The sequence below is a fragment of the Streptomyces sp. NPDC002054 genome, from assembly GCF_040296685.1.
In the GTDB taxonomy this organism is placed as follows: domain Bacteria; phylum Actinomycetota; class Actinomycetes; order Streptomycetales; family Streptomycetaceae; genus Streptomyces.
Window position 1 is genome coordinate 1 of record NZ_JBEOXT010000010.1, and the last position, 57,671, is coordinate 57,671.

The 57,671-nt window shown below is 73.9% G+C and carries 47 protein-coding genes and 1 pseudogene (1 of these 48 running past the window's edge); 39 read left to right on the forward strand and 9 right to left on the reverse strand.

From position 1 onward, the window contains the following. Positions 1-100: 100 nt before the first annotated feature. From ABT123_RS11390 to ABT123_RS11420, 7 genes and pseudogenes are all read left to right on the forward strand, one after another. A pseudogene (locus ABT123_RS11390) lies at positions 101-568 on the forward strand (nitroreductase family protein); the annotation flags it as partial. Positions 569-591: 23 nt separating this feature from the next. Continuing rightward, positions 592-3,369, forward strand: coding sequence for a lantibiotic dehydratase (locus ABT123_RS11395; RefSeq protein WP_351312133.1), 2,778 nt, complete (start codon positions 592-594; stop codon positions 3,367-3,369). Beyond that, the gene (locus tag ABT123_RS11400; protein ID WP_351312135.1) at positions 3,366-4,421 is read left to right on the forward strand and encodes a lantibiotic dehydratase C-terminal domain-containing protein; all 1,056 of its coding nucleotides are present in this window, start codon (positions 3,366-3,368) and stop codon (positions 4,419-4,421) included. Before ABT123_RS11395 ends, ABT123_RS11400 begins: the two co-directional genes overlap by 4 nt. Beyond that, positions 4,418-5,533: a peptidase M50 gene (locus tag ABT123_RS11405; protein WP_351312137.1), complete on the forward strand. Its 1,116-nt coding sequence runs from the start codon at positions 4,418-4,420 to the stop codon at positions 5,531-5,533. The genes ABT123_RS11400 and ABT123_RS11405 overlap by 4 nt, the downstream gene beginning before the upstream one ends. A 35-nt stretch (positions 5,534-5,568) precedes the next feature. Continuing rightward, complete coding sequence (locus tag ABT123_RS11410; RefSeq protein ID WP_351312138.1) at positions 5,569-6,543, forward strand: ABC transporter ATP-binding protein; 975 nt, start codon at positions 5,569-5,571, stop codon at positions 6,541-6,543. Further along, complete coding sequence (locus tag ABT123_RS11415) at positions 6,540-7,295, forward strand: ABC transporter permease (protein WP_351312140.1); 756 nt, start codon at positions 6,540-6,542, stop codon at positions 7,293-7,295. The genes ABT123_RS11410 and ABT123_RS11415 overlap by 4 nt, the downstream gene beginning before the upstream one ends. Next, positions 7,292-9,208: a TOMM precursor leader peptide-binding protein gene (locus tag ABT123_RS11420; protein WP_351312142.1), complete on the forward strand. Its 1,917-nt coding sequence runs from the start codon at positions 7,292-7,294 to the stop codon at positions 9,206-9,208. Before ABT123_RS11415 ends, ABT123_RS11420 begins: the two co-directional genes overlap by 4 nt. 70 nt (positions 9,209-9,278) lie before the next feature. Here the strand turns inward: ABT123_RS11420 and ABT123_RS11425 are convergent, their stop codons facing one another. Then, a complete protein-coding gene (locus ABT123_RS11425) occupies positions 9,279-9,452 on the reverse strand; it encodes a thiazolylpeptide-type bacteriocin (RefSeq protein ID WP_007268044.1) in 174 nt (57 codons plus the stop codon). A 153-nt stretch (positions 9,453-9,605) separates the two neighbouring features. On the opposite strand from ABT123_RS11425, the gene ABT123_RS11430 reads away from it, so the two are divergent. Both ABT123_RS11430 and ABT123_RS11435 read left to right on the forward strand, forming a co-directional pair. Then, complete coding sequence (locus ABT123_RS11430; RefSeq protein WP_502970936.1) at positions 9,606-10,847, forward strand: amidohydrolase; 1,242 nt, start codon at positions 9,606-9,608, stop codon at positions 10,845-10,847. An 80-nt stretch (positions 10,848-10,927) separates the two neighbouring features. Then, positions 10,928-11,764: a class II glutamine amidotransferase gene (locus tag ABT123_RS11435; protein ID WP_351312146.1), complete on the forward strand. Its 837-nt coding sequence runs from the start codon at positions 10,928-10,930 to the stop codon at positions 11,762-11,764. Positions 11,765-11,785: 21 nt separating this feature from the next. Here ABT123_RS11435 and ABT123_RS11440 read toward each other — a convergent pair whose 3' ends face one another. Further along, entirely contained in the window at positions 11,786-12,403 is a 618-nt protein-coding gene (locus ABT123_RS11440) for a hypothetical protein (protein ID WP_351312147.1), read from the reverse strand. A gap of 77 nt (positions 12,404-12,480) precedes the next feature. After that, on the reverse strand, positions 12,481-14,574 hold the full coding sequence (locus ABT123_RS11445) for an RICIN domain-containing protein (protein WP_351312149.1): 2,094 nt from the start codon (positions 14,572-14,574) through the stop codon (positions 12,481-12,483). Between the two features lie 801 nt (positions 14,575-15,375). On the opposite strand from ABT123_RS11445, the gene ABT123_RS11450 reads away from it, so the two are divergent. From ABT123_RS11450 to ABT123_RS11465, 4 genes are all read left to right on the forward strand, one after another. Further along, positions 15,376-15,588: a M15 family metallopeptidase gene (locus ABT123_RS11450; protein WP_351312151.1), complete on the forward strand. Its 213-nt coding sequence runs from the start codon at positions 15,376-15,378 to the stop codon at positions 15,586-15,588. Between the two features lie 110 nt (positions 15,589-15,698). Continuing rightward, positions 15,699-16,130: a hypothetical protein gene (locus ABT123_RS11455; protein ID WP_351312153.1), complete on the forward strand. Its 432-nt coding sequence runs from the start codon at positions 15,699-15,701 to the stop codon at positions 16,128-16,130. Positions 16,131-16,222: 92 nt separating this feature from the next. Beyond that, entirely contained in the window at positions 16,223-16,513 is a 291-nt protein-coding gene (locus ABT123_RS11460; RefSeq protein WP_351312155.1) for a hypothetical protein, read from the forward strand. A gap of 161 nt (positions 16,514-16,674) precedes the next feature. After that, positions 16,675-18,216: an aldehyde dehydrogenase family protein gene (locus tag ABT123_RS11465; RefSeq protein ID WP_351312157.1), complete on the forward strand. Its 1,542-nt coding sequence runs from the start codon at positions 16,675-16,677 to the stop codon at positions 18,214-18,216. Between the two features lie 38 nt (positions 18,217-18,254). Here the strand turns inward: ABT123_RS11465 and ABT123_RS11470 are convergent, their stop codons facing one another. Continuing rightward, positions 18,255-18,875: an L-threonylcarbamoyladenylate synthase gene (locus ABT123_RS11470; protein WP_351312159.1), complete on the reverse strand. Its 621-nt coding sequence runs from the start codon at positions 18,873-18,875 to the stop codon at positions 18,255-18,257. Positions 18,876-18,968: 93 nt separating this feature from the next. Between ABT123_RS11470 and ABT123_RS11475 the strand changes: the two genes are divergently transcribed. From ABT123_RS11475 to ABT123_RS11565, 19 genes are all read left to right on the forward strand, one after another. Further along, complete coding sequence (locus ABT123_RS11475) at positions 18,969-19,463, forward strand: hypothetical protein (RefSeq protein WP_351312161.1); 495 nt, start codon at positions 18,969-18,971, stop codon at positions 19,461-19,463. Between the two features lie 748 nt (positions 19,464-20,211). Continuing rightward, positions 20,212-22,371, forward strand: a complete 2,160-nt coding sequence (locus ABT123_RS11480; RefSeq protein ID WP_351312162.1) for an FUSC family protein — start codon at positions 20,212-20,214, stop codon at positions 22,369-22,371. Between the two features lie 26 nt (positions 22,372-22,397). Beyond that, positions 22,398-23,054: a GNAT family N-acetyltransferase gene (locus tag ABT123_RS11485; protein ID WP_351312164.1), complete on the forward strand. Its 657-nt coding sequence runs from the start codon at positions 22,398-22,400 to the stop codon at positions 23,052-23,054. Between the two features lie 83 nt (positions 23,055-23,137). After that, positions 23,138-23,767: a hypothetical protein gene (locus tag ABT123_RS11490; protein WP_351312166.1), complete on the forward strand. Its 630-nt coding sequence runs from the start codon at positions 23,138-23,140 to the stop codon at positions 23,765-23,767. Between the two features lie 131 nt (positions 23,768-23,898). Then, positions 23,899-24,150: a ferredoxin gene (locus tag ABT123_RS11495; protein ID WP_351312489.1), complete on the forward strand. Its 252-nt coding sequence runs from the start codon at positions 23,899-23,901 to the stop codon at positions 24,148-24,150. Continuing rightward, positions 24,143-25,534: an NAD(P)/FAD-dependent oxidoreductase gene (locus tag ABT123_RS11500; RefSeq protein ID WP_351312168.1), complete on the forward strand. Its 1,392-nt coding sequence runs from the start codon at positions 24,143-24,145 to the stop codon at positions 25,532-25,534. Before ABT123_RS11495 ends, ABT123_RS11500 begins: the two co-directional genes overlap by 8 nt. Positions 25,535-25,578: 44 nt before the next feature. Beyond that, a complete protein-coding gene (locus ABT123_RS11505; RefSeq protein WP_351312170.1) occupies positions 25,579-26,817 on the forward strand; it encodes a cytochrome P450 in 1,239 nt (412 codons plus the stop codon). Between the two features lie 112 nt (positions 26,818-26,929). Further along, positions 26,930-27,988, forward strand: coding sequence for a LacI family DNA-binding transcriptional regulator (locus ABT123_RS11510; protein WP_351312172.1), 1,059 nt, complete (start codon positions 26,930-26,932; stop codon positions 27,986-27,988). Between the two features lie 127 nt (positions 27,989-28,115). After that, the gene (locus ABT123_RS11515) at positions 28,116-29,438 is read left to right on the forward strand and encodes an ABC transporter substrate-binding protein (protein ID WP_351312174.1); all 1,323 of its coding nucleotides are present in this window, start codon (positions 28,116-28,118) and stop codon (positions 29,436-29,438) included. Between the two features lie 417 nt (positions 29,439-29,855). Continuing rightward, positions 29,856-30,824 (forward strand): carbohydrate ABC transporter permease, encoded by a 969-nt coding sequence (locus ABT123_RS11520; protein ID WP_351312176.1) that lies wholly within the window; start codon positions 29,856-29,858, stop codon positions 30,822-30,824. Continuing rightward, on the forward strand, positions 30,821-31,648 hold the full coding sequence (locus ABT123_RS11525) for a carbohydrate ABC transporter permease (protein ID WP_351312178.1): 828 nt from the start codon (positions 30,821-30,823) through the stop codon (positions 31,646-31,648). Before ABT123_RS11520 ends, ABT123_RS11525 begins: the two co-directional genes overlap by 4 nt. Before the next feature lie 62 nt (positions 31,649-31,710). Further along, entirely contained in the window at positions 31,711-33,084 is a 1,374-nt protein-coding gene (locus ABT123_RS11530; protein ID WP_351312180.1) for a GH1 family beta-glucosidase, read from the forward strand. Between the two features lie 168 nt (positions 33,085-33,252). Continuing rightward, entirely contained in the window at positions 33,253-34,659 is a 1,407-nt protein-coding gene (locus tag ABT123_RS11535) for a glycoside hydrolase family 16 protein (protein WP_351312181.1), read from the forward strand. 63 nt (positions 34,660-34,722) lie between these two features. After that, entirely contained in the window at positions 34,723-35,961 is a 1,239-nt protein-coding gene (locus ABT123_RS11540; protein WP_351312183.1) for a glycoside hydrolase family 64 protein, read from the forward strand. 107 nt (positions 35,962-36,068) lie between these two features. After that, positions 36,069-39,446, forward strand: coding sequence for a DUF4132 domain-containing protein (locus tag ABT123_RS11545; RefSeq protein WP_351312185.1), 3,378 nt, complete (start codon positions 36,069-36,071; stop codon positions 39,444-39,446). Further along, a complete protein-coding gene (locus ABT123_RS11550; RefSeq protein WP_351312187.1) occupies positions 39,443-40,558 on the forward strand; it encodes an ATP-binding protein in 1,116 nt (371 codons plus the stop codon). The genes ABT123_RS11545 and ABT123_RS11550 overlap by 4 nt, the downstream gene beginning before the upstream one ends. Then, positions 40,558-43,155 carry a DUF5682 family protein gene (locus tag ABT123_RS11555; protein ID WP_351312189.1) on the forward strand — a complete coding sequence of 866 codons (2,598 nt, stop codon included), beginning with the start codon at positions 40,558-40,560 and terminating at the stop codon, positions 43,153-43,155. Before ABT123_RS11550 ends, ABT123_RS11555 begins: the two co-directional genes overlap by 1 nt. Beyond that, complete coding sequence (locus tag ABT123_RS11560; RefSeq protein ID WP_351312190.1) at positions 43,152-44,300, forward strand: VWA domain-containing protein; 1,149 nt, start codon at positions 43,152-43,154, stop codon at positions 44,298-44,300. Before ABT123_RS11555 ends, ABT123_RS11560 begins: the two co-directional genes overlap by 4 nt. Further along, positions 44,297-46,543 carry a YehQ family protein gene (locus tag ABT123_RS11565; protein ID WP_351312192.1) on the forward strand — a complete coding sequence of 749 codons (2,247 nt, stop codon included), beginning with the start codon at positions 44,297-44,299 and terminating at the stop codon, positions 46,541-46,543. Before ABT123_RS11560 ends, ABT123_RS11565 begins: the two co-directional genes overlap by 4 nt. Here ABT123_RS11565 and ABT123_RS11570 read toward each other — a convergent pair. Next, on the reverse strand, positions 46,510-46,839 hold the full coding sequence (locus ABT123_RS11570; RefSeq protein ID WP_351312194.1) for a putative quinol monooxygenase: 330 nt from the start codon (positions 46,837-46,839) through the stop codon (positions 46,510-46,512). The two genes, ABT123_RS11565 and ABT123_RS11570, sit on opposite strands and share 34 nt — an antisense overlap. 109 nt (positions 46,840-46,948) lie before the next feature. On the opposite strand from ABT123_RS11570, the gene ABT123_RS11575 reads away from it, so the two are divergent. The 6 genes from ABT123_RS11575 (at position 46,949) to ABT123_RS11600 (ending at position 50,818) form a co-directional block, all read left to right on the forward strand. Next, entirely contained in the window at positions 46,949-47,266 is a 318-nt protein-coding gene (locus tag ABT123_RS11575) for an ArsR/SmtB family transcription factor (protein ID WP_351312196.1), read from the forward strand. Positions 47,267-47,294: 28 nt separating this feature from the next. Further along, a complete protein-coding gene (locus ABT123_RS11580; protein WP_351312198.1) occupies positions 47,295-48,845 on the forward strand; it encodes a serine/threonine-protein kinase in 1,551 nt (516 codons plus the stop codon). A gap of 61 nt (positions 48,846-48,906) precedes the next feature. After that, positions 48,907-49,440 carry a GNAT family N-acetyltransferase gene (locus ABT123_RS11585; RefSeq protein WP_351312200.1) on the forward strand — a complete coding sequence of 178 codons (534 nt, stop codon included), beginning with the start codon at positions 48,907-48,909 and terminating at the stop codon, positions 49,438-49,440. 149 nt (positions 49,441-49,589) lie between these two features. After that, the gene (locus ABT123_RS11590; protein WP_351312202.1) at positions 49,590-49,967 is read left to right on the forward strand and encodes an SH3 domain-containing protein; all 378 of its coding nucleotides are present in this window, start codon (positions 49,590-49,592) and stop codon (positions 49,965-49,967) included. Positions 49,968-49,980: 13 nt separating this feature from the next. Further along, complete coding sequence (locus ABT123_RS11595; RefSeq protein ID WP_351312204.1) at positions 49,981-50,214, forward strand: DUF6296 family protein; 234 nt, start codon at positions 49,981-49,983, stop codon at positions 50,212-50,214. Between the two features lie 217 nt (positions 50,215-50,431). Beyond that, a complete protein-coding gene (locus ABT123_RS11600; protein ID WP_351312206.1) occupies positions 50,432-50,818 on the forward strand; it encodes a hypothetical protein in 387 nt (128 codons plus the stop codon). 10 nt (positions 50,819-50,828) lie between these two features. On the opposite strand, the gene ABT123_RS11605 is transcribed toward ABT123_RS11600, so the two are convergent. The 4 genes from ABT123_RS11605 to ABT123_RS11620 all read right to left on the reverse strand — a co-directional run bounded on the left by ABT123_RS11605 (position 50,829) and on the right by ABT123_RS11620 (position 57,259). Further along, positions 50,829-51,815, reverse strand: coding sequence for an NAD-dependent epimerase/dehydratase family protein (locus ABT123_RS11605; RefSeq protein WP_351312208.1), 987 nt, complete (start codon positions 51,813-51,815; stop codon positions 50,829-50,831). A gap of 95 nt (positions 51,816-51,910) precedes the next feature. After that, complete coding sequence (locus ABT123_RS11610; protein ID WP_351312210.1) at positions 51,911-53,527, reverse strand: class I adenylate-forming enzyme family protein; 1,617 nt, start codon at positions 53,525-53,527, stop codon at positions 51,911-51,913. Beyond that, entirely contained in the window at positions 53,511-55,436 is a 1,926-nt protein-coding gene (locus tag ABT123_RS11615) for an ABC transporter ATP-binding protein (RefSeq protein ID WP_351312212.1), read from the reverse strand. Before ABT123_RS11615 ends, ABT123_RS11610 begins: the two co-directional genes overlap by 17 nt. After that, the gene (locus ABT123_RS11620) at positions 55,436-57,259 is read right to left on the reverse strand and encodes an ABC transporter ATP-binding protein (protein ID WP_351312214.1); all 1,824 of its coding nucleotides are present in this window, start codon (positions 57,257-57,259) and stop codon (positions 55,436-55,438) included. The genes ABT123_RS11615 and ABT123_RS11620 overlap by 1 nt, the downstream gene beginning before the upstream one ends. A gap of 231 nt (positions 57,260-57,490) precedes the next feature. On the opposite strand from ABT123_RS11620, the gene ABT123_RS11625 reads away from it, so the two are divergent. Continuing rightward, positions 57,491-57,671, forward strand: partial view of a helix-turn-helix transcriptional regulator gene (locus ABT123_RS11625; protein ID WP_351312216.1) — the 5' end (the start) only. The gene runs 494 nt beyond the window's last position; the window shows 181 of its 675 coding nt (coding positions 1-181); it begins with the start codon at positions 57,491-57,493; its stop codon lies off the right edge, out of view.

The following is a 57,671-nucleotide window of genomic DNA, read 5'->3' on the forward strand; positions in this document are numbered from 1 at the left end:
CGTCTTCGGTGCGCGCGAGCAGTGCGGCGAAGTACACCGTGACTCTCCCACTGGTCATAGGCGTGATGCCGGTTGGAGGTCCCCCCGGCCGGAGGCCGAGGGCCCGGACGGGCCGCGCCTGACCAGCCTGTACGTCTTCGTCAACCACGTCGACGGCGTGGCACCCGGTACCTACGCCTACGATCCCGACGACCCGGCCGGGCCCACCCTGCGGCTGCTGGTGCCGGGCCCGCCCGGACCGTTCCTCCAGCGCAACTACTTCCTCTCCAACTACAACCTGGAGCAGGCCGCCGCCGTCCTCGTCCCGACCGTCCGCACCACCGCCGTGCTCGACGCCGTCGGCGACCGCGGCTACCGGCTGGTCAACGGCACCGTCGGCGCGGTCGCCCAGACCTTCTACACCACGGCCGCCGCACTCGGCCTCGGCGCGGGCGTGGCCCTCGGCTTCGACAACATCTCCCACATCGAGCAGCTCGGGCTCACCGGCACCGACGAGGCACCGCTGCTGATCATGCTGCTCGGCCACGAGCGACCGCGGCCCGCCGACTTCCGGCACGAGATCGCCTGAACCGCCCGAGGAGAGCCGACACCATGAGCACGAGCACCACGGACACCACAGAGACCGCACCGACCCCGCGTACGACCCGATGGCAGGCCGGCGAGCGCTTCATGCTGCGCGTGGCCGGACTTCCGGCCGACTCGGTCGAGGCGCTGCGCTGCCCCGACACCGGCCGGTGGGCCGAGGAGGTCCTCGCCGCCGAGGAGACCGTGCGCGCCGGGGCCGAAGCCATCGGCGACCTGCTGCACCGCGCGGTCGGCGCCACCGACCCGGCGCCCGACGGGCCGGGCGCCGCCCAGCGCCGCGCCCTGCTGCGGCTGCGCCGGCAGATCCACAACGACCGGCTGCCGGACCGGACCGAGGAGGCCGTCACCGCGCTCAACGCCTTCGACGCGGCGGCCGGCGAGGACCTCACGGCCTGGCTGCACCGGCGCCGCCGGCTGGCGGAGCTGCGCGCCGACGGACCGCCCCTGCTCGCCGCCGACCTCGCCCGCGGCCGGGCGGCGCTGCGCGGCCTGCTCGCCGACGACCGGCTGCGGCTCGGCCTGCTGCTGGCCTCCCCGGTCCTGGAGAGCCAGCTCGACGCCTACACCGCAGTGGCCGGCGTACCGAACGGCCGGGCCCGCAAGGCGGAGCGCTCGGTGCTCTCGTACGTCTACCGCACGGCCTGCAAGACGAGCCCGTTCAGCACCCTCACCGGCATCGCCACCGGCACCTTCACCGACCGGACCGCCACCGCCACCGGCGCAGACGCCGACGCCCCCGCCATCCGGGTCGACGACACCTGGACCAGCCACGTCCGGCTCAACGTGGTCGTCCTGGCCCGGCTGGCCGAGCTGATCCTCGCCGACCCGGTCCGCCGCCGCGACCTGCCGCTGCGCGCCGCCTCCGGCTGGGGCCGCGACGGCGACCGGATCCGGTACGTACGCCGCTCCGTCACCGCCGGCGACGACTTGGCCGCCGTCACCTTCGACGCCGCCTCCGACCGGCTGTTCTTCCTCCGCCGCAGCGGCACCCTGGAGCGGCTGCTGGACCGGTTCGCCGAACACACCGAGCTGCGCCACCAGGAGCTGGCCGACTGGCTGGCCGCCGAGCACGGGGCCGGCCCCGAGGACGGCGAGGCGTACCTGACGGCCCTGCGCCGGCTCGGCATCGTCCGCGTGCCCCTCCTCGACACCGAAGTCCACAGCACCGACCCGCTGCGCTCCTTCCGGCAGGCACTCACCGACCTGGGCACCGTCTGGGCCGACCGGCTGGCGGCCCTCCTGGAGGCGCCCGCCGAAGCGCTGGACCGCTATCCCGCCGCCGGCCACACCGAACGCCTGGACCTGCTGCGGGTCCTGCGCTCCGGCCTGCGCCGCGCCCAGGAGGAACTCGGGGCACCGGCCGACGCCCCGCTGCCGCAGACCCTGCTGTACGAGGACGTCAGCGCCGGCCGCGCCCTGCCCTGCCCGGCACCCGACTGGTCCGGGCTGCGCTCCGTCGAACGGATCCTGCCGGCCTTCGACCTGACCCTGGCCCAGCGGATCACCTTCGAGGGCTTCTTCACCGCCCGCTACGGCGCCGGCGGGCGCTGCGAAGACCTCCTCGGCCTGGTGCACGACTTCCACGAGGACTTCTTCGACCAGTACCTGTCCTTCACCGCACGGCGCCGGCCCTTCGACGAACACGGCACCTACGTGCCCGAGGAGAACTGGCTGGGCCTGCCCGGCATCCGCGCCCTGGACGACTCCCGGCGCACCTTCACCGACCGGATGCGGCAGGCCTGGGACGGCTATGCCGACCCCTCCTGCGCCACCGAACTCCAGCTCGGCGAGGCCGACATCGAGGCGGTGGCCGAGCCGCTGGCCCCGCTCGCCCCCTCCTACGCGCCGCGCTGCCACCACATCCAGCTCACCCACGACCCCGCAACCGGCGCGCCGCGCACGGTACTCAACCGGTCCTACGGCGGACTCTCCTTCCCCTTCAGCCGGTTCACCCACGTCTACGACGCCCCCGGCGCCGGGGGCGCGCTGTCCGGGGAACTGCGCGCCACCGGCGCCCGGACCGTCCCCGAGGGCGCCGTGCTCGCCGAGGTCACCGGCGGCCCGGTCACCACCAACCTGAACCTGCACGGACAGCTCACCGACTACGAGATCGTCTGCCCCGGCGAGAGCGGCACCCTGCCCGAGGACCGGCAACTGCACCTGGACGACCTCTACGCCGAACACGACCCGGCGACCGCCCGGGTCACCCTGCGCTCGCACCGGCTGGGCCGCGAGGTGATCCCCGTCTACCTCGGCTATCTGGTGCCGCTGGCGCTGCCCGCGATCCCGCGCACCCTGCTGCTGCTCTCCCCGTCCTCGATGTCCCCCCTCGACGTGTGGGCGGGCGTTCCGGAGGGCCCGGCCCGCGGAGCGGTGACCGTACGCCCCCGGGTCGTCCACCGGGACGTGGTCCTCAGCCGCCGCAGCTGGACCACCACCGCCGGCGCCCTGCCCGTCCACGGCGCCCAGGAGGCCGGCCACTTCCTGGACTGGCAGCGCTGGCGCCGCACCCACGGCCTGCCCGAGCAGGTGTTCGCCACCGTCTCCGCGACCCCCGGGGCTCCCGGAGCCAAGCCCGTGTACGTCGACTTCGCGAGCCTGCTCTCGCTCGCCGCCTTCGAGACGCTGCTCCAGGACCCCGCCCACCGCGTGGTCTTCCGCGAGCCGCTCCCCGAGCCGGACAGCCTGCACACCCGCTCCGCCCGCGGCGCCCATGTCGCCGAACTGGCAGTGGAAACCTTCACCACCACCTCCCACCGAGACCAGAAGGGCGACGCCGGATGACCCAGCCGATGGAGGCTACCCGGACCCGCGGAGCCTGGCAGGCCCTGCACATCTTCTACGCCGCCAACCCCCAGCCCCTGCTGGTGAAATGCGTGCGCCCGCTGATCGACGGCCTCACCGCCGACGGCTTGATCGAGGGGCACTTCTTCATCAACTACTGGCTGGAGGGCCCGCATGTGCGGCTGCGCCTGCGGCCGGTCACCCCGGAGGCCGAGGAGGAGGTGCGGCGCCGCGCCGAGGAGGCCGTGGCCGCCTTCCTCACCGCCCGCCCCGCCCTCTACGAGGTCGATTCGGGATTCCTCAACGAGTTCTACAACACCCTGTTCGACATAGAATTCCCCGACGGAGACCGGTCCGCATTCTCCGGCCCCGACGGCCGTATGAACCTGCGCCCCAACAATTCGTACTCCCGTGAGCCCTACGAGCCCGAATACGGGAAATATGGCGGCCCGCTCGGAATCGAGCTCGCCGAATGGCATTTCGCGCATTCCAGCGATCTGGTGATGGACGCCCTGGGCCGGATGAACCTGCACCTGCGCACCGTCCTCCTCGGCACCTCCGCCCAGCTGATGATGGTGATGGCGGCCACCTTCCTGCCCGACCGGGAGGAACTCGCCGACTACCTCGACTCGTACTACGAGTTCTGGCACAAGGCGTTCCCCGGCACCGGCTTCATCGGCTCCACCGAGTACGACCGCACGTACGCCGACACCGCACCCGGCCTGGCCCGCCGCTTCGCCGCCGTCCGCGCGGCCCTGGCCTCCGGCGAAACCGGCCGGCTCCCCGAGTTCCTCGCCGGCTGGGCCGGGCACTGCCGCGAACTGCGCGACCGCGCCCAGGCGCTGGCCCGCTCCGGAAACCTGGTCTTCCGGTCCTGGGACGGCACCCGCGACGAGCCGGTCACCGACCCCGTCGAAGCCCTGCCGCGGCTCCTCTCCCCGTACCTGCACATGACCAACAACCGGCTCCACGTCACCATCCGCGACGAGGCCTACCTCGCCCACCTGCTGGGCCGGGTGCTGCGCGAGGAGCCGGCGGAGGTCGCGCCGTGACCGGCGGCGGCCCGGCCTCCTCGCTGCTGGACCACCGGCCCGCCCTGCGCCCGGACATCCTGCTGTCGCCGCCCCTGCTCAACGGGTCCGCCACCGTCCACCTGGTCAAGGACCCGGTCACCGGGGCGGCCTTCGAGATCGGCACGAAGGAACACTTCCTGGTCTCCCGGCTCGACGGCACCCGCAGCCTCGCGGAGATCGGCGGCCAGTACGGGCAGGCCTTCGGCCGGCGGCTGGACGAGCGGAACTGGCAGCAGCTGCTGGCCCTCCTCGGCACCCGCCGGCTGCTGGCCGGCGGCCCGCCGCCGGTCGCCCCCGAGCCGAACCGGTCACCGCTCCGGGGCGGCCTGCTCCGCGGCAGCCTCCGTCTGGTCGCGGACGCCGACGCGGCCACCGCCCGGCTCCACCGGGTGCTGCGCCCACTGCTGCACCCGGCCGTCCTCGGCCTCCTGCTGGTGGTCTGCCTGGCCATGCTGGCGGTGCTCGCCGCGGAGCTGCCCCGGCTGGCCGACGGATTCGGCTGGACCGTACGCCGGCCGGTGCCGCTGCTCGCCGTCGCCACCCTGCTGTGGCTGAGCACCGCACTGCACGAGTTCGCGCACGGAGTCGCCGCCCGCCACGTCGGCGGCACCGTCGGCGAGATCGGACTGCGCTGGCGGCTGCCCGTGGCCATCATGTACTGCCGGGTCGACAACTACCGCTACCTGCCCCGCCGCCGGGACCAGCTGGCCGTCGCCGCCGCGGGCGCCTTCGCCAACCTGCTGTTCCTGCTGCCCTTCCTCGGCTGGTGGGCCGCCCTGCCCGCCGGCGACCCCACCGGCCGGGTGCTGTCCGCGCTGCTGCTGCTCGGCAGCGCGCAGGCCCTGGTCAACCTCCTCCCGCTGCCGCCGCTGGACGGGTACACCCTGCTCGGCCACGCCCTGCGGGTGACCCGGCTCGCCCCGGCCGGCTCCGTGTACCTGCGGCTGCGGATGCAGGACCGGGCCACCGCGGCGGCCTACCCGGCCCGGGCCCGCCGCATCTACCTCGCCTACGGCATCGGCTCCGCGCTGCTCGTGCTGCTGCTCGCGGCCGGACTCGTCGCCGTGCTCTGGTACGCCGCCACCCGCTGACCCCACCCGTCACCACACCGAGGGACGCACCACCCATGACCACTGACAGCACCCCGCCCGAGCACTCCGCGGCCATCGCCGTCACCGACGTACGCAAACGCTACGGCGACCGCCAGGCCGTGGACGGCATCTCCCTCGACGTCCGGCACGGGGAGTTCCTCGGCCTGCTCGGCCCGAACGGAGCCGGCAAGACCACCCTCATCGAGATCATGGAGGGGCTGCGCCAGGCCGACTCCGGCACCGTCCGGGTGCTCGGCCAGAGCCCCTGGCCGCGCAACACCACCCTGCTGCCGCGGATCGGCGTACAGACCCAGGCCTCGGCCTTCTTCGTCCGGCAGACCGCACGCGAGCACCTGGTCACCGTCGCCGGCCTGTACCGGGCCGACCGCGCCGCCGCCGACCGGACCCTGGCGGCGGTCGGACTCACCGAACAGCAGGACGTGCTGGTCGAGAACCTGTCCGGCGGCCAGCGCCAGCGCCTGGCCATCGCCTCCGCCCTGGTCCACGGCCCCGAACTGATCTTCCTGGACGAGCCGACCGCCGCCCTGGACCCGCAGGCCCGCCGGGACCTGTGGGAGGTGCTGCGCGGGCTGAAGAGCCAGGGCCGCACCATCGTGTACACCACCCACCACCTCGACGAGGCCGAGGCGCTGTGCGACCGCGTCGCCATCCTCGTCGGCGGCCGGATCGCCGCCCTGGACACCCCGCACCGGCTGGTCACCGCGGCCGGAGCACCGTCCCGGCTGCTGCTGCCCGCCGGCCGGATCGACATCGAGCGAGCCGCCGCCCTGCCCGGTGTGGACCGGGCGAGCGTCCAGGGCGGCTCGCTGGTCCTGGAGACCGCCGTCCCCGGCCGGGTCCTCCAGGCCGTCGACACCCTCACCGGGCTCGACGGCGTCCTGACCCGTACCGCCACCCTCGAAGACGTCTACCTCGAACTCACCGGCGCGGCCACCTCGCCCGCCGGCACACCGGAAACCCCCACCACCGCCACGGAGTACCAGGCATGAGCGCGTACACGGCCCTCACGGCCGCCGGCTACCGGGCACAGGTCCGGGACAAGGCCACCCTGTTCTTCACCTTCGCCTTCCCCCTCCTCTTCCTCGTCGTCTTCGGCCTGATCTTCAGCGGCCAGGACGTGGAGGAGTCCGGCCGCCCCTACATCTCGTACATCGCCCCCGGCGTGATGTCCTGGGGCGTCGCCAACGCGGCCGTCTTCGGCATCGCGTTCACCCTGATGCAGTGGCGGCGCGACGACCTGCTCCGGCTCATCCGGCTCACCCCGACCCCCCTCACCACCGTGCTGTCCTCCCGGTACGTCCTGGCCCTCGCCGTCGGCGTGGTGCAGGCGGCCGTGTTCGTCGCGGTGGCCATGCTCCCCGGCTTCGGACTCCGGCTGGACGGGCGCTGGCCGCTGGTGCTGCCCGTCCTGATCCTCGGCATCACCGCGTTCATGGCCATCGGCGTGATCGTCGGCACCTACGCCAACACCCCGGAGGCGGTCGCCGCGATCGCCAACTGCCTGATGGTGCCGATGGCGTTCCTGTCCGGATCGTTCCTTCCGCTCGACATGATGCCCGACTGGCTGCAGCAGGTCTCCCGGGTCCTGCCGCTGCGCTACCTCAACGACGCCGCGACCGGCGCGCTCACCGGCAGCGGCTCGCTGGGGACCATCGGGATCGGCTGCGCCGCCCTGCTCGGCTTCGCGCTGCTCTTCGGCGCCATCGGGCTGAAGACCTTCCGCTGGAGCAACCGGCCGTGACGACCACCCCGTTGGAGACGGCGCGGGCCCGGCTCGAGCAGGTCCTGGCGGACCGCGGCGCCGGCGTGGTCACGGTGGGCGTGCACGACGCCCTCGGGCCGCGCGCCGCCGACCCGTACGCCGCCACCCGGGCGGCGGCCACCGTCCATCTCACCGCGCAGGCCGTCCTCGTCGGCCCCTGGGGCGGCGACGGCACCGCGCCCGCCTGTGGCCGCTGCCTGGCCATGCGCTGGCAGCGGCTGCGCAGCCGCAGCGAGCGCGACGCCCTGGAGACCGGGACCGGCGCCGTGACCGCGGTGGCCGGAGACTGGCCGCGGCTGTCGCCCTACGCGCTGGACGCGACGTACGCACTGCACGCGGCGGTCTACGGCGACGGTAACGGCGACGGCGGCTCCGGCCGGGTCACCGCACCCGGCCCGGAGGCCGCCGACCGGGCCCTGCCCCAGGTGACCCGCCTGGATCTGAAGACCTTCCAGGTGCGGACCTACCCGCTGCTCGCCGACCCGCTCTGCCCGGACTGCGGGCCGCGCGGCACCGACGCCCCCGCCCCCTTCACCCCGCAGTCCCGGCCCAAACCCGCCCCCGGCGCCGCCCGGCTGCGCCCCGCCTCCTCCTACCCGATGCCGTACACGGCACTCGCCAACCCGGTCACCGGGGTCCTGGGCGGCGGCACCTGGATCAACGTCACCTCGCCGACCACCGCCCCCGTCGCGGGCAGCGTCTTCATGCGCGGCTACGCCGGCCTGACCGACGTCACCTGGAGCGGCCAGGCCAACAGCTTCACGGCCAGCCGCGACCTCGCCCACCTGGAAGGCCTGGAACGGTACGCGGGCACCCACCGCCGCACCGGCAGCACCCTTCTCACCGCCTCCTACACGGAACTCGGCGACCGCGCCCTGCACCCGGCCGCCTGCGGCCTCTACCCCCCGCAGACCTACCGGGACGACCCGCTGCTCTCCCCCTTCGACCCCGACCGCCCCATACCCTGGGTGTACGGGCACTCCCTCCGGGACGACCGGCCGGTGCTGGTGCCGGCCCGGCTGGTCCACTACAGCGCGGGACTGGCCGCCGACAACTTCGTCTTCGAATGCTCCAACGGCTGCGCCATCGGCAGCTGCACCGAGGAGGCCCTGCTCGGCGCCCTCCTCGAGCTCGTCGAACGCGACGCCTTCCTCCTCGCCTGGTACGGCGGACAGCGGCTGACCGCCATCGACCTGTCCTCCGTCCCCGGACCGGCCGTCCGCACCATGGCGGACCGGGCCGCCCTCCAGGGCTACGAGGTGCACGCCTTCGACAACCGCATCGACCTCGGCATCCCGGTGGTGACGGCCCTCGCGGTACGCCGCGACGGCGGCCCGGGACTGTACTCCTTCGGGGCGGGCGCGGCGCTCGACCCCGCGGCTGCCGTCGAGGCCGCCCTCTCGGAGGTCCTCACCTACATCCCGCACCTGCCCGGCCAGGTCGCCGAACGCCGCGGTGAACTGGAGGAGATGGCAGCCGACTTCGGCAAGGTCCGCCACCTGAAGGACCACGCGCAGCTCTACGGGCTGCCCGCGATGGCCGAGCACGCCCGCAGCTACCTGGAGCCCACCGGGGTGCGCCCGCTCGACGAGCTGTACGGCGACCGGCCGGCCACCACCGACCTCCGCGAGGACCTGCTGTACGTGGTGGGGGAGCTGACCGGAGCCGGCCACGATGTGATCGTCGTGGACCAGACCACCCCGGAACAGCGCAGGATCGGACTGCGCACCGTGTGTGCACTGGTCCCGGGGCTGCTGCCCATCGACTTCGGCTGGTCCCGGCAGCGGGCCCCCTTCATGCCGAGACTGCGGACGGCCGCCCGGCGCGGCGGGCTGCGCACCCACGACCTCACGGACGACGAGATCCGGATGGTGCCGCACCCGTTCCCGTAAAACGTCCCGTAACGGCAGCTGCCCCCGGCCCCTGTGACAGGGACCGGGGGCAGCCGCGTACCTGAGGCCGTCAGGCCGAGCAGGAGGTGGTGCTGGTGGTGGAGGAACAGGTCGAGGTCGAGCTGCAGCTGGTGGAACCGGCCAGCACGACCTCGCTGGCGTCCGAGTAGTCGGAGATCTCGAAGGTCTCGGACTCCAGCTCGAGGATCTCGTCGGCGAGCGAGGCCAGCGGGGACTTCTCCATGATGACTCCCTGTGCAGAGGCGGAAGCGGCGTGCGGGCACCGGCCGGTGCCCTGCTCCCCATCAGATCCCGGGCCGCCGTCACCTCCCCCCGCGAGTCGCTGACAGTAAGTGTCAGTGACCTGTCAGGGCCGCCGCGGCGGGCCGCCCCGATCATGGAGCGCATGACCTCCGCCGCCTCCGCCCCCCTCAAAGCGCTGCTGCGGCCCCTGACCACGCTCTACCTGGACCTGCACCGGCACCCCGAGCTGTCCGGCGCCGAGGAACGGACCGCGGGGCGCTTCGCCGGCTGGCTGTCCGAGGCCGGGTACGAGGTCACCCGCGGGATCGGCGGACACGGCGTGGCCGGAGCCCTGCGCAACGGGGCGGGCCCCACCGTCCTGCTGCGGGCCGAACTCGACGCGCTGCCGCTGCGCGAAACCACCGGCCTGCCGTACGCGAGCGAGGGCGAGGCCGCCCACGCCTGCGGCCACGACCTGCACTTGGCCGCCGCGGCCGGCGCCGCCTCGCTGCTCGCCGGAGACCGTACGGCCTGGCAGGGCACCCTGCTGGTGGTCGGCCAGCCGGCCGAGGAGACCCTCACCGGAGCCCGTGCCCTGCTCGCCGACGGACTCTACGAGCGGTTCGGCCGCCCGGACACCGCCCTGGCCCAGCACGCGGCACCGCTCCCGGCCGGGATGGTGGCACACGGCTACGGGCCGATGACCGCGGGCAGCGTCACCTTCCGGGTGGTCGTCCACGGCCGCGGCGGCCACGCGGGCGCCCCGCACCTGGCCGTGGACCCCGTGGTGACGGCCGCCCATGTGGTCACCCGGCTCCAGACGGTGGTGGCCCGGGAGGCGGCGCCCACCGAACCCGTCGCGGTCACCGTCGGCTCCTTCCGGGCCGGCGACCGGGCGAATGTGATCCCCGGCCGGGCGGAACTCGACATCACCGTCCGCGCGGTGGGCGAGCGCGCGCTGGCCGCCGCCGCGGCTGCGGTGGAACGCATCATCCGCGCCGAATGCGCAGCTGCGGCCTGCCCCCGCGACCCGGAGATCGACCGGGTCTCCGACTCCCCGGTCACCCACCCGGACCCGGCGGCCACGGCCGAGGTGCGGGCCGCCCATGTGGCCGAGTTCGGCGCCGAACGGGTGGCGATGTGGCCGCCCACCCTGGCCGCCGAGGACTTCGCCCACTTCGGCGGCGACGGCATCCGGCTGGCCTACTGGATGCTGGGCACCATCGGCCCCGCGGCCTGGGCCGCCGCCCCGGGCGCCACGGCCGCCGAGAAGCTCGCCGCCCTGCCCGCGAACCACGCCCCCGACTTCGCCCCGGACCCCAGGACCGCCCTCCCGGCAGGGGTGCGCGCCCTGGTCTCGGCCGCCCGGAGCGCCCTGGCCGGCTCCCCGGCGTAGCCCGCCCGGGGTGCGCCACCCGGCAGTCCGACCTGCCCGGCGCTACTCTCGAACAGGGGCGGGGAAAGGGATGGCCGGTCATGTGCCGTTGGCTCGCCTACTCGGGATCGCCGATCCTGCTCGACACGGTCCTGTACCGCCCGGAACACTCCCTGATCAACCAGAGTCTCCATGCCAGGCTGGGTGTCGAGACCACCAACGGGGACGGTTTCGGCCTCGGCTGGTACAGCGCCGACGGGGACGGCACCCCGGCGGTCTTCCGGGACATCGGCCCCGCGTGGAACAACCGGAACCTGCTGGAGCTCTCCGCCCACGTCCGGTCCCGCCTGTTCTTCGCCCACGTCCGGGCCTCGACCGGTACCGCCATCCAGCAGACCAACTGCCATCCCTTCCGGCACGGACGCTGGATGTGGATGCACAACGGCTCCATCACCGACTTCCACCGGCTCCGCCGGGACCTGTGCATGGCGGTCGACCCCGCCCTCTTTCCCGCGATCGAGGGGTCCACGGACTCCGAGGTGATGTTCTACCTGGCCGTCACCTATGGACTGGACCAGGACGTGCCCGGCTCGGTGGCCCGGATGGCCGGCCTGGTGGAGCGGCTGGGCAAGGAGCACGGCGTGCCGAACCCGCTCCAGATGACGGTGGCGGTGGCCGACGGCGAGCGGGTCTGGGCCTTCCGCTACTCCAGCGAACGCAAGTCCCGGTCGCTGTTCTACAGCAGCCGGGCCGAAACGGTCCGGCAGCTGCATCCGGAGGTGGACTTCCTGCGCGGGGTCTCGGAGGCCACCCGGCTGATCGTCTCCGAGCCCCTGGGCTACCTGCCCGGCGTGTGGAACGAGCTTCCCGAGGGCAGCTACGCCGCCATCCCCTCCGGGGCCGAGGACTTCCTGCCGTTCGTCCCGGAGTACGTGTAGCCGGCCCGCCCCCCCGGCCCGTCAGCCCAGCCGCCGGCGCCGCTCCCGGGAACGGCGTACCCACAGCCCGATGCCGGCCCCGCCGAGGGCTGCCGCACCGACCCCGGCCACCGCGATCCACCGCGAGCCGCCGCCGTCCGACTCCGGATTCCGTGCCGCTTCCTGTTTCGGTTCCTGTTTCGGTTCCGAAGGCGGGGGAGCGGCGGGCGGGGTGGCGGCAGCGGGGGACGCGGGCGCGGCGGCCGGGGCCGGTGGCGGGCTCGGCGCCGTGACCGTGAGCTCGCGCTCGGCCCGCCCCAGCCCGGGGAATCCCGCCTCGACGGTGACCTTCCACTGCCCGGCCGGCAGTACCTCGGCCGTGGACCAGGCGGTGCCGTCGGCCCCTCCCGTACCGCCGTCGCGGACGAGCTTCCACGGGCCCGCCGTGCGGGTGCCGTCGCCACTCACCGCGTTGACCGTGGCCGCGACCGGTCCCTCCACCGCGTCCCCGTCGTTCTCCCAGGTCACCTGGGTGGTGACATGCCCCTCCCGGTGCCCGGTGACAACCACCTTCAGGGTGTCGCCGTGGGCGGCGGCGGGGGCGGGAACGCCGAGGACCAGGGCGCCGGCCAGGACCGGCAGCAGGATTGTTCTGCGCATGCACATCCTCCGATGTGACGGTCGGGCCGGGCGGGCCGCCCCGTGACGACCCGCCCGACCCGCGTGTGGATGCCGGATCAGCCGGCCTTGCGGACCGTCCAGACCTGGGACGGACGGCCGTCCACCCGCTGGAGGTCCAGCAGCTTGGCGCCGTAGTACGGACGCCCGCTGACGGTCAGCGCGTACGCTCCGCTGCGGTCGGTGACCGTGACCGAGGCACCCTTCACGGCCAGCTTCCACAGCTGGGCGCCGGAACCGGCCGCACAGGGCTGCTGGGCCACCCACATGCCGGCGGCAGGGGCGCCGCCGGGCTGCAGGCACTTGCCGGAGGCGGCGGACCGGATGCGGACCAGCCCGTTGCCGGCGTCGTCGAAGTACCACTGCTGCTGTGCGTAGCCGTTGCCCTGCGAGCCGACCAGTACCGTGCCGTCGGCCGAACGGCCGCCCCACAGCTCGGCGTTCATCCCGGTGCTGCCGTTGGCCAGCAGGTAGCGGGTGTTCGGTGCGGTGGTGCTGCCGCCCTGGCCGGAGGTACGGAAGGAGGCGGTCTTGCCGGGCCCGCTGTCCTTGCCCTGGGCGTCACGTACCGAGACCGCGACGGTGTACGAGGTGTCGGGCCGCAGGTTGTAGATCCGCAGCGCGTTGCCCTGTACCCAGGTGAGGTGCTTCCCGTTGAACATCACCTGGTACCAGGCGGCACCCGTGACCTTGGGCCAGCTCACCACGGCCGAGTCCGGCTGGATCTGTCCCACGGTCACGTTCGGGCCGCTGCCGGGCCGGGGCGCGGTGGGCGAGGGCGTGGGCGTGGGCTTCGCCGTCGGCTTGGGGTTCGGGCCCGGTCCCGGGTCCGTACCGCCGCCGCCCTTGTTCCGCATCAGGAACTGGTTGTCGGCGATGTTCCAGTGGGTGGCCAGGTAGCTGCCCGGTTTTGGACTGGTGTGGAAGTAGTCGTCGTGATTGCAGTCGAGGATGTTCTCGGCCGCACGGTTGGTGCAGACGTTGCGCATCTTCGGGTAGTGCGGGGAGTCCGAGTAGCACATGACGTCCCACTCGTCCGTGCAGTGCGCGCCCCGGCTGGTGTTGGGCGCGCTGTTGTTGACCGCGCCCAGGTTGTGGCCCAGTTCGTGCGCGGCGGTGTGGCCGCCCCAGCAGCCGGTGTCGGTGCGCCCGTAGGAGGGGCCGAAGTTGCTGAGGTTCGACTGGCCGGGCCGCTCGTCCCCGTTGAAGGTGCCGATACCGCAGTAGACCTGGGTGTCGGCGAAGATCATGTACTTGCGGTCGCGCCGGTCGAGGCCCTTGCCGGCCAGCGCCCGGTTGGTGGCGCTGAACTCGGACAGCGCCGAGTCCGGGAGCTCGATGTTGAGCACGGTGGGCGTGCAATCCGCCGCCGTCACGTACCGGATGTGGCGGGTGCCGCCGGTTTCCTGGGCGCTCGCCGAGTAGATGAGGTCCGCGTCGGCGGCCCACTTCCGGAAGGAGGCGACGTACTGGGAGAACCGGTCGCGGCCGGGCCCGTGGACGTACACCACCTGGACGCGGTTGCCGGTGCTGCCGTCGCCTTCGCACTGGACGGCCTGGCCGGCCGGGGCGGCCTGCGGGGCGGCCGGTGCGGTGCCGGAGGCGCCGGCGGCGGGCCGGGGCGGGGCGGCGGGGCTCGCGGCGGCGGCCTGGGCGTCGACGGCGGGCGTGTCCTGAGAACGCTCGCCGTCCTGCCCGGGGGCCGGGTCCTGGGCCGCGGGCTTGGCCGGGTCGGCCGCCGCTGCCGTGGACTTGACCGCGGGCGGGGTGTCCTTCTTGATGTCGACGCCCTTGGGCGGCGCGTCGGGGCCGTGGGTGCAAAGGCCGGTGTCGGTGCTGTAGACGCCGACGCAGCGGTCTCCCTTGGGCGCGACCTTGAGCCCGTCGTAGACCATGCCCTTGGCCGGCTCGTTGGCCGGCTTCTTCTCGATCGGCTTCGGCTCTTCGTCCCGGGCCGGTGCGGCGGCCGGTACGGCTATCTCGGCCGAGTGGGCTCCCAGCTGTGCGAGTGACGCCTCGTCGGAGTCCGACCGGCCGGCCTCGTAGGCGAAGCCTCCGGCGACCACCGCCGCCACGGCCATGGCGGCGGTGATGCCTATGAACCGGCCGCGCGGGCGTCGTTGACGCTCATTCAGTCTTCGATGTTTGGACATGCGCACCTCAATTCCTTGGTCGGGAGAGTGGGTGCGCGGAAGCCTGCCAGACCAGCCCGCCGGAGAATTCGGACAAAGCGGAGCCCGCCCCGAGAATCCTTTCCGTTACCTGACGGCCTGATCTGATGACATCTCAACTTGCTTGAAAACTAGGGGAGTTACGCGCGTTGCGCGTCTTGGTCCAGGCCTTCTCGGAAGATGTCGTTATGCAATCGAAATAATCGGGTGGGGGTTATTGACGGGAATTCAGTAGAAGATTCACCCTTTGATTACCTCGTGAATTCCCCCCGTCACCAGTGGTGAGCGCAACGAGGCGGTCGTACCGTGATCCGGTGCGCACCTCTTCCGCCGCCCCGTCCGTGACCCTCTCCCTCCTCCTGTGCGCGACCGCGACCCTGTCCTGTACCGCACAGCCCCCGAAGGCCCGGTTCCAGGCCCCGGCCCTGCCGGCCCTGTCCGCACACGTCACCGCCGTACCGCAGGACAAGCTGGGCGACAGCCACCGCCGGGGCTGCCCGGTGCCGCCCGACCGGCTGCGGCTCGTCCGGATGAACCACTGGGGTTTCGACGGCCGGGTTCACCGCGGCGAGCTGATCGTCCACCGGAATGCCGTCCGGCCCCTGATCCACGCCTTCGGCACGATCTTCGAGGCGAGGTTCCCGATCCGCCGGATGCGGGTGATGGCGGAGTACGGCGGCGACGACGGGAGGGCGATGGCCGAGGACAACACCTCGGGCTTCAACTGCCGCCCGGTCACCGGGGACCCGCGGCAGCTCTCCCAGCACGCCCTGGGGCGACGCGGTGGACATCAACCCCGTCGAGAACCCCTATGTGGACCGCCAGGGGGTGGTCCATCCCGCCGCGGGCCGCCCGTACCTCCGCCGCACCCCCGCCGGCCCCGGCACCATCGTCGCGGGAGACGCCGTCACCCTGGCCTTCCGCGAGATCGGCTGGCACTGGGGCGGACGCTGGCCCAACCCCGATTACCAGCATTTCTCCGCCAACGGCGACTAGGCGTACGGGGGCGTGCAGGGGCGGGTCCGTTCGGGTGGTACGCGGATGCGGAGCCCCGGACCCCGTGCCAGGTTGAACGGGACACACCCCCTCACCAGAAGGTGGAATCCGTGAAGCGCTTCCCGGCCACCGCCGCTGCAATCGCGGCCGCCGCTCTCTCCCTGTCCGCCTGTTCCTCCGACGACTCCAGCCCCCAGGAGGAGGCCACCCAGGCGGCGCAGCAGCTGTGCACCGATCTGAACACGCTCAAGGCGGACAACGCCAAGCTCGCCGCCCTCAACCCGGCGTCCGCGACCAAGGACCAGCTGAAGGACGCCTTCGACGCGGTTCAGACGGACTGGGAGAACGTCAAGAAGTCCGCCTCCTCGCTCCGGCAGGCGGAGCGGGAGGCGCTGGAGGACGCGGCCGGTGATCTGAAGTCCAGCTACCAGGACCTGCCCGGCGACACCACCGGCCAGCAGGCCCTCACCCAGCTCCAGCCGCAGATCCAGAAGCTGGACCAGAGCGCGACGGCGGCCTCCACCCAGCTCAAGTGCCCCTGATCCGAGGCCCCGCACGCGGTGACCCGTGCCGGTCGGGTGGTGGGGCGCCACGCCCGACCGGCGGTGTCGTTGAGATCTTTATGACTGATCTGATGGTGAAGATTCCGGCCGACTGGCTCGCCCGACTCTTCCTCTCCCTGCGCCGCGCCAGGTCGGCGGACGCCCATGCCCTGGCGGCCGAACTCCGGCCGTTCACCGAGCGGCCGGGCCAGCGCGTGCCCGTCCCGAGAGCGACCGTCCTGCGGACGGAGCGGGCGCTGCGCGGCGAGATGGAGATCACCGCGGAACAGGCCCGCCACGACGAACTCGCCGAAGCCGCCGAATACCTCGTCAGAACCGTCACCGCCGCACCGCGTCCGCGAGCCGCCGAGCCCCGCGGGTAGCGGATGGCGCGCGCCGCCCGGGCGGCGCAGCGCCGCACCTCCATGGCACCAGCAAGGCTGTACGGAGGGCCCGTACGGTCGCAGCACTCGCCGACGGACCTCCGTACTCCGTACCCGAGCCACCTCCCTGCCCCGCCCACCCCCTGAGCGGAGAACCACAGATGGCACCCACCCTCGCCCTCAAGCCCGGCACCGCCTGGACCGACGCCTGGCAGCGGGCCCTGGCCGCCGCCCCCGAGGCCTTCCGCGACGACCGCGTGCTGAACCTCTGGGCCGGCACCTGGCAGCCCGACGGCCTCAGCCTGCCCGCGACCAGCCCGGTCGACGGCAGCTCCATCGCCGGCCCGCCGCGCCTGGATTCCGCCGCCGCCGAACAGGCCGTACGGGCGAGCCTCGACCAGCACCGGGCCTGGCGGCACATCCCGCTGCCCGAACGCCGGGCCCGGGTCGGTGCCGCCCTCGACGCCCTCACCGAGCACCGCGAGCTCCTCTCCCTGCTGCTCGTCTGGGAGATCGGCAAGCCCTGGCGGCTCGCCCAGGCCGACGTCGACCGGGCCGTGGACGGAGTCCGCTGGTACTTGGACCACATCGACGCCATGACCGAGGGCCGCAGCCCGCTCGACGGCCCGGTCTCCAACATCGCCAGCTGGAACTACCCCATGTCCGTGCTGGTCCACGCGATGCTCGTGCAGGCCCTCGCCGGCAACGCGGTCATCGCCAAGACCCCCACCGACGGCGGGCTCGCCTGTCTGACGCTCGCCTGCGCGCTGATCCGGCGCGAGGGCATCCCGGTCACTCTGGTCAGCGGCAGCGGCTCCGAACTGTCCGCGGCACTCGTGCGGTCGCCCGAGATCGGCTGCGTCTCCTTCGTCGGGGGCCGCGACACCGGGGCCCGGATCGCCACCGCCGTCACCGACCTCGGCAAGCGCCACATCCTGGAGCAGGAGGGCCTCAACACCTGGGGCGTGTGGAACCACACCGACTGGTCCGCCCTGGCCGCGGCCATCCCCAAGCTGTTCGACTACGGCAAGCAGCGCTGCACGGCCTACCCCCGCTTCGTCGTCCAGCGCAGCGCCTTCGACGCCTTCCTCGCCGCGTACCTGCCCGCCGTCGCCGGGATCCGCACCGGGCACCCGCTTGCCGTGGCCGACCCGGCCGACCCGCTTCCCGAGCTGGACTTCGGCCCGCTCATCAACGCCGCCAAGGCCAAGGAACTCACCGAGCACGCCGCCGAGGCGGTCGAACGGGGCGCCGTACCGCTCTTCCGCGGCGCCCTCGATCCGGACCGCTTCCTGCCCGGCCAGGACACCTCCGCCTACCTGGCCCCGCTCACCCTCCTCAACCCGCCGACCTCCTCGCCGCTCTACCACGCGGAGCCCTTCGGCCCGGTCGACACGGTGGTCCTGGTCGACACCGAAGCGGAGCTGCTGGCGGCGATGAACGCCTCGGGCGGCGCGCTGGTCGCGACGCTGTCCACCGACACCCCGGAGACCTTCACCCGCCTCGCCCCGCAGATCCGGGCCTTCAAGATCGGCCATGGCGCGCCTCGCTCGCGCGGGGACCGGGAGGAGCTCTTCGGCGGCTTCGGAGCCTCCTGGCGGGGCGCCTTTGTTGGCGGCGAACTCCTCGTCCACGCCGTCACCGAAGGGCCGGCGGGCGAACGGCTGCCGGGCAATTTCCCGGAGTACCAGCTGATGCCGTGAGGAGGCTGGGGGCGGGCGGGGCGGTCAGGGCGGGCGGCTCACTCGAAGCGGGCCGTGTCCCCCGCCCCGCGCCGGACGATCACGGCCTCGCCCTCGGAGAAGTCGATGACGGTGGTCGGCCGGGTGCCGCAGTCACCCGAGTCGACCACCGCGTCCACCACGTGGTCGAGCCGCTCCTTGATCTCCCAGCCCTGGGTCAGCGGCTCGTCCTCGTCGGGCAGCAGCAGGGTGCTGGAGAGCAGCGGCTCGCCGAGCTCGGCGAGCAGGGTCTGGGTGACCACGTGGTCGGGAATCCGGACCCCGACCGTCTTCTTCTTCGGGTGCAGCAGCTGGCGGGGCACCTCGCCGGTCGCCCGGAGGATGAAGGTGTAAGGGCCCGGGGTCGCGGCCTTGATGGCGCGGAACACGTCGTTGTCGACGTGCACGAACCGGCCCAGCTGCGCGAAGTTCTCGCAGACCAGGGTGAAGTGGTGCCGGTCGTCGAGGTTCCGGATCGCCCGGATCCGGTTGATCCCGTCGCGGTTGCCCAGCTGGCAGCCGAGCGCGAAACAGGAATCCGTCGGATACGCGATGAGCGCGCCGGATCGGATGCTGTCCGCCACATTGCCGATGGTGCGCCGCTGGGGGTTCTCGGGGTGCACGTCAAAGTACTTCGCCATTCGGCCGAGGGTACGCCTGCCGGGCGCCGTCCGGCGCTTCGGGACGATTGGGGTCCGCTGGGGTCCGGCGGGGTGATCGGAGATGATCAGCGGGTGACATTTCTTGACGACCGGCTGATCGGCAGGTGGGATAGCGCGCCCTTCGATGTGGGCGCGATGGAGACGAGCGAACTCGTCTTCCTGGCCGACGGGCGGGGCTGGAGCCGGTTCGAGAGCATCAGCACGGAGCTGGCCGTCGACCGGTTCCGCTGGCACTGCCCCGGCCCCGGCCGCCTTGCCCTGCGCCATACCTGGCAGGTGGCGGGGCAATGGGGTCCGGGCGACGCGGGCTTCGCGGTGGTCGACCACAACGCCCCTTACGCGGAGCCGACCGTCACGCACGCCGCCTACCGCATCGGCGCGGAGCGCCTGCCGTACTCCGAGACGGAGGCCACCGCGCTGCACCTGGACGAGCCGATCGCCTTCGCCTCGTGCTTCGCCCGGGGCCGCCGCTCGGTCACCCCGTCGGACGACCCCTCCGCCCCGCTGGCCCCGTACCTCCCGACCCCCCGCCCGGGCCCGCCGCGCCGGACCGCGCCCGGGGCGTGATCCTGGAGGCATGGGCGCTGACCGCGACACCGGCGACCGGCCCACCGACCCGGCAAAGGACGCGACCCCCGGCCCGGCCACCGACGCGAACACCGACCACCGGCAGGCCCCGGCCCCGGACACGGCCAAAGGCACTGGCCCCGGCCCGACCGGGCGCCCGGCGATCCGGGCGGGCGATGGCCCGGGCAGGGGCCGACCCACGGGCGCGGGCCAGGTCGCGGGACCCGGCGCGGTCGGCGGGCCGAGCGGGGGTCCGGCCGCGGGCGGGGGCGGAAGCACGGGCGCCGGTCAGGACGAGGGCGCGGCTGTAGCTGCCGGCCCCGGCGCAGCCGGCGGCCTGACCAGGGGCGCGGCCTGCGGCACGGGCGAAGGCCCGGCCATCGGCTCTGCCGGAGCCGGCCCCGGCCCCGGCCCCGGTCCGGCCTCGGGCCCGGCCACCGGTCCAGGCACCGGCGCAGCCGGAGGACGCACGGTCAGCGGCTCGGCCGCCGATGCGGCCAGCGGTCCGGACACCGGCGCGGGCACCGAGCAGGGGCAGGGCCCGGCCGCGGGCGGGACCGGGGCCGGAGGGGGTTCCGGCGCCGGTCCGGCTTTGGGCCCGGCCACCGGTCCAGGCGCCGGCGCAGCCGGAGGGAGCTTGGCCGACGGCGTGGGCGGGCGGCGGTGGTGGGGGATGGGGGAGGCGTATGTCGCTGCGGCGCGGCGGTCTGCTCGGGTTACGGTTGCCGCCTGTGCCGGGTTCTTCCTCATGCTCTATGGGTTCGGGCAGACGGTCGCCGCCACCTACGCCCTGTTCGCCGCCGTCTCCCTGGCCGGACTCTCCCGGATCCCCGGCACCGGCCGCCAGCGGGCCGCCGCCATCCTGCGCCTGGTGCCCGTCTGCTGGCTGCTCATAGCCGTCGGAACCTTCCTCGCCGTGAACACCTGGACCGCGGTGGCCGGGATGCTGCTCATCGGGTTCGGGCTGGCCTTCATCGCCGTGGGCGGGCCCCGGCCCGCCGGGGCCGCGCCGGGCCTCCAGCTGCTCTACATCCTGCCCTGCTTCCCCCCGTACGCCCCGGACACCCTCGGCGAGCGCCTCATCGGCGCCACCCTCGGCATCGGGCTGCTGATCCTCGCCGAGGCGTACCTCTTCCCCGATCCGCCCGGCACCTCCTACCGGGAGCTCGCCGCCCGCGCCGCCGACACGGCGGCCCGCTGCGCGGACGAGCTGAGCCGGCCGCCGTACGCACTGACCGCCGCCTCCCGGCAGGCCGCCCGGGACGCGGGGCAGGCCCTGCGCCCCTCCCGGGTGCCGGACGCGGAGCGTCCCGCCGGTCCCTCCGTACGGGAGCGCGCCCTGGCCCACACCGGGCTGGCCATCCGCACCCTGCTGAACCGGCTGACCCGGCTGCCCGCCGCGCCCCCCGGGCAGTCCCCGGCCGGGTCCGGGACCGGCCTGCTGCACGACGTCCGCCAGGTGGCCGCCGAGAGCGCCGTCACCCTGCGCGGCGAGGCCCGCACCGCCGCCCCCGGCGAGGCCCAAACGGCCCTGCTCCGGAGCCGCGCCGCCGCCGCGGCACCGGCCCCCGCCCCGGCCTCGGGCCCGGCCCCGACCCCGGCCGAGCTGCGCCGCCAGGCCGCGCTCATCGAGCTCGCGGACGGCGCGCTCGCCCTGTCCGCCGGAGCCGGCATCGCCGTGCGCGGGCGGGCCGCAGCGGCCGGCACGGACCCCGGGCGCTTCTGGTACGCGCACCTGCGGGCCCCCCAGCTCTGGTGGCGCCGCCTGATCGGCCATGCCGGCCGCCGGTCGGTGTTCTTCCAGAACGCCGTACGGATCAGCCTGGCGCTCGCCGCCGCCCGGGCCATCGCCGGTCTCGACACCCTGCCGCACGGATTCTGGGCCATGCTGGCCACCCTCACCCTGACCCGCACCACGGTCACCGAGACCCGCACGACCATCCGCAACGCGCTGATCGGCACCCTGCTCGGCGCCCTGGTCGCCGCCGCGGTGCTCACCCTGGTCGGCACCCACACCACGGTCTACGCCGTCGCCCTGCCGCTGCTGATGCTCAGTGCCTTCACGCTCGGCCCGGTCAAGGGCGTGGGCTGGGCCCAGGGCCTGTTCACCCTGGTCGTCGCCCTGGCCTTCGCCCAGCTGGCGCCCGCCACCTGGCAGCTCGCCGAGCTGAGGGTCGTCGACGTGTTCATCGGCAGCGCCATCGGGGCCGTCTTCGGCCTGCTCGCCTGGCCCCGCGGGGCCCACGAGGAACTCCGCCGCTCGGTGGCCGTGCTGCTGCGCAGTACCGCCGAGGTGGCGGTGGCCACCACGGCCGCCGTCGTGGCGGGCGGCCCCCGGCAGACCATGCCGCCGCCCGCCCACCGCTCGGTACAGCACGACCTGATCCTCGCGGAGTCGGCGTTCGCCCAGTACCAGATCGAGCCGGCCGGCCACCGGACCGGCCTCGGCGGACCGGGCGGCCCGGTGGCCACCGACTGGCAGGCGGCGCTGATGGCCGGCCACCACACCCTGTGGGGCGCCCGGCGCCTGCTGACCCCACCCGCCCCGCCCCTCCCACCCGCTCCGAAGGAGACCCCGCCGCCCCCGGCTCCGCCGCCCCCGGCCCCGCCGCTGGACACCGAGGCCGCCGTCACCCTGATGCGCCTCGGCGAGCGGGTCGCGACCGGCATGCTGCTGACCGCCGTCGCCCTCGACCCCGGGGCTGACACCCCGGCCGCCCCGGACCCGGCGACCGCCGCCACCGGTCCGCCGGGAGCCGGGTTCGACGCGGAGCCCCCCGGCGCCCCGCGGGAGTTCTACGCCACCGTCTCCTGGCTGAGCGCCCTCGCGGCCGACCTCGACGGCATCACCGCCAGCCTGGGCAGCGCATCCGGCCGGGACGCCGGCCAGCCCCGCGCGCACAGTTGATCAGTGTCCCGGATACCGTTCCCCGCATGACCAACAGCGATTCGCACCCCCTGCTCGCCCACCTCCTCGAGGCCGCGGACGGGCGGTTTCCCGACATAGACGGCGGCGTGACCGTGCTGCCGCCCTTCGAGGGCGGGCTGGAGTGCTCCTTCGCCTTCACCGGTCACGCCTTCGTTGTCACCCGGCTGCCGGCCGAGGAGGTCCTCGCCCAGGGCCCGGACGGCTTCGGCCTCTCCCTGGCCCCGGACTTCCTGCGCCACCTCGCGGGCCCCGGCGGCTGGATCGGCGTCACCGACGCCAGCCTCGTCGCCCGCGGATCCGGCACCCCCGACACCGCCGGCCGGCTCGCCGAGCGCCACGACGTCGACGACCACCCCCGGGTCCGGCACGCCCGCTCCGTACGGAACGACGTCCGCGTCTACGGGGACGAGCGCGGGTTCGTCACGGTCGGGCGAGGCCTCGCCGGACGACGTGAGGTCGGCATCGCCCTCGACGAAGAGGCGGGCCAGAAGGCCGGCCGCGGTATCGGCCGCTCCCTCCTCCTCGACGCCCTCACCCTCGTCCCCGAGGGCGAGCCCGTCTTCGCCGCCGTCTCCCCGGGCAACGCCCGCTCGCTGCGCGCCTTCCTCGCCGTCGGCTTCACCCCGATCGGCAGCGAGGTCCTGCTCCGCCCCCTCCCGTAGCCTCCCGCCCCGCCCGTGACCGGCCGTCACCCGGGCGGGTGCCCCGGCTGGCGCTGCGGCGCCGGGCCCGGCTTGCTGGACGGGTGAGACAGCACGCATCGGGACCGGCCGGCGGGCAGCGGCTGCGGACGCCACGGGCCGCCGCCGTGGCCGGGATCGTCTTCGCCGTCCTGCTGGGCACGGCCATCGTGCTCGTCCGGATGGCCCTGCCGGGCGGTGACTTCGGCGATGCCCAGCTGGACTCCGGCCAGCGGGCTCAGGTGACCACCGCCCTCACCCTCGTACCCTTCGCCGGCATCGCCTTCCTGTGGTTCATGGGCGCCCTGCGCGAGCACACGGGAGAGGCCGAGGACCGGTTCCTCGCCACCGTCTTCCTCGGCAGCGGGCTGATCTTCGTTGCCACCCTCTTCGGCTCGGCAGCCGCCGCTGGCACCGTGCTGGGCGAGGATACGAGCTCGGAATTCGGCCGCCACTACGCCTACACGCTGCTGATGACCTACGCGATGCGGATGGCCGCCGTCTTCGTCTTCGCGACCTCCGCCATCGGGCACCGGCTCGGGGTCCTGCCCCGCCCGCTCGCCCTTCTCGGCTATCTGGTGGGCCTGGTCCTGCTGCTGGTGGGCACCGCGGCCCCCTGGTCCGAGCTGGTCTTCCCGGCCTGGGCCCTGGTCCTCGGCATCTACATCCTCCGAGCCGCCCGTCGCGCCGCCTGAGCCGGACCGCCTGAGCCGGACCGGGCCCGGGCGGGCGTCACCCCAACGGCCCGCCCGGGCGGGCCGGGCCCGGCTCCCCGGCGCAGGCTGGACCCGTGGGAACCCCGGGGCCACGAAAGGACCGAACCTTGCTGAGGCTTGTCGTCGACCTCAACCGCTGCCAGGGATACGCGCAATGCGCCTTCCTGGCGCCCGACGTCTTCGCGATGCACGGGGACGAGGGACTGCTCTACGACCCGCGGGCCGAGGAGGCCCATCGGGCCCGGGTCGCGCAGGCCGCCGCCGCCTGCCCCGTCCAGGCGATCCTCGTGGACGAGCTGGACCTGGAGTCCGGCGCCCCGTCGCCGTCCGCTGCTGCCGCCGGGGAGACCGCCGATGCCTGACACCGCCCTGGAGCAGCTCAAGCGCGAGGGCCGGATCGTCGTCGTCGGCGCCTCGCTCGCCGGTCTGCGGGCCGCCGAGACCCTGCGCGAGAAGGGCTTCGCCGGATCCCTCACGATGATCGGCGACGAGCCGTACGAGCCGTACGACCGGCCGCCGCTCTCCAAGCAGGTCCTGCTGGGCCGGGCCGCCGCCGAGCACACCGCACTGCCCCGCCGCCGCGCGATCGACGCCGACTGGCGGCTCGGCGTACGGGCCACCGGCCTGGACATGGCGGCCCGGCGGGTCCGCCTGGCCGACGGCGGGGAGGTGCCCTACGACCGGCTGCTGATCGCCACCGGCGTCCGCGCCCGGCCCTGGCCCAACCCGGCCGAGGCCGAACTCGACGGCGTCCTCACCCTCCGGTCCCGCAACGACGGCGCCGCACTGGCCCGCCGACTCGCCGACGGACCCCGCCGGGTCCTGGTCATCGGTGCCGGCTTCACCGGCTCCGAGATCGCCTCCGCCTGCCGCGAGCGCGGCCTCGACGTCACCGTCGCCGAACGCGGCGACGCCCCCCTCGTCGGAGCACTGGGCGGGGTGATCGGCGCGGTCGCCGCCGAACTCCAGCGCGAGCACGGGGTCGACCTGCGCACCGGGGTGATGGTGACCGGCCTGGAGGGCGACTCCACCGGGCGGGTCCGGGCCGCGCACCTCTCCGACGGCAGCACGGTGGAGGCCGAGGTGGTGGTGGTCTCGCTCGGTGCCCAGCGCAACACCGAATGGCTCACCGGCTCCGGACTCGGCGCGGGCCCCCGCGGCATCGCCTGCGACGCCGGCTGCCGCGCCTTCGACATCCGCGGCATCGTCACCGACGACATCTATGTGGCCGGAGACGTGGCCCGCTCCCCGCACCCGCTGTTCGGCTACCAGTTCCTGTCCCTGGAACACTGGGGCAATGCCGTCTCCCAGGCGGAGACCGCGGCCCACAACATGCTCAGCGAGAGCACCGACCGCCGCCCCCACATCTGGGTTCCGGCCTTCTGGTCCTCGCAGTTCGGCGTGAACATCAAATCGGTCGGAGTCCCCTCCATGGGCACCGAGATCCTCATCTCGCAGGGCTCGCGCGCCGAACGCCGCTTCACCGGCGTGTACGGCTACCAGGGCCGCGTCATCGGGGCGGTCACCTTCGACAACGCCCGCTGGCTGCAGTTCTACCAGCGGCTGATCGAGACGACCGCGCCCTTCCCGCCGGAGTTCCCGACGGTCGACCGGCGCCCGGACGGGCTGAAGCCGCTGCCCGCCGACTTCCCCGACCCGTCCGTGCCCACGCACGGCCCGACCATCACCCTCAGCGGGTATTCGCCGGCCGACCGGCGGATGACCTTCACCCCCGCCGGGCACTGACCCGCACGCGCCGACCCGCCGCGCCCCCGGAGGACCGATCCGCCATGACCCACGGCATCCTGAGCCAGATCCTGGACCCCGCCAACCGCGCCAACCCGTACCCGCTGTACGAGGAACTCCGCAAGACCCCGGTCTTCCACGACGGCGACGGGCCGTACGTCATCAGCACCTACTACGAGATCCAGAGCCTGCTGCACGACCCGCGGCTCAGCTCCGACGCCCGCAACCTCGCCGCCACGGCCCACGACCCGCTCGCGGAGGGCGGCGGGGAAGAGCAGCAGGCGCTGCCGCCCAGCTTCCTGAAACTGGACCCGCCGGAACACGACCGGCTGCGCCGGATGACCAACCGGCCCTTCGGACCGCCGCACTCCCCGCACCGCGTCGACGGCATGCGCGGCGAACTCGGCGACATCGTCACCGGCCTGATCGACGGCATCGGCGACACCGAACGCATCGACCTGGTCGACCAGGTCTCGTACCCCTTCCCCGTCACCGTGATCTGCCGGCTGCTCGGGGTGCCGCGCGAGGACGAGTCCCGGTTCCACGTCTGGGCCGACACCCTCGCCGCCAGCCTGGACCCCGACCCCGGCGCCGACCCCTCGGAACGCCTCAGGGTCACCCACGACGCCCGGATGGAACTGGGCATGTACCTGGCCGGGCTGATCGAGGAGCGGCGCAAGAACCCCGGCGAGGACATGCTCTCCCAACTCGCCGCCGGGCACGGCCAGGACGAGGCGATGAGCACGATGGAACTGCTCAGCACCGCCGCCCTGCTGCTGATCGCCGGCCACGAGACCACCGTCAACCTGATCACCAACGGGATGCTGACGCTGCTCCGCAACCCCGACGTCCTCCGGCACCTCCGGGAGGACGCGAGCCTCGCGGTCCCGCTGGTGGAGGAACTGCTCAGGTTCGAACCCCCGGTGCAACTGCTGCCGCAGCGCACCCCGCTGGCCGACATCGAGGTCGGCGGGATCACCATCCCCAAGGGCTCCTCGATGTGGCTGATCATCGCCTCCGGCAACCGGGACCCGCAGCGCTTCGAGAACCCCGACCGCTTCGACCCGTACCGCAAGGACATCCAGCACCTGGGCCTCGGCAGCGGTATCCACAGCTGCTTCGGCGCCCCGTTGGCCCGCCTGGAGGCCCAGCTCGCGCTCTCCGAACTGGCCCGCCGGCTGGAGAACCCGCGCCTGCTGGAGGACCCGCCTCCGTACCGGCAGAACGCGGTCCTGCGCGGCCCGCGCCATCTGCCCATCGCCTGCGACGGGATCCGACCGTAGGGGCTGTACCGGATCCTCGGCTGGAGCGCTCTCAGGCGGACACCGAGCGGATATCCTGGCGGGCGGCGCAGCAGCGTTTCCCACCGTCCGGCTGCGCTCCGAGGAGTGAGCCGTGCCCGAGCAGCCGTCCGGCCGCCGTCCGACGCTGGAAGCCGTGGCGGCGCGGGCCGGGGTCTCCCGGGCCACGGCCTCGCGGGTGGTCAACGGCGGTGCCGGGGTCCGACAGCCGGTGGTGGAGAAGGTGCGCCGGGCCGTCGACGAGCTGGGCTACCTGCCCAATCCCGCCGCCCGTACGCTCGTCACCCGGCGCACCGGGGCCGTAGCGGTGATCATTCCCGAGCCGGAGATCCGGATCTTCTCCGATCCCTTCTTCTCCCAGCAGCTCCGCGGCATCAGCAAGGAACTAACCGCCCACGACACCCAGTTGGTGCTCCTGCTGGTGGAGGGCCCCGGGGACTACGACCGGATCGGCCGCTACCTGGCCGGCGGACACGTCGACGGGGCACTCGCCTTCTCCCTGCACACCGCCGACCCGCTGCCCGGGATCGTCCAGCGCATCGGCTTGCCCACGGTCTACGGCGGCCGGCCGGAGGGGCCGGGCGCCGTGGCGTACGTGGACGCCGACAACCGCGGCGGCGCCCGGGCCGCCGTCCAGTTCCTCACCGAACAAGGGCGGCTGGCCATCGCGCACATCACCGGTCCTGCCGACCAGACCTCGGCGGCCGACCGGCTGGCCGGCTACCGGGACGTGCTGATCGACGGGGACCCGTCCCTGGTCGCCGAGGGCGACTTCACCGTGGAGGGCGGGGCCCGCGCGATGACCGCCCTGCTGGAGCGCCGGCCCGACCTCGACGCGGTGTTCGCCGCCAACGACCTGGCGGCGGTCGGTGCGCTCCGGGTGCTGCGCGAGCACGGCCGGAACGTCCCGGACCAGGTCGCGGTGATCGGCTTCGACGACCTGCGGTCGGTCGCGGAGTGCTCCGAACCGCCGCTGACCACCGTTCACCAGGACATCGAGGGCATGGGCCGGCTGATGGCCCGGCTGCTGCTGCGCCGCCTCGACAAGGACCGCGACGCTGCTGTCGGCACCGGCGTCGGCACCGGCGCCGGCGCCGTCCTGCCGTCCTCGGTCGTCACGCCGACCCGGCTGGTCCGGCGCGCCTCCGCCTGAGCCACCACAACAGCCCGTCGATGACGGGGTATTGACGGGGGGTCGCCGTGCCGGGCACGCTCCAGTCGCGCGCTTGAGAGCGCTCTCAATCCCGATCCGGGTTCGACCAGCGACCAGGGAGACTGCCATGCCGATCGTCCGAGCCGTCCGGAGAACTGCCGTCCGGAGTGCCGCCGTCCGCCTGGGCGCGGTCGCGCTCGCCGGGACCCTGCTGGCCGCCTGTGACTCCGGTGCACCGGCGGGTTCCTCCGGCGCCGGGGCGGGCGGCAAGGTCACGCTGACCGTCGACCTGTTCGGCTCGTTCGGTTACCAGGAGGCCGGGCTCTACGCCGAGTACGAGAAGCTCCACCCGAACATCAAGGTCAAGCAGACCGACACCGAGGACGAGCAGGACTACTGGAAGTCGCTCCAGACCAGACTCGCGGGCGGCGGGGGACTGGCCGACGTACAGGGCATCGAGGTGGGCCGGATCGCCTCCGTCACCCAGCAGCAGGCCGACCGGTTCGAAGACTTGAACACGTACGGCGCCGCCGGACTGAAGAGCGCCTTCTCCGAGTCCAAGTGGTCGGCCGCCACCACCAAGGACGGCAAGGTGCTGGGCCTGGGGACGGACGTCGGCCCCGAGGCCATGTGCTATCGCACGGACCTGCTCCGGGCGGCCGGCCTCCCCACGGACCGCGAGGCCCTCGCCCAGAAGTGGTCCACCTGGCAGGGCTACCTCGACCTGGGGCGCCAGTACAAGCAGAACGCCCCCGCCAAGACCGCCTGGCTGGACAGCGTCGGGAGTCTGTACGCCGTGATGACCGGCCAGGCCGCGGAGCGGTACTACGACACCTCCGGAAAGCTGGTCTACGAGACCAACCCCGCCGTCCGGACCGCCTGGGACACCTCGGTCACGGCAGCCGCGGACGGCCTCAGCGCCGAACTCGACCAGTGGTCGGCGCCATGGAACCAGGCCTTCGCTGCCGGCTCCTTCGCCACCATTCCGTGCCCCGCTTGGATGCTGGGCTACATCAAGGGCCAGGCCGGCGACGCCGGCCGGGGCAAGTGGGACGTGGCCCGGCTGCCCGGCGGCGCCGGCAACTGGGGCGGCTCGTATCTCGCCGTGCCGCGCGCCGCCCGCCACAAGCAGGAGGCGTACGAGCTCCTCCGCTGGCTGACCGCCCCCGAGCAGCAGGCCAAACTGTTCCGCACGCAGGGCCAGTTCCCGTCGGCGGTCGCGGCCATCGCCCAGGTGGCGGACGCCAAGGACCCCTACTTCTCGGACGCGCCCATCGGCCGGATCTTCGGCGACGCCGCCAAGGCCGCGCCGGTTCAGGTGCTCGGCGTCGACGACAAGACGATCGCCGACCAGATCACCAACGCGCTGAGCGAGGTCGAACGCAAGGGCACGTCCCCGAAGGCCGCCTGGGACAACGCCCGCCGGGGGGTGAAGAACGCCACCGGCTGAGCCATGGGCCCTCGGGGGCCCGGGTTGTCTGGTGCCAAGCCGCGGCACCAGGCGGCCCGGCCCTGACCTGCCGGCCCCCCAGCCGGGGAGCGGCGTGGGACCGGCCTCCTCCCACCGGGTGCCCGGGGCCCTCCCCACCGGGCACCCGGGCCGGCTCCCGAGACGCTGCCCAGCCCAGCCCAGCCCAGCCCAGCCCAGCCCAGCCCAGCCCAGCCCCGCCCAGCCCGCCCGGCCGCGCGCGCCCAGCCCGCCCGGCCCTCGCTCCGCCCAGCCCAGCCCGCCCGGCCGCGCCCGCCCAGCCCGGCCCTCGCCCAGCCCAGCCCGCCCAGCCGCGCCCAGCCCCGCCCAACCCAGCCCCGCGCCGCCGAGCCTGCCCCGCCTCCCGCCCCGCCGTTACGTCCCGAAGGGCGCCGCGCCATGACCCGTACCGACACCGACGCACCACCCCGGGCCCGCCCGGGCAAGGCCCGCCCGGGCAAGGTGCCGCGCCGCCGGCCGGGCCGGCAGGCCATCTCCCCGTATACCTACCTCGCCCCCTTCTTCACCCTCTTCGCCGCCTTCGGGATCTTCCCGCTCCTCTACACGGCCTTCGTCTCACTCCATCGCGTCGAGCTCCAGACCCCCGGAACCATGGAATGGCGCGGGTTCGGCAACTACACCGCCGTCTTCACCGACCCGTTCTTCTGGACCGCGCTGCGCAATACCTTCACCATCGGGGTCCTCTCCACCGTCCCCCAGCTCGCGATGGCCCTGGCCCTGGCGCACCTCCTCAACCACCGGCTGCGCGGCCGGACCTTCTTCCGGACCGCCATGCTGCTCCCGTACGCCACCTCCGTCGCCGCGGCCACCCTGGTCTTCGCCCAGCTCTTCGGCCGCGACTTCGGCCTCGTCAACCAGTTCCTGGGACTGATCGGCATCGGGCTGGTGGACTGGCAGACCGGCACCACCGCCTCACAGATCGCCGTGTCCTCGATCGTGATCTGGCGCTGGACCGGCTACAACGCCCTGATCTACCTGGCCGGCATGCAGACCATCCCGGCCGAGCTGTACGAGGCCGCCGAGGTGGACGGGGCCTCCCAGTGGCGGCAGTTCTGCCACGTCACGCTCCCCGGCCTGCGGCCCACGATCGTCTTCACCACCGTGGTGTCCACCATCGGCGCCACCCAGCTCTTCGGCGAGCCCCTGCTCTTCGAGGGCTCCGTCTCGGGAGGCATCTCGCACCAGTACCAGACCCTCGGCCTCTACCTCTACGAGCAGGGCTGGGGCTTCTTCCACCTGGGCCGGGCCGCCGCCATCGCCTGGGTGATGTTCCTGCTGATCCTGCTGCTGGTCGGCTCCAACGCCCTGCTGGCAGCCCGACGTTCCCGCAAGGAGGCCGCGCGATGACCGCTCGCGCCCGGCGGCCGGGCCGGCTCGTGTACGGCGTCCTGATCCTCGCCGTGCTGGTCTCGGCCTTCCCGCTCTACTGGACGGTCGTCGCCGCCAGCCGCTCCAACGCCGACCTCGCCCGGGTACCGCCCTCGCTGCTGCCCGGACCCCATCTGATGCACAACGTCCGGCAGGTGCTGGCGGAGGCCGACATCGGCAAGGCGCTGCTGAACTCCCTGATCGTGTCCGGCTCCATCACCGTCGGCACCGTGCTCTGCTCCACCCTCGCCGGCTTCGCCTTCGCCAAACTCCGGTTCCGCGGACGCGGACTGCTGCTGTCCCTCACGGTCGCCACCATGATGATCCCCCCGCAGCTCGGGGTGATCCCGCTCTTCATGCTGATCGCCCGGCTCCAGTGGGTGAACCAGCTGCAGGCCGTGATCCTGCCCGGACTGGTCTCCGCCTTCGGGGTGTTCTTCATGCGGCAGTTCCTCGCCCAGTCCCTGCCCGACGAGCTGATCGAGGCCGCCCGCATCGACGGCGCCTCCACCCGGCGGATCTTCTGGTCGATCGTCGTGCCCGTCGCCCGGCCCGCGATGGCCGTCCTCGGCCTGCTCACCTTCATGACCGCATGGAACGACTTCTTCTGGCCGGTGGTCGCCCTCTCCTCGCAGGAACCGACCGTCCAGGTCGCGCTGCGGCAGCTCGGCGGGGGCTATGTCCACGACCAGTCCGTGATCATGGCCGGCACCCTGCTCGGCACCCTGCCGGTGCTGCTCGTCTTCGGACTGCTGGGCCGTCAGATCGTCGGCGGCATCATGCAGGGCGCCGTCAAGGGCTGAACGCGCCCCTGCTGCCCTCCCCGCTGCCCTACCCTCCCTCCCGAGCCCTGGAGCCGATCCCGATGACCACCCACCTGACCTTCCCCGCGGGATTCCGCTGGGGCACCGCCACCGCCGCCTACCAGATCGAAGGCGCCGCCGAGGAGGACGGACGCACCCCCTCCATCTGGGACACCTTCAGCAGGATCCCGGGCAAGGTCCGCAACGGAGACACCGGCGACATCGCCGCCGACCACTACCACCGGATGCCCGAGGACATCGCCCTGCTCAGGTCCCTCGGCGTCTCCGACTACCGGTTCTCCGTGGCCTGGCCGCGGATCCAGCCCACCGGGCGCGGACCCGCCGTCCAGAAGGGGCTCGACTTCTACCGGCGGCTCGTGGACGCGCTGCGGGACGCGGGCATCCGGCCCGTCGCCACCCTCTACCACTGGGACCTGCCGCAGGAGCTGGAGACCGCGGGCGGCTGGCCGGTACGGGAGACGGCCGCGCGGTTCGGTGAGTACGCCTCCCTCACGGCCGAGGCGCTCGGCGACGGGGTGGCGACCTGGACCACCCTCAACGAGCCCTGGTGCGCTGCCTTCCTTGGGTACGCCGCCGGAGTGCACGCCCCCGGCCGGACCAGCCCCGTGGACGCGCTGCGGGCCGCCCACCACCTCAACCTCGCCCACGGGCGGGCCGTCCAGGCGCTGCGCGCCGCCCTGCCGGCACGGAGTGAGATCTCCCTCACCCTCAACCTCCACACCCTGCGCCCACGGACGGACTCCGCCGCCGACCGGGAGGCGGCCCGCCGGATCGACGCGCTGGGCAACCGGCTCTTCCTCGACCCCGTCTTCCACGGCGGGCTGCCGCAGGACCTGGTCCGCGACACCGCCGCGGTCACCGACTGGTCCTTCGTCGAGGCCGGCGACCTGGCGGTCGCCTCCGCAGGGGTCGACTCGCTGGGCGTCAACTACTACGCCCCGACCACGGTCGCGGCCGGCCGGTCCGAAGCCCCCTCTCCCTGGCCCACGGCGGAGCCCCACGTCCGCTTCCCGAGGGACCCCGGGCCCCGGACCGCGATGGACTGGCCGGTCGACGCCCACGGTCTGTACGAGCTGCTGGGCCGGCTGCGCGACGAACTGCCCGGGGTGCCGCTGCTGGTCACCGAGAACGGTGCGGCGTACGAGGACTACGCGGACCCGGAGGGCCGGGTCCGCGACCCCGAGCGGGTGGCCTACCTGCACGGCCACCTCGCCGCGGTCCACCGGGCGATCGCGGACGGGGCCGATGTCCGCGGCTACTTCCTCTGGTCGCTGCTGGACAACTTCGAGTGGGCGTACGGGTACGGCAAGAGGTTCGGCATCGTCCACGTCGACTTCGCGACCCAGCGGCGGACCCTCAAGGACAGCGCGCGCTGGTACGCCGATGTCATCGCCCGGGGCGGCCTGCCCGCCTGAGGTGTGTTCAGAAGGTGAATGCACGGGCCCCCGGTACGGAACTTCGGCTTCACCTCTTGCCTGCGGGCGGAGAGGGGAGCAGAGTAGCCGCGCATCCAGCTTCTGAGAGCGCTCTCAGCCCCTGTCCCTCATCCCCATCCCCCCACCCCCCCCCGAGAGAGGGTTCCCATGAGAGACACACCCTTACGACGCGGGATCCTGCGGCGAGCAGCCCTCGCCGTGGCCGCACTGCTCGTCCCGGCCGCCGCCGTGTTCGTCTCCCTCCCCGCCAACGCCTCCATACCGGCCGACCCGCCGGGCTGGACCGCGGTCTTTCAGGACGACTTCGACGGCCCGGCGGGCTCCGGAGTGAACGGCACCAACTGGCAGTACACCACCGGCACCAGCTACCCGGGCGGCCCGGCCAACTTCGGCACGGGCGAGATCGAGACCATGACCTCCAGCACCGCGAACGTCTCGCTCGACGGGTCCGGCCACCTGCGGATCACCCCGCTGCGGGACGCCGCAGGCCAGTGGACCTCGGGCCGCATCGAGACCCGGCGGTCCGACTTCCAGCCCCCGGCGGGCGGCGCGCTGCGCGTGGAGGCGCGGATCCAGATGCCCAACGTCACGGGGGCGGCGGCCCGGGGCTACTGGCCGGCGTTCTGGATGCTCGGCGCACCGTACCGGGGCAACTGGTGGAACTGGCCGGGCATCGGCGAGCTGGACATCCTGGAGAACGTCCAGGGCATCAACCAGGTCTGGGCCACCATGCACTGCGGCACCAGCCCCGGCGGGCCCTGCAACGAGACCTCGGGCATCGGCGGCCAGCGGGTCTGCGCGCCCGTCGCCTGTCAGGCCGGGTTCCACACGTACGCCGTCGAGTGGGACAAGAGCGTCAGTCCGCAGGAGATGCGCTTCTACCTCGACGGTGCGCACTACCACACCGTCCGGGAGAACCAGGTCGACGCCGCCACCTGGGCGGCGGCCACCAACCACGGCTACTTCCTCATCCTGAACGTGGCCATGGGTGGCGGGTTCGTCGACGCCTTCGGCGGCGGACCGGACGCGGGCACCCAGCCCGGCCGGCCGATGGTCGTCGACTACGTCTCCGTGTGGCAGCGCGGCGGAGGCGGCACGCAGCCGCCGACCACGCCCCCGCCGACCACGCCGCCGCCAGGCAACCGTGACGCGTACTCCGCCATCCAGGCCGAGTCGTACGACGGCCAAGGGGGGCTGACCACCGAAACCACCACCGACACTGGCGGCGGACAGAACGTGGCCGCTGTGGCCAACGGCGACTGGGCCCTGTTCAAGGGGGTCAACTTCGGCTCGAACCCGGCGACCCAGTTCCACGCCCGGGTGGCGAGCGGCGCGACCGGCGGGGTCAGCGGGCTGGTGGAGGTACGCCTCGACAGCCGCAGCAACGCCCCCATCGGCAGCTTCGCGGTGGCAGGCACCGGCGGCTGGCAGAGCTGGCGGACCATCCCGGCGAACATCTCCGCCGTGACCGGCACCCACGACGTGTACCTGACCTTCACCAGCGGCCAGCCTGCCGACTTCGTGAACGTCAACTGGTTCGACTTCGGGCACTGAGACCGGCCGGGGGCGGGTGCCCCGAGCACCCGCCCCCGCACCCTCCCCCCCGGAAAGGCCCCCATGACGCCCTCCGCCCGCACCTCGCGCACCTCGCGCACCTCCCGCACCCTGCTGACCGCCCTGCTCGCCTGTCTCGCCCTGCTCGGCCCGGGCCCCACCGCCACCGGAACGCCCACCGCCGGAGGCGGCGGGTCCGGGAGCTTCCCGATCACCTTCCGGAACGACACCCGGGGCGCGTACACCGACGCGCAGATCTTCGTCACCGTCCTCGGCCAGGTCACCCCGGGCCAGTGGTCGTACATGAAGCCCGACGGGACCATGGCCCGCATCAACCACCTGGAGGCCGACGCACCCGGCCACCTCACCAAGAACGGCGTCAACTACCCCGACATGTCCTTCACGGTGGCGGAGGCAGGCGGCAGCGTGCCGGCCCCGACCGCCCTGCGCGGGGGCCGGATCTACCTCTCCCTCGGCTCGCCCGTGTTCATCCCGGTCTCGCCCGACGACCAGGGCTGGGGCGGCCCCGACCTGCGCAACCCGGCCGACCCCAACGCCGATGTGTACTACGACTGGTACGAGTACACCTACGTCCACGGGCAGGTGGCCTTCGGCGGCAACACCACCCAGGTCGACCAGTTCGGCTTCCCGATGACCGTACGCCTCCAGCAGGATTCCAGCGGCTACGACGACACCCAGGGCATCGCCCTCCGCCGCGCGGAGGTCATGTCCCGGTACGCGGCAGCCGTCGGCCCCGCCTTCAGGCCGCTGCAGAACCCGTACCGGATCGTGGCACCGCGCTCGGCGAGCGCCTTCCTCGACGGCGGCGACCGGTCCGGGTACCTCCAGTCGTACATCGACCGGACCTGGTCGCACTACACCGCCCACCCGTTCACCCTCACCCGCCTCGGCGAGACCTTCGCCGGGCGGGTGTCCGGCAGCACCCTCACCTTCACCAAGAACGGCGCGGGCCCCTTCGTCCTGCGGAAGCCGACCTCCCCGGACACGGTCGCCTGCGCGGGCGCGCTCGCCTCCGGCAACGACACCGAGAAGCAGCTGGGCGCCGAGTTCTGCGCGGCCCTCAACCGGGGCGTGGCCCTCGACACCGCCGCCTGGTACGCCCCGGCCGCGTACTACCCGGCGGGCGGCGCCAAGAACGACTACGCCGGCTTCTTCCACACCGTCGGCCTGAACCAGCGGGCCTACGGCTTCCCGTACGACGACGTCAACGACCAGTCCTCCGTGCAGATCCTCGCCAACTCCGAGCCGCCCACCCGCCTCACTCTCGGCATCGGCTGGTAGCGGCACGGGATCGGGGAACTGCGAGATCACGGCCCTCGCCTCCGGCGTTGTCAGTGCCGCCGGTTACTGTGCTGATCAACTGATCATGCGGGGGAAGCGGAGGGGCCGTGCAGCACCTGGAACACGTCGGAGAGGGCTCGACGGGAAGGGACGAGGACGTCCTCGTTCTGTCGGCGGCCTGGAAGCGGAATCTGCTGCCCCGGCGCGGCGGCACGCCCCGTGCGGTCACCGTCGCGGCCGACGCGGTCCGCCGCACCGGGGAGTGGCTCGCCGCCGACGCGGCGTACGTCGAGCGCACGCTCGCGGAGCCGACCAGCGACCGGGAGCTCGTCGAGGCCGCCCGCGCCCACCAGGACGGCACCGGCCCGAGCCCGCTCGGCGCCGCGGTGCTGGCCGCCATCACCCGGACCGAGGACGACCGCGGATCCCTCTACGCCGACGCCTGGATGCGGCAGTTCGGTGCGGTCTTCGCCGCCCGCGCCACCGTGGAGCTGGGCGAGCTGAGCGCCGAGTACACCGACCACGGCACCCGGTCCGTATCTCGGATCACCCGGCGCGCCGAGGACCACTCCGCGTGGCGGACGGTGAACAACCCGGCGGCGGCCCGGATGCGCGTCCTGCTGGCCGCGGCCGACGAGGACGACTACCGGGAGGCGGTGGCCGCGCTCGCCGACCACCGCCACAGCCCCCGCCGCCGCGTCACCGTCTCCTTCCTCGTCCCCACCGAGCAGGACTGGGTGGACGAGTGCTGCGCCGACCCGGCCACCCGCAACCACCGGGTCGAGGAGGTCCGGGCGATGCTGCTGAGCACGCTCGGCACCGCCGGGCAGGCGGACCTGCTGAACGCCGGTGGGCGCGGGTACAGCCTCGGCTGGCGCGGCTGGACCGCCGCCGTGGTCGCCACCGCGGCCGAAGGGCTCGGAAGTGCCCTGGCCCCGCTGCTGGAAGCCGAGCTGAAGGACCGCTACCACGACGCGGACACCGTCAAGTCGCTCTGCGAGGCCCTGGCCGAACTGCCGGGGGACGAAGCCTTCGGCTTCCTGCTGACCCGCATCGACCACCGGTCCGCGCGCGGTGCGCTGATGAACGCCCTCCGCAACTTCCCCGTACGGGCCCTGCGGATGCTCGCCGAGGCCGCGCAGGCCGCCCAGGACGCCGGTGCGGCGGGGAACTCGGCTCGGCGGCTGCTGGAGACCCATGTCGCCGCCCACCGTGAACTGGCCCTGGCCGTACTGCCGGAGCTGCCCGCCCCGGCCGCCGAGCTGGTCGGTGCGCTGGCCCGGCAGGAGGCCCGGCTGCCGGAGGCCGCCGTGGAGAGCCTGCCGCCGCTGCTCGTCAGCCCGCCGTGGACGCGCAAGCGCAAGGCGGTCAAGCCCAAGGTGGTGAGCGGGCTCACCGCCCCGGCCGGAGTCCGCGTCAGCTGGCAGCCGGGGGAGCGGGAGGAGTGGGCCGGCGCCGAGTCCGCCGTCACCGGCTGGACCCTGGACGGCGAGCTGGAGAAGCAGCTGGAGGAGCAGCGCAACGGCACCCTCAACGAGTGGCAGGCCCTCACCCTCTTCACCAAGGGCCCCGCCGAGCTGGTCCGGCCGCTGCTCACGGAATGGGACGGACCGTCCTGGTCCTACGACGGCCCGGAAACCTTCCGGCCCGTGATCGCCGCCCACGAAGAGGCTGCGTTCCGGTTGGCGAGGTCCATGGCGATCAGCCATCCGGCCACCATGGGCGGGCTGCTGATGCCCTTCCTGGAGCTGGGCGTCGTCCGCCGCCTCGCGGACTGGCTGGTCCGGCTCAAGGCCGCCGGCCGCACCGCCCACGCGTACTTCGTCCGCCACGGCGCCGACGCCGCCCGGCTGCTGATCCCCGACGCGGTCGGCAGCATCGCCTCGATGCGCACCGCGGCCGAGACCGCGCTGACCGTGATCGCCACCGCACACGGCCCCGAAGCGGTCCTGGAAGCCGCCGGGGAGTACGGTCCGGAGGCCGCCTCCGTCATCGAACTGCTGCTGTCCGCCGATCCGTTGGAGGCCGCGCTGCCGGCCCGGCTGCCCGTGGTCGGCGCCTGGGTGGAGCCGCACGCCCTGCCCCAGCTCAGGCTGGTCACCGGCGAGGCCCTGCCGGCGGATGCCACCCGGCACCTGCTGATGATGCTCGCCCTGTCGAAGCCGGACGCCCCCTACCCGGGCATCGCCGAGGTCCGGCCGCTGTTCGAGGCCGAGTCCCTGACGGAGTTCGCCTGGGCCCTGTTCGAGGAATGGCGGCTCGTCGGGATGCCCGCCAAGGAAGCCTGGACCCTGCACGCCCTCGGGTACCTCGGCGACGACGAGACGGTCCGCCGGCTCACCCCGCTGATCCGCCGCTGGCCCGGCGCCGGCGCCCACCAGCGCGCCGTGGACGGCCTCGACGTACTGGCCGCCATCGGCAGCGACACCGCACTGCTGAGCCTGCACGGCATCGCCCAGCGGGTGAAGTTCAAGGCCCTCAAGGCCCGGGCGGTGCAGAAGATCGACGAGGTGGCGGGGATCCTCGGGCTGACCGGCGAGCAGCTGTCGGACCGGCTGGTGCCCGATTTCGGGCTGGACGCCGAGGGCAGCACGGTCGTCGACTACGGCAGCCGCCGGTTCACCGTCGGCTTCGACGAGCAGCTCAAGCCGTACGTCCTCGACGAGACCGGCAAGCGGCTCAAGGACCTCCCCAAGCCCGGGGTCAAGGACGACGCGGAGCAGGCGCCCGCCGAGCGCAAGCGGTTCGCCGCACTGAAGAAGGACGTCCGGACGGTCGCCGCCGACCAGGTGCGCCGCCTGGAGGCCGCGATGGTCGCCCAACGCACGTGGACGGGAGCCGAGTTCCGGCAGCTGTTCGTCGAGCACCCCCTGGTGTGGCACCTGGCGCGGCGCCTGGTCTGGCTGGCCGGGCACGACGCCGCGGCCCCGGCCACCGCCTTCCGGGTCGCGGAGGACCGTACGTACGCGGACGTGGCGGACGAGACCGTCACCGTCGCCGCGGACGCCGTCGTCCGCCTCGCCCACCCGCTGCACCTGGGCGAGGCCCTGCCCGCCTGGTCGGAACTGTTCGCCGACTACGAGATCCTGCAGCCCTTCCGGCAGCTGGGGCGGCCGGTGGCGGCACCGACCGAGGAGGAGGCGGCCGGCTACCGGCTGACCCGCTTCGAGGGCATCACCGTCCCCGTCGGCCGGCTGCTGGGACTGACCAAGCGCGGCTGGGAGCGGGGCGTGCCGCAGGACGCCGGCGTCGAACGGTGGATCTCGCGGCGGCTGGGCCCCAAGCTCTTCCTGGTGATCGCCCTGGACATGGGCATCGCCGTCGGCATGGTCAACGAGTTCCCCGACCAGACGCTGCAGACGGTCTGGCTGGACACCCACCCCGGGGACCACTGGTCGCGCGGCGAATACCCCCTGAAGTTCGCCGATCTGGACCCGGTCCTGGCCTCCGAGGTGCTCACCGACCTCGCGGAGCTGACGGCATGACGAACCACCCGGCCGGCCCTGCCGTGCCCGACGAGACCCTGCAACGCCCGCCCGCCGAGGTCCGGTACGCGGCGGAACTCGCCGCGCTGCGGGCCGCCGACACCGACCCCCGGCCGCCCGGCTGGCACCTGAGTCTGCGGGCTGCCCGCCGGTTCATCACCGGCGACCCGGAAACGGGCATCGGGCGGAAGTTCGTGGGGGACACCGCCCTGGTGGAGCGGGCGCTGGTGACCCTGGCGACCAACCGCGGCCTGATGCTCGTCGGAGAGCCCGGCACAGCCAAATCCCTGCTGTCGGAGCTGATCGCGGCGGCGGTCAGCGGTGACTCCACCCTGGTGGTGCAGGGCGGCGCCGCCACCACCGAGGACCAGATCAAGTACTCCTGGAACTACGCCCTGCTGGTCTCCGAGGGCCCCTCCGCGCGCTCCCTGGTGCCCGCCCCGATGCTGCGCGGCATGCGCGAAGGGCTGCTCGTACGGTTCGAGGAGATCACCCGCTGCCCGCTGGAGGTCCAGGACTCGCTGCTGTCGCTGCTCTCCGAACGGGTGGTGGCCATCCCCGAACTGGCGGGCGCCGAGGGCATGGCCTTCGCCCGGCAGGGGTTCAACGTCATCGCCACCGCCAACACCCGCGACCGCGGGGTCAACGAGATGAGCGCCGCGCTCAAGCGCCGCTTCACCTTCGAGACCGTGTTCCCCATCGCCGACCTCGACACCGAGCTTGCGCTGGTGGAGACCGAGGCGAAGGCTCTGCTGGCGCGCTCCGGGGTGCCTGTGGCACCCGACCGGGACGTGCTGGAGGTGCTCGTCACCACCTTCCGCGAGCTGCGGTCCGGCGTCGCGCACGACGGCGCCGGCCTGGACCGGCTCTCGGCCGTGATGAGCACGGCCGAGGCCGTCTCGGTCGCCCACGCGGTGGGCGTGCGCGGCTGGTTCCTGCGCGGCGAGGCCGGCAGCGCCGCCGACGTGGTGACCTGCCTGGCGGGCACCGCCGCCAAGGACAACCCGGAGGACCTGGCCCGGCTGCGCCGGTACCTGGAACAGCGGGTGGCCCGCCGCAGCGGCGCCGGCTGGCGGGAGCTCCACGAAGCCCGCCATCTGCTGGCCCACTGATGCCGGCCACGTTCCTGGGCGTCCGCCACCACTCGCCGGCCTGCGCCCGCCTGGTCGCCCGGACGATCGCCGAACTCCGGCCGGCCCATGTGCTGATCGAAGGCCCCGCCGACCTGGGCGGCCGGCTGGACGAGCTGCTGCTGGGCCACGAGCTGCCCATCGCCGTGTTCAGCCACTACCGGGACACGGAGCGCTCGGCCACCTCCTGGACCCCGCTGTGCGACTACTCCCCGGAGTGGATCGCCCTCACCGAGGGGCGGGCGGCGGGCGCCCAGGTGCACTTCATCGACCTGCCCGCCTGGCACCCGGCGTTCGCCGAGCGCCCCAACCGGTACGCGGACGCCGAAGCCCGGTACGAGGAGGCGACCGCGCGGCTGTGCGCCCGCTTCGGAGTGGACTCCGTCGATGCGCTCTGGGACCGCCTGGCCGAGTCCGCCGAGCCGGAGGCCGAGGCGGGCCTCGCCGACCGACTGGCGGCGTACTTCGACCTGGTCCGCGGGGACACCGAGGCGGACCCGGCCGACCGGGCCCGCGAGGCGTACATGGCCCGCTGGATCCGAGCAGCCCTGTCCGACGCCGGCGACCGCCCCGTCCTGGTGGTAACCGGCGGCTTCCACCGCCCCGCGCTCATGACCCTGGCGGGCGCCGGCCCGGCGGACACAAGCGCGGCTGACCTGGGCCCGGCCCGCCCCGGCGCGGCTGACCCCAGTCCGGCGGATGCCGGTGGGGTGGCCCCAGGCCCGGGGGATCACCGCCCGGCGGGCGCCGGTGCGGGTGACGCGGGTCCGGGGGACCTGGGCCCGGCTGGCCCCGGCTTGGTGGACTCCGGCGAGGCTGACGCCTTTCCGGCGGGGCTCGGCCTGGCGAACCTTGGCCTGGGGGACCTTCGCCCCCCGGCGGACGCCGGTTGGCCGGAGGTGCCGGAGCCGCCTGCCGGGGCGCTTGCCGGGAGCTTTTTGGTGCCTTATTCCTTCCGGCAGTTGGACGCCTTTGCTGGCTACCAGTCCGGCATGCCCTCGCCGGGCTACCACCAGCGGCTCTGGGAGGACGGGCCGCAGGCGGCCGGCGAGGCGCTGGTCCGCGAGATCACCCGGCGGCTGCGCGACCGCGGCCGGCCGGTGAGCACGGCCGCGCTGATCGCCGCCCAGGCCGCCGCACAGGCACTGGCCGCCCTGCGCGGCCGGCCCCGGCCGGCCCGACTGGACCTGCTGGACGGCCTGGCCGGCGCCCTGATCGACGAAGCCCTGGACGAACCCCTGCCGTGGACCCGGCGCGGCCCGCTCCGCCCCGGCACCCATCCCGTCGTCGTGGAGATGGTCGCGGCGAGCTGCGGCGACCGGGTGGGGTGGCTGCACCCGGACACCCCGGTACCGCCATTGGTCCACGACGTGGGCGCCCGGCTCGCCGCCCTCGGCCTGGACGGTTCGGCCCCCGTGACGCTGCGGCTGACCGATCCCGCGGACCTGGAGCGCAGCCGGCTCCTGCACCGGCTGCGCGTCCTGGCCGTCCCCGGCCACCGCCGGGTGGCCGGCCCGGAGCACGGCGCCGACCCGGAGCTCACCGAACGCTGGGAGCCGGACACCGGGCCCGCCCGGGAGGCCGCCCTGATCGAGGCGGGCAGCTACGGCGCGACCCTCCAGGAAGCGGCGGCCGTCGCGCTGGACGAGCGGATGCGGGCGGCGGCCGGCGAGCCGGGCGCCCTGGCCGCCGTGCTGTTCGACGCCGTGGTGTGCGGTACCACCGCACTGGCCGGGCCGTTGCTGACCGCCCTCACGGCCGGCCTGGAGCGGTCCGCCGACCCCGGTCCACTGGGCACGGCCCTGCACACCGCGCTCGGCCTGTGGCGGCACGACCGGATCTACGGCGTCGCCGGAGACCCGCTGCTGGCGGCCTTCGTCGACGCCGCCGTCGGCCGGGTGCTGTGGCTGCTGGAAGGCGTGCACGGCACGGCGGACGCCGACCTGGGGCGGCTGCGCGCGCTGGCCGCCGTACGGGATGCGCTGCTGCACGCCGGCCCGCTGCTGCACGCCGGCCCGCTGCTCTCGCTGTCCCGACAGGCGGTGGTGGACGTGGCACGCCGGATCGTGGCGGATCCGGCGGCCCCCGCCGACCTGCGCGGGGCCGCGTTCGGCCTGTGCCGCTCCCTCGGCACCGGAGCAGACAGCACGGCCGCCGTCGCGGTCCGGGCGCTGGCCGCCGACACCTCCGCCCTCGGCGACTGGCTCGCCGGGCTGTTCGTGCTGGCCCGGGAGGAACTGACCGGACCGGGCCGGGACACCGGAACCGACCGGCTGATCGACGTCCTCGACGAGCTGGTCACCGCTCTGCCCGAGGACGACTTCCTGGGCGGACTGCCCGCGCTGCGCCAGGCGTTCGCCTTCTTCCCGCCCCGGGAGCGCGAGCAGATCGCCCGGGAACTCATCGAACGGCGCGGCCTGCGGGGATCCGCACGCTCGCTGCTGCGCACCACCGCGGACCCGCTGCTGATCGCGCGGGCCCGCCGACTGGAGGACACCGTGGGGCAGTTGTTGGACCGGTACGGCCTGACGGCCGCGGCGGACACCGCAACGGAGACCGCAACGGAGGCCGGGCGATGACCGAGGCACCCGCACCCGACCCCGGCCTGGAACGCTGGCGGCTGATCCTGGGCCGGCCCGCCGAGCACTGCACCGGCCCGCTCCACGACCGGGCCGCCGCCCGCGACGCGGCCCTGGACTGGCTCTACGGGCGAGACCCCGACCAGGCCGAACGCGGGATCCGGCCGGACCGGTCCGGCGGCCGGACCGGCGGCGACGGCGCCTCCACGGTCACCCCCGTGGACTGGCTCGAGGACATCCACCGGCTGTTCCCCAGGGAGACGGTCGAGCGGCTGGAGCGGGACGCCGTCGAACGCTACGAGATCCACGAGATCGTCACCGACCCGGCCGTACTGGAGCGGGTCGAGCCCAGCCCCACCCTGCTGCGCGCCGTGCTCCGCACCAAGCACCTGATGAACCCGGAGGTGCTGCGGCTGGCCCGGCGCCTGGTGGAGACCGTCGTCAAGCAACTGCTGGAACAACTGGCCCCGGAGATCCGGCGGTCCTTCACCGGAACCCGCTCGCGCCGCCCGAGCCGACTGGCCCAGGCCCGCAACTTCGACTTCCACGGCACCGTCCGGGCCAATCTGGCCCACTACCGGCCGGCCGAGCGGCGGCTGCTCATCGAGAAGCCCCGGTTCCATGCACGCACCCGGCCGCACCTGGAGCAGTGGCAGCTGATCCTGCTGGTCGACCAGTCCGGCTCGATGGCCGGATCCGTGATCCACTCGGCGGTCACCGCCGCCGCCCTGTGGGGCCTGCCGGGCCTGAAGACCCATCTGGTCGCCTTCGACACCAGCGTGGTGGACCTCACCGGCGAGGTGGACGATCCCGTCGAGGTGCTGATGCGCGTACAGCTGGGCGGCGGCACCGACATCGCCCGCGCCGTGGACTACGCCGCGGGCCTGGTCGACAACCCGCGGCGGGCCATCGTCGCGCTGGTCACCGACTTCTACGAGGGCGGGGACCCGTACCGGCTGGTCCGGACCGTACGGGCGCTGGCCGAACAGGGCACCACGGTGTTGGGGCTGGCCGCGCTCGACGAGGAGGCCGTACCGGCCTACGACCGGGAGCTGGCGCAGCGGCTGGCCGATGCGGGCGCCCAGGTGGGCGCCATGACACCGGGCGCACTGGCGGCGTTCGTCGCGGAGAGGCTGGGCCGGTGAACCGTGCGGATCTGCTGGCGCTGGACGCGGACACCCTGGCCGCCCTCGCCAACCGGGGCCTGGTCAAGCGGGCCGCGAAGGAACTCGACGGCGGGGCAGGAGCGGTGCCGGACCTGGCCGCGGACGCCACGCTGACCGGGCGGTTCCCGGACGGCACCGAGACCGTCCTGCCCCCGGGCACCGGCCTGGACGGCGGCAGCTGCACCTGCGGGGCGCCCGGCATCTGCCGGCACCTGGTGGGCGTGGTCCTGGCGTACCAGCGCCATGCGGCGGCGGCCCCGGACCCTCAGGCCGGAGCCGGAGCCGGAGCCGGAGCCGGAGCCGGAGCCGGAGCCGGAGCCGGAGCCGGAGCGGAGGCAGGGGGCGGGGCCGGGGCCGGATCCGGAGCGGAGGCTGGGGTCGGGGCCGAGGCGCGGGCCGGGGCCGAGGCGCGGGCCGGGGCCGAGGGGCGGGCCGGGGCCGAGGGGCGGGCCGGGGCGGCGCCGGGCGGCGATGCCGGCCCTTCCGCAGCCTCCCCGGAGGCGCCGTGGTCGCCCGCCGAGGTGGACGATGAGACGCTGACCACGGCCGTCGGCGCGCGGGCGCTGGCCGCCGCGCGGCGGACGCTGCGCCGGGGCTATGCCGCCCGCCTGCACCACCCGACCGCCGCCGAACCCGTCCCGCGCGCCGAACTGGCCACCTCGACCGTGCGGTTCCCGGTCCCCGGTGCGCTCGGCTACGCCCTCACCGACACCGCCGACGACCGCCGCGGCGAGGCCATCGCCCTCGCCGTCTGGGCGTTCCGCGCGGCAGCCGTGGCAGCCGCAGCCGCGGCGGACCCGGCCGATCCGCCCGCTCAGCTCGATGTCGGCGGCCCCGCCGGGTCCACCCCGGCCCGGGCCGGCGCACGACTGGCTGCGGCCCTCGACCTGGCCGAGGAGCTGCTGCTGGACGGCGCCGCGCATGCCGGACCGGTGCTGGACGCGGCCCTGCGCGGGGTCCGTGACACCCTTGCCGCGGACGGCCTGCACTGGCCGGCCGACGTACTGGGCGAACTGGCGGAGCTGCTGGCCGACTACACCGCCCGCGGCGCCCGCTACCGGCCCGAACGCCACGCCCTGCTGCTCGCCGAACTCCACGCCCGCCACCGCGCGGCCCTGCACGAGGGCGCCACCCCGGCCTCCCCGGTCCTGGGCACCGGCGAGCCGGGCAGTACCCCCTTGCGCCGGGTCCGGCTCACCGCCCTGGGCTGCCGGATCTCGGGCGGAGCCCGGGAACGCACCGCCCAGGTGTACTTCGCGCACGGCGCCGCCGGGGTCGCGCTGGTGCTGCGCCGCCGCTGGGAGCTCCCCCCGGACGGCGCCCGGCCGACCGCGCACGCGCTGGCCGGCCGCCGTATCGCCGGTGCCTCGCTCGCGGCGCTGGCCACCGCCAACGTGGTCAGCGAGAACGCCTCCCGTACGGCGGGCGGCACGGTCACCCTGGGCACCGGCCGGCTGGCGGGCACCAGCGTCACCCCGGTCGGCTCCGCCTGGGCCGAGCTCCCCGAGCCGCTGCTGGTCGGCGACTTCGCCGCGCATGCGGAACGGCTGCGCCGGCTGCCGCCGCAGCTGATCCGCCCGCGGGTGGCGGCCGATTCGGTACGGGTGGTGGCCGTCCACACGGTGGAGGACCTGGGCTACCACCCGGCGGAACAGCGGCTGGAGGCCACCGTCCGGGATGCGCACGGCCACAGGGCGACCCTCGCCGCGCCGTACAACCCGTACGGACCGGGCGGGCTGGACGCGCTCGCCGCGGCGCTGGAGCCGGGCGACGGCGGGGTCCGGCTGGTCAGCGCCTTCGTACGCGCCGCCCCGCGGGGCGGACTCCTGATCGACCCGATCGCGGTGCTGACCCCCGGTGGCGTGGTCGTGCCCGACCTGGCGGCCGGCTCCGGCCGCCAGGACCCGGGCCCGTCCGGCCCGCCCGTCGCGGACCCGATCGCGGACGCCCTCGGAATCGCCCTGACCGCCCTCGCCCAGGCGGCCCACCGCGGACTGCGCCACCTCGGCGCGGGGGAGCGGGACCGGCTGGCGGAGGCGACGACGGCACTGTCCCGGACCGGCCTGGCCATGGCCGCCGGGCGGCTCCGGGCCCTGGTGCAGGCCCTCGCCGGGGACTCCCGCCGGGCCGCGGCCACGGCATGGGTGGACGCCCAGCTGTACGTGCTGACCGCGGCCGAACTGTCCGATCAGGACGCGACGGGCGCGGGCTCCGGCCGGTAGGGGCTGTGCATGGTGAGGAAGCGGACCTCGAGGTCCGACTCCAGGTAGTCCATGCGCCGCTCCTGGAAGTCCCGGATGTGCGGCAGCGCGAGATGGGCGTCGAGATCGGCCCGGGAGCGCCAGGCCTCGTAGAAGACGAAGAGGCCGGGCTCGTCCCGGTCTTCGTGGACGTGGTACTCCAGGCATCCCGATTCCCGCCGGGTCGGCTCCACGAAGGAGAGGAGCAGCTGCTTGAGCTCCGCGGCGCGTTCGGGCCGGGGGCGGGCGGTGCCGACGAGCGTGAACGGCTGGGCCATGGGGCCACCTCCTGGGTAGGTACCATCATTTTCGTACCTTCCGGACGCTAGTCTGCTCATAGGTACGATGCAAGCCGTACCTTGAAGAGGTGTGAAGGGAGGAGTCGGGATGCCCGACGAAGAGGGCCATCCGGCCCTGGAGGAGATCCGGCTCGGCCCGGTGCTCTCCGCGCTGGCCGATCCGCACCGACGGCGCGTGGTGCGCGTCCTGGCGGCCGAACCCGAGGGAACGGCCCGGACCTGCAGCTCATTCGGCCTGCCGGTCTCCAAGGCGACCCTGACGCACCACTTCCGGGTGCTCCGCGAAGCCGGACTGATCCGCCAGGTCTCCCGGGGCAACAGCCGGATGGCCGGCCTGCGCCGGGCGGAACTCGAGGAGCTCTTCCCCGGCCTGCTGGCCATCGTGGCCGCCGAGCCGGAAGCCTGAGAGGCGGGCCCGAAGCGCGGACGACGAGGTGCTGGCGCGCCCGGTCGCCGTCAAGACCCTGCACCCGGCGCTGCTGGAGGACGGTGCGTTCGCCACCCGCTTCCGGCGCGAGGCCCAACTCCTTGCCGCGCTCAGCCACCCCGGCATCGTGGACGTCCACGACTATGCGGAGAGCGACGGCGAGGACCGCGTCGCGTACATCGTGATGGAACTCATCGACGGACAGCCGATCGACGAGGTGCTCGCCGAGAGCGGACCGATGCCGGCCGAGCGGGCGCTCGGCATCCTCGCCCAGGCGCTGGACGCCCTGCACGCCGCGCACCGGCGGGACATCGTGCACCGCGACCTCAAGCCGTCCAACCTGATGCTCCGGGCCGACGGCCAGGTGGCGGTAGCCGACTTCGGGATCGCGCGGGCCCTGGCCAGCACCAAGATCACCGCTTCCCACGAGGTGCTCGGCACCGCGCTCTACATGGCGCCCGAACAGGCCGAGGGCAAGGCCGCCGCCCCGGCCGGTGACCTCTACTCGATCGGTGTCGTCTGCTACGAACTGCTCACCGGAGAGCGGCCGTTCACCGGGGAGAGCGTCCTCGAGGTGGCGCTCAAGCACATCCGGGAGCCGGCCCCGGAGCTGCCGGACCGGTTCCCCGCGCCGGTACGCGAGTTCGTCGCCACCGCGCTGGCCAAGGAGCCCGAGGGCCGCTTCCCGGACGCCGCCGCCGTCGCCCCCGTACGGAAGGACGACGGCACGCCCGAGCCCCCGGTGGTGGCCGCGGTCGCGCCCGGGCGGACTGAGGCCCCGCGCCGGTCACGGCGCGCCATCTTGGTGCCCATCGTCATCCCGGTGGTCATCACCGCCGGGGCGAGCACGGTCCTGCTCATCGACCGGAGCCCCTACGGAGCCGAGGCGAAGGCACCCGGCCCCGGGCAGTCCGTCGCGGCCCCCGCCGGTGCGTCACAGGCCGGCACCGGCCCCACCCCCGCACCCGGGGCCACCCTCCCGCCGGGCACCGGCAACCAGCCGGTGAACCCGGGCCCCGGTGGGGCGGTCGGCGGAGCAGCCGCAGGCGGCGCGGGCGGCCCGGGCGCTGCCACCCCGCCGGCCGGCTCCACCACGCCCGCGGCCCCGCCCGCCGCCAAGCCCAGCTCCGGCGGGCCGGCCCCCAAGCCCGCCAAGCCCCAGGGCTGCGGCGGCACGAACTGGGGCTACATCGTCAACGTCGGAGACGGCCTCAAGCTCGGCCTGGCCAAGGACGGCCTGGCCGGCGGTACCGCCGTCGTGATGGGCGGGGCGACCGCCTACGGCTGGGTGCACACGGTCCCGAGCAGCTGGCACGCGTTCAACCCGTGCAATATGGACAGCCCGGCGCTCGTCCAGGAAACGGACGGCAGGGTGGCCCTGTCGAGCGGCTTCAGCGTCCTGCACAACTGGAGCGTGACCGCCGCGAGCCGGCCGGGCGCCTATCACCTCAAGGACTACATGGGCCAGCAGTGCCTCACCGGCAACGGCGCCGGCCGGCAGGTCACCATGAAGGCCTGCACCCCCGGCAACAAGGCACAGGAGTGGAAGATCCCCTGAGCCCCGGCCCCGGCCCCGGCCCCGGTACGGCTCCGCGCCCCGGCCCGGCGACAATGGGCCCATGACCGAGATCCTGACCCCCCGCCTCCTGCTGCGCCAGTGGCAGGAGGACGACCTGATGCCGATGTCCGAGATCAACGCCGATCCGGCGGTGATGCAGTGGATCGGCGACGGATCGGTGCTCGATCTCGAGCAGACCGCCGACGCGCTGGAGCGCTGGGAAGAGGAATGGGACGACGAGGGCTTCGGCCTGTTCGCCGTGGAGCTGCTCGGCTCGGGTGAGCTGATCGGCTTCACCGGGCTGTCCGTACCGCACTTCCTGCCCGAGGTGCTGCCTGCCGTGGAAGCCGGGTGGCGGCTGGGACGGCAGTTCTGGGGCCAGGGATACGCCTCCGAGGCGGCCCAGGCCGTACTGGAATGGGGCCTTCAGGACCGCGGTCTGGAGCATGTGATCAGCATCTGCCGCGCGGGCAACACGGCATCGGAGAACGTCGCGCACAAGCTCGGCATGGCGCTGGAACGCGAGACGACCCACCCGGAGTACGGAACTCCGCTGAACGTCTACGGCATCGACCTGACCGAGTACGTGGGCTGACCGGCCTGACAGGGCCGTTCGGCGGACTGCGGGGTGTGTCCCCGCCGGGCCCGCCGGTCCTCGCGCGCGTCGGGAGGATAGTCGGTGCGGGCGGCCGGCGACCCGGCCGCCCGCAGGACGAGCCGAGGCGACGGGCGGGAGAGCGGCCGATGGTGAAGCAGGCAGTGACGGTGTGCGCGGTGGCGGCCACCCTGTTGCTCGGGCCGGCCGGGACGGCCGGCTGGGCGTCGGGGGACGGTGACGGCGACCGCCGGGGCCGTCCCGCCACCGCCAAGGACGGCATCGACGGGCCCGTCTCCCACCCGGTCGGAGTTGTCGTCACCACCTCGCCCCTGCACGTACGCGCCAGGCCCTCGCTCCACTCCGAGGTCGTCAAGACCCTCCAGCCCCACCAGCGGCTCCTGCTCGGCTGCCAGACCCGCGGCACCTGGGTGGACGGCAATCCCGTCTGGTACCGGCTCTACGGCATCCACGGCTGGGTATCGGCCCGCTTTGTCCACAACCACCAGCTCGTCGCGCCCTGCTGAGGGGGCGCCGCACATGACGACGAAGCGGTACGAACTGGTCTTCCCCGACGGCCCCGACACCGCCGGGGACACGGTGGAGGTCTCCGACACCGGCCAGACGGGTCCGGGCGGCCATCCCGTCTACGCCGATGCCACCGGCATCGTCCGGGCGGAGATCAGCGACCGCGGCGAGGTCCGCATCCTCCCGACGGGCGGCGGCCAGGAAGCCGCCCACGGAGTCCGCGCCCGCCCGCTCCCCGACGCCTAGGTGGCCGCCACTGGCTGCGTACGGACTTCCAGCCCGCCCTGTAGCGCGCTGTCCACCTGGAAACGGGACGGGGGGCCGATAGTGGGGCGGTGGGCAACGGGTCGGAGGAAGCAGGGCGGGATGAGGCCGGAGCGGGCGGAGCGGATGGCACCGCCTGGTCGGGCCGGGCAAGGTCGCCGGCCACGCCGCCCGGCTGCTGGGAGCGCGGGTGCTCGGCGTGGACACCTCACCCGAGATGCTCGGGCTGGCCCGCCGGCTGCTGCGCCCCGGCGCCCCGCTGGTGCTGCTGGCCACCGACCCCGCCTGCAGCGGCACCGAGTACGCCTCGCTGAGGATCGGCGAGCCGGGCGCGGTGTACGGGCCGGGCGAGCCGTTCACCGTACGCCTGCGCCGCACCGACGGCTCCTGGGCGGAGATGCGCAACCACGCCCGGCCCGTGGACCTGTTGCCCGCCCTGCTGGAGCGCGCCGGGTTCGGGGAGGTCGTCCGGCACCGGCCGACCTTCGACGAGGCCCTCGCCGACCCCGACCTCGTCCGCAGCCGCCCGTGGACGGCCGAGCGGGCCCGCCCGCCCCTGGTGGTCACCACCGCCACGGCGACCTGAGGCCCGGGCCTCACCCCAGCGCGTCCAGGAGTTCGCGTTCGCGGCCGGCGCTCAGACCCGCCCGGCGGGGCCGGTCCAGCCCTTCCGACCGCTCCCAGTGCAGCAGGTCCGCCAGCAGCTCCGCGCGCGGCCGGTGCCGCAGCCCGGCCGCGCGCGCCGCGGCGCCGCTGCGGTCGCTGAAGCCGGCCCAGTCGGGGTCGGCCACCCACATCGCGAGGGATTCCTCGCCCATGAACCAGCCGACTCCCTGCCCGAGCAGCCAGTCCGTCCCGGCCGTGACCACCGGCCCGGTGTGCCCGCCGATCTCCCGCGACAGCGCGACCCATTCCCCGAACGGTACCGTCGGACCGACCGCGTCATAGGTGCCGGTCGTCCGCTGCTCCGCGCAGTCGAGCAGCCACGCCGCCAGATCCCGCACGTCGACCACCTGCGTCGGCACGCCGGGGGAGTCCGGTACCAGCAGCGGGGCCGAGGGCTCGCGGGCCGCGCGGCCCACCCAGTACCCGGTGCGGCAACTGTGGTCGCCGGGCCCGCCGATCAGTCCGGCCCGCGCGATCAGCAGGCGGTCGCCCACCGCGGCCGTCGCGGCGTACTCGCAGGCCACCTTGGCCTCCCCGTACTCCTCCCGGCCGAGCTCGTCGCCCTCGGCCGCCGGGAGCAGGCCGGCCGACTCGTCCGCGCCCGGCTGGGCGTGCGAGGCGTAGGCGCTGACCGAGGACACGTACGTCCAGTGGGCCGCCCGGGCGCCGAGCGCCGCCAGCGCCCCGCGGACGAACCCCGGCTGCCAGGACACCTCCACGACGGCGTCCCAGTCCCGGTCCGCCACGCCTTCGTACGCCGACGCGGCCCGGCGGTCCGCCGCGACCAGCCGGGCGCCCTCGGCGGTTCCGCCGCTCTCTCCGCGGGCCAGGCAGGTCACCCGGTGCCCCCGGGCCAGCGCCTGCCGCGCGATCTCGCGCCCCAACCATGCCGTTCCGCCGAGTATCAGAATCTCCATCTGCCCATCCGAACACGGGCGGTGGCCCGATGCGCCCCCGGTTCACGCACGGCGCACAGCCCGCCTGCGGCCCGTGGTGCGGACGGCGGCCCGCGTCAGGGGCCGGACTCGCGGGCCACCGCGGCCCGGCGGACCTTGCCCAGAGCGCTCCTGGGCAGCGAGGCGACGAACTCGATGCGCCCCGGCACCTGGTGCGGCAGCAGCCGGTCGCGGCAGTGTGCGGTGAGCTCCGCCGGGCCGAGCCCGTCGCGGGGCACCACGGCGGCCCGCACCCGCTCGCTCGTCCCGCCCACCGCCTCGCCCCATACCACCGCCTCGGCGACTGCCGGGTGGGCCAGCAGCACCCGCTCGACCTCGGTGGGATTGACCTTCTTGCCGCCCACGTTGATGAACGAGTCCTTGCGCCCGACCAGATGCAGCCGCCCCTCGGCGTCGGTGCGGGCCAGGTCCCCCGTCACGTACCAGCCGTCGCGGAAGGCCTGCGCGGTGGCGCCGGGCCGGTCCAGGTAGTGGCTGAACATCGCGGGGGTACGCACCTGGAGGCTGCCCGTGGCGCCGAGCGGCACGGGCCGGCCCGCCTCGTCCAGCAGCCGGACCCGCACCCCCCGCACCGGCCGTCCCACCCCGGGCTCGGGCCCGCCCCCGTCGCCCTCGTGTCCATGGTCCCGGGGTGTCTGCGCGGCGATCACCCCGGCCTCGGTGCTGCCGTAGACCTCGCACACGTCCCGGCCGCAGTGCTCGCGGAAGCGGTCGGCCACTGCGGCGGGCAGCGGGGCGCCGGAGGACAGGCACAGCCGCAGCGCCTCGGGCAGCGCGGGCTGCCCGGCGGTGGGCGCGGCGGCCGAGCGGGCCAGCAGGTCGTAGGCCAGCGGAGTGCCCACCAGCACCGTGCAGGCGTGGTCGTGCAGGGCCCGCAGCAGGCGGGCCGGCACGAACCGGCCCAGCAGCACCAGTTGCGCCCTCGAGAACAGGGCGGTGACCAGTCCCGCGACCATGCCGAAGGAGTGCAGCAGCGGGACGGCGGCCAGCACGCGGTCGGCCGGGGTGATGCCGTAGGTGTGGGCGTAGATCTCCCCGCCGTGCACCAGATTGCGCTGGGAGTGCACGGCGGCCTTGGGCTCGCCGGTCGACCCGGAGGTGTACGGGTACAGGAACGGCGCGTCCGGCTCCGGCTCGGGCGGCAGCGGCGGCCCGTCGGGCGCGGCGCCCGGCGCGGGGCGGGCGAGCAGCTCCTCGACGGACACCAGGCCGCCGCCCTGCCAGTGGCCGCGGGCCCCGGCGTCGCCGGTGCGCAGGGCGCGCAGCTTCGCCTCGTGGCCGATGAGGGTCAGCGGGCCCAACTGCCCGCGCAGAGCGAGCAGTTGGGGCGCGCCCACATCCGGCTCCAGGGGCACCAGGCGCAGCCCGGCGCGGGCCGCGGCCAGGAAGGCCACGGCGCACTCCAGGGTGTTCTCGAAGAGCAGGCCCGCTGTGGCTGTGCCCGTGCCGATGCCCGCGCCCGCGCCGATGCCCGGGTCGGCGGCGGCACCGGCGAGGTCGGGCGCCGCGGTGTGCGCCGGCAGCTGCCGCGCCGCCGCCAGCACCCGCTCCCGCAGCCCGGCGAAGGTGACCGCCTGGTCCCCGTGGCGCACCGCGACGGCCTCGGGGCGGCTCTGCGCCGCCCGGCGCACCAGCTCCCACAGGGTGCCCGGGTCCTCAGCCCCTGACGACATCGACCGCTCCTTCCTCCGGCGCGGAGCTGCGCCCCTGCACCACGGCGTCGGCCGGCGCTTCGTCGGCCGGATCGAGATCGGGCCGCTGGTGGCGGAAGTACCGCTCGTACAGTTGGCTGTAGGCGCCGCCGCGGCCGAGCAGCGTGGCGTGGTCGCCCTGTTCGATCAGCCGCCCGCCGTCGACGACGACGATCCGGTCGGCCTTGCGTACGGTCGGCAGGCGGTGTGCCACCACCACGGTGGTGCGCCCGGCCGCGAGCGTGTCCAGGCCCTCCTGGATCTGGGCCTCGGTCAGCGGGTCGATGCTGGCGGTGGCCTCGTCAAGGACGAGGACCGGGGCGTCCTGGAGGAAGACCCGGGCCAGGGCGATGATCTGCCGCTGTCCCGTAGACAGATTGCGCCCGCCCTCGTCGGTGGCGGTGTCCAGCCCCTGCGGCAGCTGCGCCAGCCAGTCGCCGCCGGCGACGGCGCGGGCGGCGGCCTCGACCGCGGCCCGGTCTGCGCCCGGGCGGCCCAGGGCGATGTTCTCCGCGACGGTCCCGGAGAAGAGGAACGGCGTCTGGGTGACCACCCCCAGGCACCGCCGGTACTGGTCCAGGTCCATGGTCCGTACGTCCTGGCCGTCGGCCAAGATGCTGCCCTCCTGGAATTCGTACGCGCGGGTCAGCAGCCGCACCAGACTGGACTTGCCGGCGCCCGTGTGCCCGACCAGCGCCACGCTCTCGCCCGCGGCGATCCTCAGGTCGATGCCCTGGAGCACCGGCCGGTCGGCGTGGTAGCCGAAGGAAACCCCGCGCAGCTCCAGCTCGCCGCGCAGCCGCGGCACGGGCCGGTTTCCGGTCTGCCGTACCGCGCTCTCGCGGTCGACCAGCGAGAAGATCCGCTCGCCGGCAGCCAGCCCCTGCTGGAGCTGGTTCCAGAAGGAGGCGATGCTGGTCAGCGGGGACCAGAACAGGGCCAGCGCCTCGAGGAACAGCACCCATTCGCCGGCCGAGAGCGCGCCCGAGTCCACGAACTGCCCTCCCAGCAGCACCACCGCGACCGTACCCAGGCCGGTCAGCGAGATCAGCAGCGGGAAGACGCCGCTGAAGAGCCGGTTGAGCCGCACGCTGGCCGTGAACCAGCGCCCGTTGACCTCCCGCAGCCCCTCTTCGGCCGCCCGCTCGCCGCGGTGGTTGCGCGCCACGGCGATGCCCCGCAGGGTCTCGTGGACATAGCCGCCGACCTCGGCCAGGGCCCGCTGCTGCGCCAACGAGGCGAGGCGCGCCCGGCTGCGGAAGGCGAGGCTGACGGCCACGATCACGGCGGCCACGGCGGCGGTGACCAGCGCCAGCGGCACATGGATCAGGAACAGTGCCGCCATCAGCAGTACCACCATCAGCACCTGGCCCAGCAGCGAGAGCACCATGGTCAGGAGCGCGGCGAAGGCCTGGGTGTCGTTGGTGACCCGACTGACCAGGGCGCCGGTGGGATGGGTGTCGTAGAAGGCCATGTCCTGGCGGGTGGCCGCGTGGAAGGCGTCCTCGCGCAGCTTCAGCACCACATCGCCGACCAGCGTGCCGGTCAGGTGCTGCTGGAGGAAGGTGAACAGCCAGGCCGCCGTGCCCGCCAGCAGGATCGCCGCCACCAGCCAGGTCACCGTGCTCCCTGAGCCGTCGGCCACGGCCCGGTCCACGGTACGGGCGAGCAGCACGGGCACCGCGCTGCCGGCGACCGCGGCCACCACCACGGCCGCGGTCACGAATGCCACCACCGCCCCGCGCCCCCGGAAGTACGGGGTGATCCGGCGCACCAACTGCCGGTCGCCGTAGCGGCGGTCGACGCCGCCGGCCCCCGGGGGCCCCTCGGGCCCGTACGCGTCATCGCCCTGCGGCTCCTCCGGCAGGATGCCGTCCAGCAGGTGCGCCATCAGTGGGTGCCTCCGTTCGTGTAGGGCGCGAAGATCCGGCGGTAGAACGCGCAGTCCTGCAGCAGCTGTTCATGGCTGCCCTGGCCGACGATCCGGCCGCGGTCGAGGACGAGGATGTGGTCGGCCGCCCGGATCCGGGACAGCCTCGGGGTGATCAGGAAGGTGGTGCGCCCGGCCGCGGCCCGCCGCATCGCCAGCTGCAGCTCGTGCTCGGTGACGCTGTCGACGGCGCTGGTCGCGTCGTCGACGGCCAGGATGCGCGGATCGGTCACCAGCGCCCGCCCGATGGCCAGGCGTTGGCGCTGCCCGCCGGAGAGCGTCATTCCGCGCTCCCCGACCAGGGTGTCGTAGCCGTCGGCGCCCGCCATGATGAACTCGTGCGCCTGGGCGGTACGGGCCGCCTCCTCCAGGCGCGCCCGGTCGACGTCCGGGCCCGCGCCGAAGGCCAGGTTCTCGGCGATGGTGCGGGAGAACAGCACCACGTCCTGCTCGATCACCGCGATCTGCGCGCGCAGGGAGGCCGGGTCCCAGGCGGCGCAGTCCACGCCGTCGATCAGGACCCGCCCCTCGTCGGGTGTGTAGGTGCGGTTGAGCAGCTGGAGGAGCGTCGACTTGCCGCTTCCCGTGGACCCGACCACCGCCACCGTGCTGCCCGGTGCGACGCGAAAGCTCACATTGCGCAGCACCGGTGAGGAGCTCTCGTACCCAAAGGTGACGTTCTCCATCACCACCTCTCCGGTGATGCGCGCCGTGTGGCCTCCCTCGCGCTCGTCCTCGCCCTCCCGGTCATTGATGATCTCCAGGATGCGCTCCGCCCCGGACAGCCCGAAGTAGATGAGCCCGATGCTGAAGGAGGCGAGCTGGGTGGGGGCCCGCAGGGTTCCCATCAGGCCCAGTACGGCGACCAGTTCGCCGACGCTGAGCGAGCCGGCCCGCAGCAGGTGGACGGCGTGCAGGAGGGTGCCGGCCGTGGCCAGCGTCAGCAGCAGCGGCGGGAGGGACAGGGCCTGGGCGTGCGCCTGGCGCACGGCGGCGTCCCGGTACTCGGCGGCCAGCCGGTTGAAGCGCCCGCGTTCCTGGCCGGCGCCGCCGGTGGACTCGACCACCTCGATCCCGTCCAGGCTCTCGGTGGCCTGGGCGGTCATCGCACCGAAGCGCTCCCGGGTGAGGTCCGAGACCGGCTCCAGCCGCCGGCCGTGTTCCCACAGGGCCAGGGCGAAGAACAGGACGAACAGACCGGGGGACAGCAGCAGGCGCGGGTCGATCAGGGCGATGAAGACCAGCGGCATGGCGATGTTGAGCGTCAGGTCGACGGCCATGTCGAAGCCGGGCGACACCATCAGGTTGAGCGCCTCGGCGTCCCCGGTGGCGCGCGCCGAGAGGTCTCCGGTGCGGTGCCGGTTGAAGAAGCCCTGCCGCTTGCGCAGCAGGCTGGCGAAGACCCCGGCCCGCGCGTCCCGTTCGAGGCCGCTGGCGAAAGTCTCCAGGCTGTAGGTGGCGGCGATGCCGCACACCCCGCGGACCAGGACCAGTAGAAGCAGCCCCGCGGTCACGGCGTGGAAGGTGCCCATGTCGGGCCCTGCCCCGCCGTCCTTCAGGACGGCGTCGAAGGCGAGTCCGACGACGAGTGGGACGGCCGCGGTCAGCGACTGCCAGAACAGGCTGCCGAGCAGGTGGGTGGTGATGTACCAGCGGTAGCGCCGCAGGTGGGAGCGCAGCCAGCGGCTCACGGTCTGCGGGATCTCGGAATTCCGGGCGGTCCCGGCTAATTTCTCGCTGTGCGTCTCAGTGTGCTTCTCAGCGTGTTTCTCGGTTTTTTCCATGCAGGCATCCACGGCAGTCGGAATTTATGGTCGGGCGCGCCGTGGGATGGAAGGTACTCGTTTTTCGAGAAAAACGCACCCGGCCGACCGGTGTCCGGTTTGTGCGTAAATAAGCGGGGTGGCCGAATCTTGCCGCCACCTGGTTGTTGCACATGGGTTGCAGGTGCAGAGTGGGGGTAATGGTCCAAATGGGCCGATCAGCCCCCCTTGCGTGTCCCCCTAAGGAGCAAAGTGAGCCAGGTAGCGTGTGGCGCAGCCGCCCCGGGGCGGCAACTCGTCGTCGCGACCCTCGTCCGTGACGGCATGCTGCGACTCGGCCTCAGAGCTATTTTATCGACGATGCACATCGCCGGTGAAGTCCTTCACTGCGAGAGCTGGTACGGGGTCGACGAAACCCTGCGGACCAGCGACG

Excerpts from the sequence above, each read along its gene's own strand:
- ABT123_RS11395 (WP_351312133.1), top strand. The coding sequence starts at position 592 with ATGAGCACGAGCACCACGGACACCACAGAGACCGCACCGACCCCGCGT.
- ABT123_RS11400 (WP_351312135.1), top strand. The coding sequence starts at position 3,366 with ATGACCCAGCCGATGGAGGCTACCCGGACCCGCGGAGCCTGGCAGGCC.
- ABT123_RS11410 (WP_351312138.1), top strand. The coding sequence starts at position 5,569 with ATGACCACTGACAGCACCCCGCCCGAGCACTCCGCGGCCATCGCCGTC.
- ABT123_RS11415 (WP_351312140.1), top strand. The coding sequence starts at position 6,540 with ATGAGCGCGTACACGGCCCTCACGGCCGCCGGCTACCGGGCACAGGTC.
- ABT123_RS11425 (WP_007268044.1), bottom strand. The coding sequence starts at position 9,452 with ATGGAGAAGTCCCCGCTGGCCTCGCTCGCCGACGAGATCCTCGAGCTG.
- ABT123_RS11430 (WP_502970936.1), top strand. The coding sequence starts at position 9,606 with ATGGAGCGCATGACCTCCGCCGCCTCCGCCCCCCTCAAAGCGCTGCTG.
- ABT123_RS11435 (WP_351312146.1), top strand. The coding sequence starts at position 10,928 with ATGTGCCGTTGGCTCGCCTACTCGGGATCGCCGATCCTGCTCGACACG.
- ABT123_RS11440 (WP_351312147.1), bottom strand. The coding sequence starts at position 12,403 with ATGCGCAGAACAATCCTGCTGCCGGTCCTGGCCGGCGCCCTGGTCCTC.
- ABT123_RS11445 (WP_351312149.1), bottom strand. The coding sequence starts at position 14,574 with ATGTCCAAACATCGAAGACTGAATGAGCGTCAACGACGCCCGCGCGGC.
- ABT123_RS11460 (WP_351312155.1), top strand. The coding sequence starts at position 16,223 with ATGGTGAAGATTCCGGCCGACTGGCTCGCCCGACTCTTCCTCTCCCTG.
- ABT123_RS11465 (WP_351312157.1), top strand. The coding sequence starts at position 16,675 with ATGGCACCCACCCTCGCCCTCAAGCCCGGCACCGCCTGGACCGACGCC.
- ABT123_RS11470 (WP_351312159.1), bottom strand. The coding sequence starts at position 18,875 with ATGGCGAAGTACTTTGACGTGCACCCCGAGAACCCCCAGCGGCGCACC.
- ABT123_RS11480 (WP_351312162.1), top strand. The coding sequence starts at position 20,212 with ATGCTCTATGGGTTCGGGCAGACGGTCGCCGCCACCTACGCCCTGTTC.
- ABT123_RS11485 (WP_351312164.1), top strand. The coding sequence starts at position 22,398 with ATGACCAACAGCGATTCGCACCCCCTGCTCGCCCACCTCCTCGAGGCC.
- ABT123_RS11500 (WP_351312168.1), top strand. The coding sequence starts at position 24,143 with ATGCCTGACACCGCCCTGGAGCAGCTCAAGCGCGAGGGCCGGATCGTC.
- ABT123_RS11505 (WP_351312170.1), top strand. The coding sequence starts at position 25,579 with ATGACCCACGGCATCCTGAGCCAGATCCTGGACCCCGCCAACCGCGCC.
- ABT123_RS11515 (WP_351312174.1), top strand. The coding sequence starts at position 28,116 with ATGCCGATCGTCCGAGCCGTCCGGAGAACTGCCGTCCGGAGTGCCGCC.
- ABT123_RS11520 (WP_351312176.1), top strand. The coding sequence starts at position 29,856 with ATGACCCGTACCGACACCGACGCACCACCCCGGGCCCGCCCGGGCAAG.
- ABT123_RS11525 (WP_351312178.1), top strand. The coding sequence starts at position 30,821 with ATGACCGCTCGCGCCCGGCGGCCGGGCCGGCTCGTGTACGGCGTCCTG.
- ABT123_RS11530 (WP_351312180.1), top strand. The coding sequence starts at position 31,711 with ATGACCACCCACCTGACCTTCCCCGCGGGATTCCGCTGGGGCACCGCC.
- ABT123_RS11535 (WP_351312181.1), top strand. The coding sequence starts at position 33,253 with ATGAGAGACACACCCTTACGACGCGGGATCCTGCGGCGAGCAGCCCTC.
- ABT123_RS11540 (WP_351312183.1), top strand. The coding sequence starts at position 34,723 with ATGACGCCCTCCGCCCGCACCTCGCGCACCTCGCGCACCTCCCGCACC.
- ABT123_RS11550 (WP_351312187.1), top strand. The coding sequence starts at position 39,443 with ATGACGAACCACCCGGCCGGCCCTGCCGTGCCCGACGAGACCCTGCAA.
- ABT123_RS11555 (WP_351312189.1), top strand. The coding sequence starts at position 40,558 with ATGCCGGCCACGTTCCTGGGCGTCCGCCACCACTCGCCGGCCTGCGCC.
- ABT123_RS11560 (WP_351312190.1), top strand. The coding sequence starts at position 43,152 with ATGACCGAGGCACCCGCACCCGACCCCGGCCTGGAACGCTGGCGGCTG.
- ABT123_RS11570 (WP_351312194.1), bottom strand. The coding sequence starts at position 46,839 with ATGGCCCAGCCGTTCACGCTCGTCGGCACCGCCCGCCCCCGGCCCGAA.
- ABT123_RS11575 (WP_351312196.1), top strand. The coding sequence starts at position 46,949 with ATGCCCGACGAAGAGGGCCATCCGGCCCTGGAGGAGATCCGGCTCGGC.
- ABT123_RS11585 (WP_351312200.1), top strand. The coding sequence starts at position 48,907 with ATGACCGAGATCCTGACCCCCCGCCTCCTGCTGCGCCAGTGGCAGGAG.
- ABT123_RS11590 (WP_351312202.1), top strand. The coding sequence starts at position 49,590 with ATGGTGAAGCAGGCAGTGACGGTGTGCGCGGTGGCGGCCACCCTGTTG.
- ABT123_RS11595 (WP_351312204.1), top strand. The coding sequence starts at position 49,981 with ATGACGACGAAGCGGTACGAACTGGTCTTCCCCGACGGCCCCGACACC.
- ABT123_RS11605 (WP_351312208.1), bottom strand. The coding sequence starts at position 51,815 with ATGGAGATTCTGATACTCGGCGGAACGGCATGGTTGGGGCGCGAGATC.
- ABT123_RS11610 (WP_351312210.1), bottom strand. The coding sequence starts at position 53,527 with ATGTCGTCAGGGGCTGAGGACCCGGGCACCCTGTGGGAGCTGGTGCGC.
- ABT123_RS11615 (WP_351312212.1), bottom strand. The coding sequence starts at position 55,436 with ATGGCGCACCTGCTGGACGGCATCCTGCCGGAGGAGCCGCAGGGCGAT.
- ABT123_RS11620 (WP_351312214.1), bottom strand. The coding sequence starts at position 57,259 with ATGGAAAAAACCGAGAAACACGCTGAGAAGCACACTGAGACGCACAGC.